Annotated in this window: 52 protein-coding genes and 1 tRNA gene (1 of these 53 only partly in view); 15 read left to right on the top strand and 38 right to left on the bottom strand. The window is 29.9% G+C overall.

What is annotated here, in order from left to right; translation table 11 throughout:
* The 5 genes from I1A51_RS14480 to I1A51_RS14460 form a co-directional block, all read right to left on the bottom strand.
* On the bottom strand, positions 1 to 1,598 hold the 5' portion of the coding sequence (locus I1A51_RS14480) for a choice-of-anchor I family protein (protein ID WP_196895133.1). Its footprint begins 1,066 nt before the window's first position; 1,598 of the gene's 2,664 nt are visible here — the first part of the coding sequence; it begins with the start codon at positions 1,596 to 1,598; its stop codon lies beyond the left edge, outside the window.
* A 201-nt stretch (positions 1,599 to 1,799) separates the two neighbouring features.
* The gene (locus tag I1A51_RS14475) at positions 1,800 to 3,554 is read right to left on the bottom strand and encodes a DUF5689 domain-containing protein (RefSeq protein WP_196895131.1); all 1,755 of its coding nucleotides are present in this window, start codon (positions 3,552 to 3,554) and stop codon (positions 1,800 to 1,802) included.
* A 227-nt stretch (positions 3,555 to 3,781) separates the two neighbouring features.
* A tRNA-Phe gene (locus tag I1A51_RS14470) sits at positions 3,782 to 3,854 on the bottom strand.
* Between the two features lie 139 nt (positions 3,855 to 3,993).
* Positions 3,994 to 4,698 (bottom strand): peptidylprolyl isomerase, encoded by a 705-nt coding sequence (locus tag I1A51_RS14465; protein WP_196895129.1) that lies wholly within the window; start codon positions 4,696 to 4,698, stop codon positions 3,994 to 3,996.
* Between the two features lie 11 nt (positions 4,699 to 4,709).
* Complete coding sequence (locus tag I1A51_RS14460; RefSeq protein WP_196895127.1) at positions 4,710 to 4,898, bottom strand: hypothetical protein; 189 nt, start codon at positions 4,896 to 4,898, stop codon at positions 4,710 to 4,712.
* Positions 4,899 to 4,959: 61 nt separating this feature from the next.
* Between I1A51_RS14460 and I1A51_RS14455 the strand changes: the two genes are divergently transcribed.
* The 3 genes from I1A51_RS14455 (at position 4,960) to I1A51_RS14445 (ending at position 6,400) form a co-directional block, all read left to right on the top strand.
* Complete coding sequence (locus I1A51_RS14455) at positions 4,960 to 5,346, top strand: pyrophosphohydrolase domain-containing protein (RefSeq protein WP_196895125.1); 387 nt, start codon at positions 4,960 to 4,962, stop codon at positions 5,344 to 5,346.
* Between the two features lie 74 nt (positions 5,347 to 5,420).
* A complete protein-coding gene (locus I1A51_RS14450; RefSeq protein ID WP_196895123.1) occupies positions 5,421 to 5,723 on the top strand; it encodes a hypothetical protein in 303 nt (100 codons plus the stop codon).
* A 212-nt stretch (positions 5,724 to 5,935) separates the two neighbouring features.
* Positions 5,936 to 6,400 carry a hypothetical protein gene (locus tag I1A51_RS14445; protein ID WP_196895121.1) on the top strand — a complete coding sequence of 155 codons (465 nt, stop codon included), beginning with the start codon at positions 5,936 to 5,938 and terminating at the stop codon, positions 6,398 to 6,400.
* 74 nt (positions 6,401 to 6,474) lie between these two features.
* Here the strand turns inward: I1A51_RS14445 and nqrF are convergent, their stop codons facing one another.
* Genes nqrF through I1A51_RS14415 form a run of 6 tightly spaced genes read right to left on the bottom strand, consistent with a single transcriptional unit; the run spans position 6,475 to position 12,326 of the window.
* Positions 6,475 to 7,764, bottom strand: coding sequence for an NADH:ubiquinone reductase (Na(+)-transporting) subunit F (gene nqrF / locus I1A51_RS14440; RefSeq protein ID WP_196895119.1), 1,290 nt, complete (start codon positions 7,762 to 7,764; stop codon positions 6,475 to 6,477).
* 15 nt (positions 7,765 to 7,779) lie between these two features.
* Positions 7,780 to 8,394, bottom strand: a complete 615-nt coding sequence (gene nqrE, locus I1A51_RS14435) for an NADH:ubiquinone reductase (Na(+)-transporting) subunit E (RefSeq protein ID WP_196895117.1) — start codon at positions 8,392 to 8,394, stop codon at positions 7,780 to 7,782.
* A gap of 34 nt (positions 8,395 to 8,428) precedes the next feature.
* Positions 8,429 to 9,100 carry an NADH:ubiquinone reductase (Na(+)-transporting) subunit D gene (locus I1A51_RS14430; RefSeq protein ID WP_196895115.1) on the bottom strand — a complete coding sequence of 224 codons (672 nt, stop codon included), beginning with the start codon at positions 9,098 to 9,100 and terminating at the stop codon, positions 8,429 to 8,431.
* 2 nt (positions 9,101 to 9,102) lie between these two features.
* Positions 9,103 to 9,816, bottom strand: coding sequence for an NADH:ubiquinone reductase (Na(+)-transporting) subunit C (nqrC, locus tag I1A51_RS14425; protein WP_196895113.1), 714 nt, complete (start codon positions 9,814 to 9,816; stop codon positions 9,103 to 9,105).
* Between the two features lie 3 nt (positions 9,817 to 9,819).
* Positions 9,820 to 10,977 carry an NADH:ubiquinone reductase (Na(+)-transporting) subunit B gene (locus tag I1A51_RS14420; RefSeq protein ID WP_196895112.1) on the bottom strand — a complete coding sequence of 386 codons (1,158 nt, stop codon included), beginning with the start codon at positions 10,975 to 10,977 and terminating at the stop codon, positions 9,820 to 9,822.
* A complete protein-coding gene (locus I1A51_RS14415; protein ID WP_196895110.1) occupies positions 10,977 to 12,326 on the bottom strand; it encodes a Na(+)-translocating NADH-quinone reductase subunit A in 1,350 nt (449 codons plus the stop codon). Before I1A51_RS14415 ends, I1A51_RS14420 begins: the two co-directional genes overlap by 1 nt.
* A 222-nt stretch (positions 12,327 to 12,548) precedes the next feature.
* Here I1A51_RS14415 and I1A51_RS14410 point away from each other — a divergent pair, with 222 nt between their 5' ends.
* From I1A51_RS14410 to I1A51_RS14400, 3 genes are read left to right on the top strand one after another with little or no spacing between them, the layout of a single operon-like run.
* Entirely contained in the window at positions 12,549 to 13,808 is a 1,260-nt protein-coding gene (locus I1A51_RS14410; protein WP_196895108.1) for a type IX secretion system plug protein, read from the top strand.
* Positions 13,809 to 13,858: 50 nt separating this feature from the next.
* Complete coding sequence (apaG, locus tag I1A51_RS14405) at positions 13,859 to 14,245, top strand: Co2+/Mg2+ efflux protein ApaG (RefSeq protein WP_196895106.1); 387 nt, start codon at positions 13,859 to 13,861, stop codon at positions 14,243 to 14,245.
* Positions 14,246 to 14,249: 4 nt separating this feature from the next.
* Positions 14,250 to 15,302, top strand: a complete 1,053-nt coding sequence (locus I1A51_RS14400) for a DUF3667 domain-containing protein (protein WP_196895104.1) — start codon at positions 14,250 to 14,252, stop codon at positions 15,300 to 15,302.
* A 55-nt stretch (positions 15,303 to 15,357) separates the two neighbouring features.
* Here the strand turns inward: I1A51_RS14400 and I1A51_RS14395 are convergent, their stop codons facing one another.
* From I1A51_RS14395 to I1A51_RS14385, 3 genes are read right to left on the bottom strand one after another with little or no spacing between them, the layout of a single operon-like run.
* Entirely contained in the window at positions 15,358 to 16,038 is a 681-nt protein-coding gene (locus I1A51_RS14395) for a hypothetical protein (RefSeq protein ID WP_196895102.1), read from the bottom strand.
* Positions 16,039 to 16,043: 5 nt separating this feature from the next.
* A complete protein-coding gene (gene folP, locus I1A51_RS14390; protein ID WP_196895100.1) occupies positions 16,044 to 16,874 on the bottom strand; it encodes a dihydropteroate synthase in 831 nt (276 codons plus the stop codon).
* Entirely contained in the window at positions 16,871 to 17,461 is a 591-nt protein-coding gene (locus I1A51_RS14385; protein WP_196895098.1) for an LOG family protein, read from the bottom strand. The genes folP and I1A51_RS14385 overlap by 4 nt, the downstream gene beginning before the upstream one ends.
* A gap of 67 nt (positions 17,462 to 17,528) precedes the next feature.
* Between I1A51_RS14385 and I1A51_RS14380 the strand changes: the two genes are divergently transcribed.
* Together I1A51_RS14380 and I1A51_RS14375 are read left to right on the top strand one after the other, a co-directional pair.
* Complete coding sequence (locus I1A51_RS14380) at positions 17,529 to 18,071, top strand: DUF1599 domain-containing protein (RefSeq protein ID WP_196895096.1); 543 nt, start codon at positions 17,529 to 17,531, stop codon at positions 18,069 to 18,071.
* 11 nt (positions 18,072 to 18,082) lie between these two features.
* Positions 18,083 to 19,051, top strand: a complete 969-nt coding sequence (locus I1A51_RS14375) for a BT_3928 family protein (RefSeq protein WP_196895094.1) — start codon at positions 18,083 to 18,085, stop codon at positions 19,049 to 19,051.
* A 201-nt stretch (positions 19,052 to 19,252) separates the two neighbouring features.
* Here the strand turns inward: I1A51_RS14375 and mnmD are convergent, their stop codons facing one another.
* From mnmD to I1A51_RS14360, 3 genes are read right to left on the bottom strand one after another with little or no spacing between them, the layout of a single operon-like run.
* The gene (gene mnmD / locus I1A51_RS14370) at positions 19,253 to 19,924 is read right to left on the bottom strand and encodes a tRNA (5-methylaminomethyl-2-thiouridine)(34)-methyltransferase MnmD (RefSeq protein WP_196895092.1); all 672 of its coding nucleotides are present in this window, start codon (positions 19,922 to 19,924) and stop codon (positions 19,253 to 19,255) included.
* Between the two features lie 6 nt (positions 19,925 to 19,930).
* Positions 19,931 to 20,368 (bottom strand): hypothetical protein, encoded by a 438-nt coding sequence (locus tag I1A51_RS14365; RefSeq protein ID WP_196895090.1) that lies wholly within the window; start codon positions 20,366 to 20,368, stop codon positions 19,931 to 19,933.
* Positions 20,368 to 20,886: a DUF4920 domain-containing protein gene (locus I1A51_RS14360; RefSeq protein WP_196895088.1), complete on the bottom strand. Its 519-nt coding sequence runs from the start codon at positions 20,884 to 20,886 to the stop codon at positions 20,368 to 20,370. The genes I1A51_RS14365 and I1A51_RS14360 overlap by 1 nt, the downstream gene beginning before the upstream one ends.
* A gap of 134 nt (positions 20,887 to 21,020) precedes the next feature.
* Between I1A51_RS14360 and I1A51_RS14355 the strand changes: the two genes are divergently transcribed.
* Positions 21,021 to 22,097 carry a branched-chain amino acid aminotransferase gene (locus tag I1A51_RS14355; RefSeq protein WP_196895086.1) on the top strand — a complete coding sequence of 359 codons (1,077 nt, stop codon included), beginning with the start codon at positions 21,021 to 21,023 and terminating at the stop codon, positions 22,095 to 22,097.
* A gap of 85 nt (positions 22,098 to 22,182) precedes the next feature.
* On the opposite strand, the gene metK is transcribed toward I1A51_RS14355, so the two are convergent.
* From metK to queG, 17 genes are all read right to left on the bottom strand, one after another.
* Complete coding sequence (metK, locus tag I1A51_RS14350) at positions 22,183 to 23,439, bottom strand: methionine adenosyltransferase (protein ID WP_196895084.1); 1,257 nt, start codon at positions 23,437 to 23,439, stop codon at positions 22,183 to 22,185.
* Positions 23,440 to 23,683: 244 nt separating this feature from the next.
* Entirely contained in the window at positions 23,684 to 25,084 is a 1,401-nt protein-coding gene (locus I1A51_RS14345; RefSeq protein ID WP_196895083.1) for an efflux transporter outer membrane subunit, read from the bottom strand.
* 3 nt (positions 25,085 to 25,087) lie between these two features.
* The gene (locus I1A51_RS14340; protein WP_196895082.1) at positions 25,088 to 28,222 is read right to left on the bottom strand and encodes an efflux RND transporter permease subunit; all 3,135 of its coding nucleotides are present in this window, start codon (positions 28,220 to 28,222) and stop codon (positions 25,088 to 25,090) included.
* A gap of 2 nt (positions 28,223 to 28,224) precedes the next feature.
* On the bottom strand, positions 28,225 to 29,373 hold the full coding sequence (locus I1A51_RS14335; RefSeq protein WP_196895081.1) for an efflux RND transporter periplasmic adaptor subunit: 1,149 nt from the start codon (positions 29,371 to 29,373) through the stop codon (positions 28,225 to 28,227).
* Positions 29,374 to 29,387: 14 nt separating this feature from the next.
* Positions 29,388 to 29,810, bottom strand: a complete 423-nt coding sequence (locus tag I1A51_RS14330; RefSeq protein WP_196895080.1) for a hypothetical protein — start codon at positions 29,808 to 29,810, stop codon at positions 29,388 to 29,390.
* Between the two features lie 54 nt (positions 29,811 to 29,864).
* Positions 29,865 to 30,692, bottom strand: coding sequence for a glycerophosphodiester phosphodiesterase (locus tag I1A51_RS14325; RefSeq protein WP_196895079.1), 828 nt, complete (start codon positions 30,690 to 30,692; stop codon positions 29,865 to 29,867).
* A gap of 89 nt (positions 30,693 to 30,781) precedes the next feature.
* Positions 30,782 to 32,848: a gliding motility protein RemB gene (locus I1A51_RS14320; RefSeq protein ID WP_196895078.1), complete on the bottom strand. Its 2,067-nt coding sequence runs from the start codon at positions 32,846 to 32,848 to the stop codon at positions 30,782 to 30,784.
* Positions 32,849 to 32,934: 86 nt separating this feature from the next.
* Positions 32,935 to 33,510 carry an acyltransferase gene (locus tag I1A51_RS14315; RefSeq protein WP_196895077.1) on the bottom strand — a complete coding sequence of 192 codons (576 nt, stop codon included), beginning with the start codon at positions 33,508 to 33,510 and terminating at the stop codon, positions 32,935 to 32,937.
* 16 nt (positions 33,511 to 33,526) lie between these two features.
* Positions 33,527 to 34,270: a deoxyribose-phosphate aldolase gene (gene deoC / locus I1A51_RS14310; RefSeq protein ID WP_196895076.1), complete on the bottom strand. Its 744-nt coding sequence runs from the start codon at positions 34,268 to 34,270 to the stop codon at positions 33,527 to 33,529.
* A gap of 158 nt (positions 34,271 to 34,428) precedes the next feature.
* On the bottom strand, positions 34,429 to 35,181 hold the full coding sequence (locus I1A51_RS14305) for an energy transducer TonB (RefSeq protein ID WP_196895074.1): 753 nt from the start codon (positions 35,179 to 35,181) through the stop codon (positions 34,429 to 34,431).
* Positions 35,182 to 35,284: 103 nt separating this feature from the next.
* Positions 35,285 to 36,010, bottom strand: a complete 726-nt coding sequence (locus tag I1A51_RS14300) for an energy transducer TonB (protein ID WP_196895073.1) — start codon at positions 36,008 to 36,010, stop codon at positions 35,285 to 35,287.
* Positions 36,011 to 36,062: 52 nt separating this feature from the next.
* Positions 36,063 to 36,455, bottom strand: a complete 393-nt coding sequence (locus I1A51_RS14295; RefSeq protein ID WP_196895071.1) for a VanZ family protein — start codon at positions 36,453 to 36,455, stop codon at positions 36,063 to 36,065.
* Positions 36,427 to 36,807 (bottom strand): glycine cleavage system protein GcvH, encoded by a 381-nt coding sequence (gene gcvH, locus I1A51_RS14290; protein WP_196895069.1) that lies wholly within the window; start codon positions 36,805 to 36,807, stop codon positions 36,427 to 36,429. Before gcvH ends, I1A51_RS14295 begins: the two co-directional genes overlap by 29 nt.
* A 30-nt stretch (positions 36,808 to 36,837) precedes the next feature.
* Complete coding sequence (gene sov / locus I1A51_RS14285) at positions 36,838 to 44,010, bottom strand: T9SS outer membrane translocon Sov/SprA (RefSeq protein WP_231374047.1); 7,173 nt, start codon at positions 44,008 to 44,010, stop codon at positions 36,838 to 36,840.
* Between the two features lie 4 nt (positions 44,011 to 44,014).
* Entirely contained in the window at positions 44,015 to 44,596 is a 582-nt protein-coding gene (ruvA, locus tag I1A51_RS14280) for a Holliday junction branch migration protein RuvA (protein WP_196895067.1), read from the bottom strand.
* Between the two features lie 38 nt (positions 44,597 to 44,634).
* The gene (locus I1A51_RS14275) at positions 44,635 to 46,914 is read right to left on the bottom strand and encodes an NADP-dependent malic enzyme (RefSeq protein WP_196895065.1); all 2,280 of its coding nucleotides are present in this window, start codon (positions 46,912 to 46,914) and stop codon (positions 44,635 to 44,637) included.
* Positions 46,915 to 47,005: 91 nt separating this feature from the next.
* Complete coding sequence (queG, locus tag I1A51_RS14270) at positions 47,006 to 47,932, bottom strand: tRNA epoxyqueuosine(34) reductase QueG (RefSeq protein WP_196895063.1); 927 nt, start codon at positions 47,930 to 47,932, stop codon at positions 47,006 to 47,008.
* A gap of 209 nt (positions 47,933 to 48,141) precedes the next feature.
* On the opposite strand from queG, the gene I1A51_RS14265 reads away from it, so the two are divergent.
* The 3 genes from I1A51_RS14265 to I1A51_RS14255 all read left to right on the top strand — a co-directional run bounded on the left by I1A51_RS14265 (position 48,142) and on the right by I1A51_RS14255 (position 51,148).
* Positions 48,142 to 49,266, top strand: a complete 1,125-nt coding sequence (locus tag I1A51_RS14265) for a hypothetical protein (RefSeq protein WP_196895061.1) — start codon at positions 48,142 to 48,144, stop codon at positions 49,264 to 49,266.
* A gap of 65 nt (positions 49,267 to 49,331) precedes the next feature.
* Complete coding sequence (gene dusB / locus I1A51_RS14260) at positions 49,332 to 50,309, top strand: tRNA dihydrouridine synthase DusB (protein ID WP_196895059.1); 978 nt, start codon at positions 49,332 to 49,334, stop codon at positions 50,307 to 50,309.
* Positions 50,310 to 50,494: 185 nt separating this feature from the next.
* Positions 50,495 to 51,148: an SdiA-regulated domain-containing protein gene (locus I1A51_RS14255; protein WP_196895057.1), complete on the top strand. Its 654-nt coding sequence runs from the start codon at positions 50,495 to 50,497 to the stop codon at positions 51,146 to 51,148.
* A gap of 46 nt (positions 51,149 to 51,194) precedes the next feature.
* Here I1A51_RS14255 and I1A51_RS14250 read toward each other — a convergent pair whose 3' ends face one another.
* On the bottom strand, positions 51,195 to 51,797 hold the full coding sequence (locus I1A51_RS14250) for a short chain dehydrogenase (protein ID WP_196895055.1): 603 nt from the start codon (positions 51,795 to 51,797) through the stop codon (positions 51,195 to 51,197).
* Between the two features lie 94 nt (positions 51,798 to 51,891).
* Here I1A51_RS14250 and I1A51_RS14245 point away from each other — a divergent pair, with 94 nt between their 5' ends.
* On the top strand, positions 51,892 to 52,602 hold the full coding sequence (locus I1A51_RS14245) for an SGNH/GDSL hydrolase family protein (protein ID WP_196895053.1): 711 nt from the start codon (positions 51,892 to 51,894) through the stop codon (positions 52,600 to 52,602).
* Positions 52,603 to 52,634: 32 nt separating this feature from the next.
* On the opposite strand, the gene I1A51_RS14240 is transcribed toward I1A51_RS14245, so the two are convergent.
* Together I1A51_RS14240 and I1A51_RS14235 are read right to left on the bottom strand one after the other, a co-directional pair.
* Positions 52,635 to 53,594: a quinone oxidoreductase family protein gene (locus tag I1A51_RS14240; RefSeq protein ID WP_196895051.1), complete on the bottom strand. Its 960-nt coding sequence runs from the start codon at positions 53,592 to 53,594 to the stop codon at positions 52,635 to 52,637.
* Between the two features lie 108 nt (positions 53,595 to 53,702).
* Positions 53,703 to 54,011, bottom strand: coding sequence for an ArsR/SmtB family transcription factor (locus I1A51_RS14235; protein WP_196895049.1), 309 nt, complete (start codon positions 54,009 to 54,011; stop codon positions 53,703 to 53,705).
* A gap of 101 nt (positions 54,012 to 54,112) precedes the next feature.
* Here I1A51_RS14235 and I1A51_RS14230 point away from each other — a divergent pair, with 101 nt between their 5' ends.
* On the top strand, positions 54,113 to 54,949 hold the full coding sequence (locus tag I1A51_RS14230) for a helix-turn-helix domain-containing protein (protein WP_196895047.1): 837 nt from the start codon (positions 54,113 to 54,115) through the stop codon (positions 54,947 to 54,949).
* 117 nt (positions 54,950 to 55,066) lie between these two features.
* Positions 55,067 to 55,618, top strand: coding sequence for a carboxymuconolactone decarboxylase family protein (locus I1A51_RS14225; RefSeq protein WP_196895045.1), 552 nt, complete (start codon positions 55,067 to 55,069; stop codon positions 55,616 to 55,618).
* 89 nt (positions 55,619 to 55,707) lie between these two features.
* Here the strand turns inward: I1A51_RS14225 and sppA are convergent, their stop codons facing one another.
* Positions 55,708 to 57,462: a signal peptide peptidase SppA gene (gene sppA / locus I1A51_RS14220; RefSeq protein ID WP_196895043.1), complete on the bottom strand. Its 1,755-nt coding sequence runs from the start codon at positions 57,460 to 57,462 to the stop codon at positions 55,708 to 55,710.
* Between the last annotated feature and the right edge of the window lie 209 nt (positions 57,463 to 57,671).

Here is a 57,671-nt window from a genome sequence, read left to right as displayed (position 1 = left end):
ATTGTAGCATATGCATTATTTTCTTGTAAAACTACCCAAGCTGTAGAAGAATCTTCTGAAATAGTAATATATTCAGGTTCTAAATCTTGCGAAACAGAAGCATTTAGTCCAAAAATACGAATGTTAGCATTTTTTAAATTTTCCAATTCTGAATCGTAAGCGTTGAAATCTAAATTTGTCACATTAGAAGCAGAAATTTCAGCAATATTATCAGGAATTGAAATAATAGAAATACTTCCTTCAGGATCTATTGTATAATCATCATTTGGCTCTCCTTCATTTGCAACTAAAATAGAATTTCCATTTGGTGTAAAAGTTAGCATATCAGGTAAAACTCCAACTTCAACATTTGCTAAAATATCTCCAGAAGTATTTAAAAATACAACTTTTCCATTTGAAAAATCAGCACTTTTTATAGAAACAGCAACTAATTCTTCAAAAATTGTAACGCTAGTTACAGAAGAACCATATGGACTTAAATCAATAGAATCTTCTAAAGAAATTGATGAAACATCTGAAAAATCAAGAATTTGAAGCGTATTTTCTTCACTGTTTGTAACAAATAATTTTTGAGAAACAGGATCATGTGTTAAAATTTCTGCACCACCTAAATCAGAAAAACTTGTTTCATAAATCATTCCTAAAGAATTTGGAGCATCACCATCTAAATGCAATTCATCATCAGAAACATAAATTGTAGTAAATTCTTCTTCACCTAAATCTAAATTTGAAAAATTAGACAATTGAAGAGCGATAAAATAATCTTTATTTATTTCTGTATTTTGAGGAATTTCAACAGAAAACTCTTTTGAAGTTTCATCTTCTTCAAAAGTTATTGTTTGTGTAGAAAAAGTGAAATTTTCATTATTTGATAGGAACAAAGTCACGTCAACTGTAGCTTGAGAAGTTGTAGCCTCATCTAAAGTTAAGTTTATAAGAATAGATGATTCTGATTCAGAAACTGTATATATTTCTTCTTCAAAACTTACAACTGCATTTTGTTCTTCATTAATAATTGTAAAAGTACCTAAAGCAAAATGTGAACTCAAAGCTCCACCATCATTACAAGTTCCTTTTCCTAAAAAAAAACCTTGATTACCAAATGTCCAGTTTGCAACATTAAAATTTCCATTATTTGCTACAACATTGTCATTTCTTTTATAATAAGTATCTACATGTTCCCAAGAAGTGTCACTTCCATCAACACCATCTTCACCAAATCTATCAATTATAATTCCTTCAGGATTTACAATTTGAAAAGCATCATCTCCATTACTAGAAATTGTTCCACTTTCTAAAACATTCGTTGTAATTGCATATTCTGTTTCAAAAGTTTCAGCTCCGTTTGTGATATAAATAAAAGAATCCGTAATTGTTCCTAAACTAGATAAATTAATATTTGTAGTGAAACCATTTCCATTTGCTTGACGTTGAACGTTCCAATCAGTTAAATCAACTGTACCATTTACATAGATTTCCAGAACTCTTCCAGAAGCTCCAGAACATGGAGAATCTACATAACTAGTGATAACAGGAGTTTGCGCAAATGTTATCATACTTAATAGAAATGCAAGTAAAAATGAGTAGTTTTTGTTCATAAAATTTCTTTTAGTAATTGTTAAATTATTGCATTCAATATTACTTTAGAAAATTAAAAATATGAACATCAAATCATTATATTAATTTTAATACAATGTAAAAAATGTCTTTTTTAAGTTATCAAAACATTTTGTAAAATTGGAAAAATAAAAAAGGGCTACATTTTTCAATGTAACCCTTAAATATATTATTTAGTAAAATTACTTTACGATTAATTTTGCGTTTGTTCCTTCTAATCTTACAACATAAGATCCTTTAGTTAAAGTAGAAACATTGATTGTATTAGCTTTCTCACCTTCTAATACTTTTCTTCCTAACATATCATAAACTTCGTAAGAAGAAGCTTTAGATAAATTTACAACTCCACTTGAAGTTGGATTAGGATACATAGAAATTGCATTGTTTAATTCGAATTCGTTTACATTTAATGCATCAACGATATCAGCAGCATTTCTTGGAGAAATTTGGTAAGTTCCATTATACTCTCCAGCAACTCCTGTAATGTTTTTAGCATCTTGAGGAAGAACTTGACCGATATAATCAACATCATAGAATCCAGTTCTTAACACAGCTGTATTAGCTCCATCAGTGATATCATAATTTGTTCCATTAGCATAAACAGCAGTTCCATCAGCTTCTGTGAAAGTAACATTTGTTAATTCTACTAATTCAGACTCATAGTTTTCACCATTTGTATTAAATTCTTCAACAGTAATAGTTTGGATTGCAACTTCATTTCCGTTAGAAACTACAGATCCTGCATCTTCTGTTGGAACTAACTGTAATAATCCATTGAATTCTTTTACCTGTCCTTTGAATCCAGTAACAATATCTCCAACAGTCATATCTGTTGTGATAATTCCATCATTATCATAAATTAAAATTCCAGAAACAGTATCTTCTTTATCTTGGATCCATTTTCTGTTTTTATAACTATCAGTTTGAGAGATGATAACTTCACCAGTAATTTCATAGAATCCATCTAATCCATTTGCTGCAACGTGCTCTCTTAATTCAGTAATAGAAGCAACTTGATTTTCCGCTTTAATTGAGAAATTTAATTCTACTAAAACAGGGTTTGCTAAATCATTTCCATCATTATCAACTAATTTGATTTTTAAAGTATAATCTCCTAAAGTTAATCCTGATAACATAATGTTTGATTCATTAAACTTATTATTTGAAGTTGAAAAATCATCCATTGACCAAATAATATAACCATCTCCGTCAGCAGCAGTTTCATCTGAAGATAAATTGAAGTTTCCTAAATTAAATTCAACTTCTAATTCTGTTATCTCTGGTCCGAAAGTAGCATTATTCGAAGGATTTGCTATAGATAAAGTTGGATTTAAAACAACTTCACCTCCTGTATAAGTTCCAAATTGGAAAGTAGTATTTAATGCTGTAGCACTATTACATAAACCTAAATCATCGAAAGCATCAACCTCTCCAATAGTCCAATTATTTATATCAAAAGAACCTCCATTTGCAGCAGTTCCTGCATTTCTTTTAGCGTATGTATCTTGGTATTCCCAAGCTGTTCCTGTTCCATCAACACCGTCTTCACCAAATCTATCGATTACTAATCCTGCATTGTCAACAATTTGAAAACGGTCATCACCATTCATGTTGATTCCACCATCAACTAAAACACCTGTATTAATTCCAAATTCAGCTTCTAAAATATCTGCATCATTTGTTAAATAAACATATTCATCTGTTTTAGATCCTAATGAACTTAAATCAATATCATATTGGAAATCGTCTGTGTTTGCATTTGTTTGTTTTTGAAATTTCCAGTTTGTAAAATCAACTGTACCTTCTACATACAATTCAACAGTTTTTCCGTTACCGTTTGGACAAGGTGAATCTACTACACCTGTGATTAATGCTGACTGAGCATAAGATGCTACTGATAAAACTGAAGCAGCTAAAAATGCGTAATTTTTTTTCATAAAAATATCCTTTGTAATTTAATTTTTGGCTCCAAATGTAACGCAAGTTAAACCTATTAACAAAAATTTTAATGTTAAGTTAAAATTAAGTTTTGAAAAAATGATTTAAGTCACATTTTCGTTATTTAAATAACAAATTATCAGTACTTAAAATGGTAAAAATGAAATTAAGGAAAGTAAGTTTAAAGCAAAAAAAATCCCAAATCTAAAAGACTTGGGATTTTAAGTGGTACCTCCAGGAATCGAACCAGGGACACACGGATTTTCAGTCCGTTGCTCTACCAACTGAGCTAAGGTACCATACCTTTGTTGCGGTTAAGCGGTTGCAAATATATATAAAGTTTCCAAACTGAAAAACTTTTTTGAAAGTTTTTTAAAGCTTTTTTTAGCAAAAAATCATAACATTCTATTTTTCAATAAAATAAATTTAAAACTTTTTTTACTCTAAAATTTCAATTTTCATATGAACATCCACAAATGGCCATTCTTCGCGATCTACTTTTACTTTTGAAATCTTTTCAATAACATCAAAGCCTTTTGTCACTTGACCAAAAACAGTATGTTCACCATCTAAATGATGTTCACCTTTTGGGCTTAAAACAATATAAAATTCAAAAGGTGTTGAAAGTTTTTTAGGATTATTATTCCAGCTTCTTGCCGCAGCTAATGCTCCTTGTTTATGTTTTCTATTTTTTCGAAACTCAGGAAGAATTCTGTATTGTTGGAATTTCTTACGCATTTCGGCAGTTCTTTTATTATCAGAATCTCCTCCTTGAATAATAAATTCCTCTACAACTCTATGAAAAGATGTTGTATCAAAATAGCCTTCTTTAACTAAAAAAATAAAACTTGCTCTATGAATTGGCGTATCTTCAAACAATGTAACGTCTATATCTCCTAGCCTTGTTTTAATTCGCAATTTTGTTTCCGGATTATCTTTTCCATATTGTTCTAAAAACTCATAAGAAATTTCAAGCGATTCTTTTTTTATGATTTCCTCTTGAATTTTCTTTTTTTCTTGTTTTTGAATTTCTGTTTTATGAATATTTTCTTTTACTTTTTCTTGATTTGTGTTTTCACCACAAGAAATGAAAATCAAAAATAAACTGATAAAAACGATTTTATGGAAATGATTCTTTTTCATTTTATTTTTTTTTAATGCATTGAAAATACGATAGCTGCAAAAATTAAAATAGACAAAACAATCACTATTCCAACTATTGTAGCCGTGTTTTTATATTGTAATTTATGAATTTTCAAGTCTTTTCTATAACTATAAATTAGAGCAGCTGCAAAAACAACTACAAAAAATACTGCAAATGCTATTTGACCTTTTGTAAACATTTATCTTTCTTTAAATTTGATTTTGCAAAAATAAGGAAAAACAAAACTTAAATCCGAATAAATGAAAAAACAACTAGACGCTGTAAAAGATTTTCATGATGCTTTTGGGCAAGATGTGAATATAAATCCAACAACAACACTTTCTAAGGAAATTATTGAACTTCGTTATAAATTGATGGCAGAAGAGAATGAAGAATATTTAGAAGCCGCTAGAAATAATGATTTAGTAGAAGTTGCTGATGCGCTTGGAGATATGCTTTATATTCTTTGTGGAACGATGTTAACGCATGGAATGCAGCATAAAATTGAAGAAGTTTTTGATGAAATTCAAAGAAGTAACATGAGTAAATTAGGAGAAGATGGAAAACCAATTTATCGAGAAGATGGAAAAGTTTTAAAAGGTCCTAATTATTTTAAACCAAATATTAAAGAAATTATTGAAAACTAATCTAATAAAAATCCTTTCAGTTAAAATGAGGGGATTTTTTATTTATATTAGAAACCATTTAAAAAATATATTCTATGAAAAATAAAATTGCTGTGATAATAACTATTATTACTTTATCAAGTTGTAAAAGTAATTTACAATTAATTGAAACAGATATTGCTTCAAATCTAACTTCTGATGAAACTCAAGCTATAATTCAAAGTCAAAAATATAAGGAAAGAATTATGGTACTTCACAATGGAGAATTAAAAAGTTATTTGGAGTATGACAAATTAGGTTTAAAGCAACCTAAAGAAATGAGAAAGATTTCAGGTAAGGAAGAAATTGCAAAATATAATGTTACAAATTGCAACCTTTTATTAATTATTAATGATTAATTTCTTTTAAACCTTATTATATTATATATTTCTATTTATTTTTAATCATAATTAGAATCAAATTTAATTTTAATCACTGTTTTCAGGTATAATTATAATATTTTTTAATTAAAACGTTTTTTTTGGTTAAATTTTATCTATATTGCTTTCATATAGCTATGAAACAATTAAAAAATTGTACAATTTAATTTTAATCTTAAAAAATTTTTATTATGAAAAAAGTATTTTTATTACTTGCTATTTTATTTAGCGTAAACAGTTTATTTTCACAGACTTTTAATAATCCTCCAAATTCAACTCCTGGTCTTATAGATCTTGAAACAAGTCTTTGTTTTCCTGGATCTAATTTTAGAGCTATTATAAACCCTTATTTATGTGGAGATTGTGGTGGTAAAATTGAAGTAGAAACAAATTTTGGAACAAATGAATGTGAAAAATATAGTTATCAATATGTATTTACATTATCAGATGGAACGAAAAAAATTGAAAAAAGTTTCTTTAACCTTAGTGGAGTTGATTATCTAACTTTACATGATGGAAGTATTTATGATTTCAATCTTCCTTTAAAGGTTAGATTAACTGTTTGGAGATATGACAATAGTGAAGAAATTTCTTTTCCTTCATTACAAGCACAAAAAGAAATTTATATCAACAGTATTGCACAATGGTATGAATAATTAATAATTCTTTCTTATAAAAAAATCTCGACCAGATTTGGTCGAGATTTTTTTTATATAAGATTGTAAATTTCTTATCCTCCGAAGTCATCAAAACGTACGTTTTCTGGTGGTACACCAAAATCATCACACATTTTCACAACTGCATTATTCATCATAGGAGGTCCACAGAAATAGAATTCAATATCTTCTGGAGCATCATGCTTCGTTAAATATTGATCGATTACTGCTTGGTGAACGAATCCTACGAATCCATCTCCTTCTGTATCGTTAACATCTTTCTTCTCTTTCCAGTTATCTTCTGGTAATGGCTCAGAAAGTACTAAATAGAACTTGAAGTTAGGGAATTGTTTCTCTAATTGATAGAAGTGATCTAAATAGAATAACTCACGCTTAGAACGTCCTCCGTACCAGTAAGTAACTTTTCTTCCTGTCTTTAATGTTTTGAATAAGTGGTATAAGTGAGAACGCATTGGTGCCATTCCTGCTCCTCCACCTACATATAACATTTCGGCATCAGATTCGTTGATAAAGAACTCTCCATAAGGTCCAGAAACTGTTACAGTATCACCTGGTTTTCTAGAGAAAATATAAGATGATGCAACCCCTGGGTTAACATCCATCCATCCATTTTTGTTACGATCCCATGGCGGCGTAGCAATACGAACATTTAACATAATTCTTCTTCCTTCTGCTGGGTAAGAAGCCATTGAGTATGCACGTTCTACGTTTTCACCATTTTTCATTTTTAATGGCCATAATCCAAATTTATCCCACTCAACCTTAAATTTCTCAGGCTCTCCTGGGTGCTCTTCTGGATGTGCTGTAATATCGATATCTTTATAATCGATTTCACATTTAGGAATTTCAATCTGGATATATCCTCCAGCTTTATAATCCATGTCTTCTGGTAACTCAACGATAAATTCTTTAATAAAAGATGCTACGTTGTAGTTAGAAACAACTTTTGCTTCCCATTTCTTAATTCCAAAAATTTCTTCTGGAATAGAAATATCCATATCTCCTTTTACTTTTACCTGACAAGCAAGACGAGCTCCTTCAGCTAATTCTTTTCTAGTAAAGTGTGGAGTTTCTGTTGGAAGTGCTTCACCACCTCCAGAGTGTACGTGACACTCACACTGAATACAAGATCCACCTCCACCACAAGCTGATGGTAAAAATATTTTTTCGTTTCCTAGTGTATTTAATAGAGTTGCTCCTGAAGAAACCTCTATTTCTTTTTCACCGTTAATCTTAATTTTTACTGGTCCAGAAGGAACAAGTTTTGACTTGGCATATAATAATACCATCACCAAGACTAAGATTACTAGCAAGAATGCTACGATACTTATTACTATTGTCATTTTGTTTTATTTTTTTTATAAAGTGATACCAGAAAAACTCATAAATCCAATAGCCATAAGACCAGTGATGATAAAAGTAATTCCTAATCCTTTTAATGGTTCTGGAACATTTGAATATGTAATTTTCTCACGAATAGCAGCAATTGCAACGATTGCTAAAAACCATCCAATTCCTGATCCTAAACCAAAGCTGAATGATTCTGCAATGTTTGAGAAACTTTTTTGTTGCATGAATAATGATCCTCCTAAGATTGCACAGTTTACTGCGATAAGTGGTAAGAAAATACCTAAAGCGTTGTAAAGTGCTGGAGCGAATTTTTCAACAACCATCTCTACTAATTGTACCATTGATGCAATTACAGCGATAAACATGATGAAACTTAAGAAGCTTAAGTCGATGTTGCTATATCCTTCACCTAACCAAGATAAAGCTCCTGGTTTTAATACGTATTCGTTCAACAAGTAGTTAATTGGAACTGTAATCGATAATACGAAAATTACAGCAGCTCCCATACCTGCAGAAGTCTTAACGGTTTTAGATACCGCCAAGTATGAACACATTCCTAAGAAGTATGCGAAAATCATATTGTCTATGAAGATACTTCTCACAAAAATATTTACTAATTCCATAGTGTTGTGCTTTTAATAATTTATTGTTGACGGCTTATTTTTCAATTAACTTTCTGTTCTTATAACGTTGTACCCAAATGATGATACCTACAGTAATTAAGGCCATTGGAGATAATAACATGAATCCGTTATTTTCATATCCTAATGCATATAAACCTGTAGAATCAGCAATTGTTTTAGCTTTATGTCCAAGAACTTCCATTCCGAATAATTTTCCAGAACCTAATAACTCTCTAAAGAAAGCTACAAGAATAAGGATAAATCCATATCCAGCAGCATTTCCGATACCATCTAAGAAAGCTTTCCATGGTCCGTTTCCTAAAGCAAATGCTTCAAGACGTCCCATTACGATACAGTTTGTAATAATTAATCCTACGAATACAGATAATTCTTTACTTACATCATAAGCATAAGCTTTTAACACCTGATCTACAATAATTACTAAAGACGCAACAATTAATAATTGTACGATAATACGAATACGATTTGGAATTAAGTTACGTAATAAAGAAACGATTACGTTACTTGCACAAACCACAAACAATACTGCGATTGCCATTACTACAGCAGGTTTTAACTGAACTGTAATTGCTAACGCTGAACAAATTCCTAATACCTGAACGGTAATTGGGTTGTTATCATTTAATGGATCAGATAACAATGCTCTGTTTTTCTTTGAAAACAATGGTTCTTTTTCTTCTGCCATGATTAGTATTGTTTAAAGTATGGTAAATAATGTGCTAACCTTTCTGAAACCATTTTAGAAACACCATCAGAAGTAATTGTTCCTCCTGAGATAGCATCTACTCCGTGTTTGTCTCCAGCAGGAGCTCCACCTTTAATAGTTTTTACAGAAACGAAGTTGTTTGTCGTATAATCTCCGTTAGCCTCTTTTAAGATTTGTTTTCCGATGAACTGATCTTCGAACCATTGTTGCGTAATTTCCGCACCTAATCCAGGAGTTTCTCCTTTGTGATCGAATACAGCACCAGCTACTGTGTTTTTATCTCCTTCTAAGGCAACATATCCCCAGATATCATCCCATAATCCAGCTCCATATAAAGGAATGATGTAGAATTTCTTCCCATCTTTTTCAGCTGTATAAACTGGGTATCTTTGATCACCTGGTTTCTTTTTAATTTCTTTCTTTAAGTCGATATCAAATGCAGGAACTTCTTTATCTATACTTCCATCTTCTTTTAAAGAAATTTGTTCCTTAATATATTTATCAAATTCAGCAGGAGCTTGATCTCTGTCAACCTTTACACCGATAGTTGATAAAATATTTTGCATTTTCTCATTTCTAACGTTTGCATCTTGCATAGGTTTTAAAGCAGTTGCTAAAAAAGCTAATACAGAAGCAATCACAACAACCATGGCTATTGCGAATATAAAAGTATATGAATTACTATTTCTATCCATGATTTATGCTGCTTTTAAATTTTCTTCTAATCTTTTCTTTCTACGTTTGATGTTTCCAGCAATTACATAGTGATCAATTGTTGGAGCAAAAACGTTCATTAATAAAATAGCCATCATCATTCCTTCTGGATAAGCTCCGTTGAATACACGAATCATGATTGCTAATAAACCGATGAAGAATCCATAAATCCATTTTCCTTTTACTGTTTGTGCAGCAGAAACTGGATCTGTAGCCATGAATACAACTCCAAAAGCGAATCCTCCAACTAATAAGTGTTGCCACCAAGGGAAATCCATTAAAGCATTCACTCCAATAGCATTAAAAATTAATCCCATTACAGCTCCACCAATTGTAGCTCCTAACATTACTCTCCAACTAGCAACACCAGTGAATAATAATAAAGCAGCTCCGATAAGAATCATCAATACTGAAGTCTCACCAACAGAACCTGGAATATATCCCATGAACATGTCTAAAACTGAATATCCAGCGCTTTCACCAGCAGCTAAAGAACCTAAAATAGTTTCTCCAGTTACACCATCAACTCCTGCGTTTGTTACCCAAACTTTATCTCCTGACATAAATGGAGCATAAGAGAAGAATGCAAATGCACGAGCAACTAATGCTGGATTTAAGATATTCATTCCTGTTCCTCCAAATGCTTCTTTACCAATAATTACAGCGAAAGCAACAGAAACTGCTAACATCCATAATGGTAAATCAATTGGCATAATAAGAGGAATTAACATCCCCGATACTAAGTATCCTTCGTTAATTTCGTGTCCACGATAAATAGCGAAAGCAAACTCAATTGTTAAACCTACAACATATGATACAACTACCATTGGTAAGAACTTTAAAGCTCCATACCCTAATAATTCCATCATTCCAGGCATATTATTTGGATCTAATTGGTAATAATATTGATAACCAACATTCCACATACCAAAAATCATTGCTGGAATTAACGCAGCAACAACTGTAATCATTACACGTTTCAAATCTACACCATCACGAACATGTGCTCCTGTCTTTGTTGTGTGATTTGGAACGAAAAGAAAAGTATCAAATCCGTTGAATGCTGGACCAAGCTTTTCATATTTTCCTCCTTTGTCAAAAAGAGGTTTATATTTGTCTAGTGTTTTTCTAAAAAAATTCATTATCCAACTTCTTTAATCATTATATCTAAAGCTTCACGGATGATTTTTTGTGCTTCAATTTTAGAAGTATTTGTAAAATCAATTAAAGCAAAATCTTCTGGGGCAACTTCGTAAATACCTAAACTTTCCATTTTTTCGATATCTCCAATCATTGCAGCTTTTAATAATTGCATTGGATAAATATCAATTGGCATTACTTTTTCCATCTCTCCTGTAACTACTAAAGCACGCTCCTCACCGTTAAGGTTTGTATCTAAAACGTACTCTTTGTTTGGAGATAACCAAGAGAAAAATAATTTAGACATACTAAATTTATTATTCTTAGTAAATGGTAACCATCCCATGAAATCATAATAATTTCCTTCAGGAATTACAGAAATTAGATTGTCATAGAAACCAAAAAATCCATCTTTTCCGATAGAAGTTCCAGTTAATACATCACCACTAATTACACGAACATTATCAGAAGAAAGTTTTCCTTTTAATAATTCAGCAACATTTTCACCTTGTGTGATTTTGTGATATCTTGGCATGTCTACTTCTGAACCTGCTAAAGCAACTGTTCTTGTAGCATCATACTTACCTGTTAAAAACAGTCTTCCAATTACAACAACATCTTGTGGTGCAATTGTCCAAACACGCTCACCTTGGTTTATTGGGTTGATTTTGTGAATCTGTACCCCAACATTTCCTGCTGGATGCTTTCCTGTTACATTATGTAATGTAACTCCTTGCACATTATTAAAAAATGATGTTGAATTACCGTCAACTGATAAATGAATATTACCAGTAGTTAGTTTTGTAAGCGCATCAATTCCAACTTGAAATGCTTCTTTTTCATCTTCTAAAGCAAAAGAATTATCTGCTGCTAATGGAGCAGTATTAATTCCTGAAATGAAAATTGCCTTTGGCTCGTCAGCTGGATTTGCAACAATGTCATATGGACGTTGTTTGATAAATGGCCAGCATCCTCCCTCTAGCAAGTATTCTTTTACTTCAGCAGTTGAAAGATTTGTTGGATTTTTTGTACCAAAATCGTGGTACTCGTTTTTAGCATCTGAAACGATTTTCACCGCTAAAATCTTACGCTTAGCACCTCTTTCTACTTCCGAAATTACTCCACTTACAGGTGATAAGAATTTAATTTTGTCGTTATTTTTTGAATGAAATAACGGACTACCTGCTTTTACTGTATCACCAACTTTTACATTAAGTTTTGGAACAACTCCCTGAATGTCTGTTGGTTTAATGGCGAAGTCCTTCGAACGTGGTGCGTCTGAAATTACTTTTTCAGCCTTTCCTTTCAGCTTAATGTCTAAGCCTTTTCTGATTCGAATGTCTTGTGACATATTTATATTTGAATTAATTGTCTTTAAAAACCACGCAAATTTATACAATTTCAATTTTTTATATCAATTTTTGACCTCTTTTATAAGTATTAAAATCCTTATTTATAATTATTCTAAATAAATTTTATGAACTTATTACAAACTTATTGCATAAGATTTTAGTAATTTTACGTTTGTATTGTAGTATTATTACATGATTTCTAACTAAAAATTTAAAATTATATGCGTTCCATAAAAATTTTATGTTTTGGCTTCATCTATTTATTTTTCAATGGATTATATGCACAAGACTTATTAGATGCACCATTACCAGAAAATATTCGAACGGCAATTTTACGACCTGTAGCTACGAATCAATATACACCAATTATTAAGCTTGGTGAACGAATTAAGCTATCATTTGATGATTTAAACGCGGATAATAAAGATTATTTCTATAAAATAACACATTGTGATTTTAATTGGCAACCGACAAATATCTCTTTAACGGAATATTTGGATGGTTATTCTGAAGATCGAATTCGAAATTTTGAAATTTCTTTTAATACACTTCAAGATTACACACATTATGAAGTTACGATTCCGAATAATAATATGGTAATTTTAATTAGTGGAAATTATGTAATTACAGTAATGGATGAAGATGAAAATCCAGTTTTTGAAAAAAGATTTATTGTTTATGAACCAAGAGTAACTGTCGGTGTTACAGTTCAAAAATCTAGAGATGTTACATATATTCAAGAAAAACAAAATGTACAATTTATCATTGATCATCCGAACTTAAACATCAACAATCCTAAATTGGAAATCAAAACCATGATTCTTCAAAATGATGATTGGAATACTGCAATTACAAATTTATCACCACAATATTATAGAGGAACTCAAATGCTCTATAAATATGGAAAAGAATCTTCTTTTTGGGGAAATAATGAATTTTTATACTTTGATTCTAAAGAAATCCGTATCGGAACTGCAAATATTCATCGTTCGGAAAGAGGTTCTGAAATATATAATACGTATCTTTATGTGGACAAAGAGAGGAGATATAAACCTTACACATATTATCCGGGCATAAATGGTAATTTTGTTATCCGTACTTTGGATGGAGAAGATGCAAGTGTTGAGGCGGATTATTCTACAGTTCATTTTTATTTAGATACGGATGGAGAATTAGATCCAAACAAAAAAGTTTATGTAAGTGGTGCTTTTAATAGTTGGAAACATAATTATATAAATGAAATGACTTATAATTCTGATTCTGGTTTGTATGAATTGGATATGGAAATGAAACAAGGATTTTATAATTATCGTTATAGTGTAATTGATGCAAACGGACTGATAAACAACCATGAAATTGATGGATCTTTTTATCAAACCAATAATTTATATCGTGTAATTGTTTATTATCACCAATTCGGAAGTCGCTATACAAGAGTAATAGGAATGGGACTAACAAATTCTGAAAGATTTCAAAATTAGTTAACCTAGAAATTCCTATCTTTGAACAGAAATTGTGTTTTTATAACGATATGGTTTTTCAAGTTACAAATGGTATTAAAATCTCTGTTAAGACAGAATTTGAAAGTACAATTTATAGAAATTATAAATTGCACTATATCTTTTCGTATCGTTTAAGTATCGAAAACCAAAGTAATGACACAGTTCAACTACTACGAAGAAATTGGAAAGTTTTTGATTCTTTAAATGAAATTGAAGATATAAATGGCGAAGGAGTAATCGGAGAAAAACCAATTTTAAAACCGAAAGAAAAATTCACCTACAAATCCCATTGTATTTTGACATCTACAATAGGCGCAATGAAGGGGTATTTTGAGATGATAAATTTTACTACTACTCAAAATTTTGAAGTAAAAATCCCAACATTTCAGCTTATAGTCAAAGGCGCTATTAACTAAATTCATGAAACGAAATAGAAGATTACTTAAACTTCTCAAAGTCAAAAGAAAAGTATCTCAAGTAAATATTCCTCTTCCTAAGAAAAAAATTAAAGAGAAAAAATTAGAATTACATTGTTTAAATTGTGGACATCCACTTCGAATTGACGATAAATTTTGTGCCAATTGCGGACAAAAAAATATTGAAAGCAAATTAAAATTTAAACGATTAATCTTAGAATTTCTAGGAAGTATTATTGCATATGATGCAAAACTTTGGAAATCGCTTTATTATCTTATCACAAAACCAGGAAAAATTACAGAAGAATATGTTTCTGGAAAAAGAGCTCGTTTTGTAAATCCATATAAGTTTTATTTCAGCGTAAGTATTATCTATTTTATTCTTGTTAGTTTTCTTGAAAGTGAAAATATCAAAGCTTTAAATGAAGGTTTTTTTCATGAATTACAATCTAAAAATATAGATGTTAAAAAAGATAATGTAGCTTTTGACAGAAACGATTTAAAATATAAAAAAGACCAATTTCATGTCAGTATGTTTTATGATTATATCAAAGCACATCCTGATAAAAAAAGTCAAGAAGGTCTAAAAGAAATGGAAATGGAAGATACACGATTTAATAATTTTGTGTATCATAAAATGCAAGATGCTTATAATTTTACACATGGGAAAAATTTAGATTCCTTAGTACAAAAAGTAATGTCATACGCTTCCTTGTTTTTATTTCTATTCTTGCCATTTTTTGCTTTATATCTAAAACTCTTTTATATGAGGCGGGATAGATATTACATGGAACATCTTGTTTTTGCTTTTCATACGCAAACAATGTTGTTTCTCTCTTTAGTTCTCTTTGCTTTTATTGAAATTGTTTCAACTTGGGGAGCTGGATTTATTCCTTATGCAATTTTCTTAGTGTATCTTTTCATAGCGATGAAACGATATTATAAACAAAGTATTTTTAAAACATTAATGAAGTTTATTCTTCTAAATATTATTTATGTTTTCTTTGTAATGCTTGGGTTTATCTTACTTGGATTTATTTCTTTCTTACTATATTAAACAAAAAGCATTTCTTTAAATAATTAAAGAAATGCTTTTTTTATATTTTATGTTTTTATTCTAAAATAAATTCTGTTTCATTTATTTCTGTTCCAACTTTTGCAAACTTATCTGTATATATTTTAAAAGTTAAATATCTATCGTAAGAAATATTTTCTTCAAAAAATAAAGAGATCTTTGCTTTTTTCTTTGTTGGGTTTTTATCTAAAATTAATTGTAATTCTGATTTAAATGCTTCTTCCGATATCTTTTTATTTTGAATCGAAACTTCTTTTCTATCAATTAAAACTGGAACTTGATAAAAATTAGAATCCAATCTTGTTTTCACCAAATCTTCAAAAGAATTCTTTGTGTTCGTATATTTTGTATTCGTAAAATTCAAAAAACTCAATTTATTATCTTCTGAATTCGCATAACTAAAATAATTTCCAACACTATCTTTTACTTCATGCATTCCTTCTTCAAAATGCTTTGTTTTATACTTTTCTAAATCTTTGAAAATTTGCTTTAAAGTAAAACGCTTATCAATATTGAAAACCCAGTTTGTAGATTTTATCAAATTATTTTTATTCAAACTCACCAAAGTATCTTGTCCTTTCTCTTCGAAGAAAAACCAAATTTGTGAGTGATTTAAAATTTCTTCCTGTCCTTTTTCAGCAATTAAAGGAAGTTTAATTTCTTTTTTAGAACAACTTGTAAAAAAGATTACAAGAATTAAAAAACGAAATAGTTTCATAAAGTTTAGTTTTGATTATATAATTCCCAAATTTTAATCGCTTCAACGGCTTCTTTTACATCATGAACTCTCAAAATTGAAGCACCATTTTCTAAAGCCAAAGTATTTACAACAGTTGTTGCATTTAAAGCAGTTTGCGCAGTTCCTCCTAAAGGTTTATACAACATTGATTTTCTTGAAACACCTACTAATAAAGGTAATTCAAATGATTCAAAAAGTCGCATTTTTTTCAATAATTCATAATTATGTGAAATCGTTTTTCCAAATCCAAAACCAACATCTAAAATAATATCATTTACACCTTTTTCTAAGGCTTTTTTAACTTTTTCAGAAAAATAAAAAGTAATTTCTTTAATTAAATTATCGTAAGTAGGATTTTTCTGCATAGTTTGTGGCGTTCCTTTCATATGCATTAAAATATAAGGTACATCATATTTTGCTACAACATCTAACATTTCATCATCCATTACTCCACCAGAAATATCATTGATAATTGCTGCTCCAGCTTCCAAACAAACTTCCGCAACTTTACTACGAAAGGTATCAATCGAAATAATAATTTCAGGAAATTTCTCCACTAAAAGATTTACAATTGGAACAATTCGATTTATTTCTTCTTCTTCAGAAATATGTATTGCATTCGGACGTGATGAATATGCTCCAATATCAATAATTGTCGCTCCTTCCACTAACATTTTTTTCACTTGTGAAAGAATTGCTTCTGCATCTTTATATTTTCCTCCATCATAAAAAGAATCTGGAGTTAAATTTAAAATTCCCATCACAATTGGAGAATTCAAATCAATTAATTTTCCTTTACAATTAATGCTTCTCATTTTTCTTTTCTTACAGCAGTATCAATTACTTTACTTACTTTTTCAGCTTTATATGCATACATTTTCTCAATTAAATCTTCCAAAGAATCACTCACCAAAACCATATCTCTGTTTTGCTGACGAAGAAATCCTTCTTTTACCATCAAATCTAATTGTTCTAACATTGCATCATAAAATCCATTTGTATTTAAAAATCCTACAGGTTTTTCTTCAATCCCAAGTTGACCAAGTGTCAATGCTTCAAAAATTTCATCTAAAGTTCCAAATCCACCTGCAAGAGCAATATAACCATCCACTAATTTACTCATTTCAATTTTTCGTTGGCTCATTGTTTTAGTCACAATAATTTGAGAAACTTTATCATGAATAATTTCTTCATGACGCAACATTTCAGGAATTACTCCAATCGTATGACCATTTTTTTCATGAACAGCATCTGCAACTGTTCCCATCAAACCAATTTTTCCTCCACCATATACTAATCCAATATCATTTTTTGCAAAATAATTTCCTACTTCTTTTGCTACATCTGTATAAATTGTGTTAAAACCTTGGCTTGCTCCACAAAATACTGCTATCTTCTTCATTTATGAAAAACTTATATTTTTATAATCCTTAAATTTGTCCGAAATTTACGGAAATAATTAAAGCTATATGCAAAATACATCAGAACAATACGATAAAGTAATCGAAAAGTGTAGATCCTTATTCATAAATAAAATGTCTGATTATGGAAGTGCTTGGAGAATTTTAAGACTTCCTTCTTTGACAGATCAAATTTTTATCAAAGCGCAGCGAATTCGACAATTACAAGAAAGTAGTGTTCGAAAAGTAGATGAAGGAGAAGTGAGCGAATTTATCGGAATCATCAATTATTCTGTGATGGCTTTAGTACAATATGAAAAAGGCTATGCAAATGCTCCTGATTTAAATACAGAAGAAGCTACAGAATTATATGATAAGCATATTAAAATCACAAAAGAATTAATGGAAAATAAGAATCACGATTATGGGGAAGCATGGCGTGATATGCGAATTAGTTCTTTAACGGATTTGATTTTACAAAAGCTTTTAAGAGTAAAACAAATTGAAGATAATAAAGGTAAAACAATCGTTTCTGAAGGAATTGATGCAAATTATCAAGACATGATAAATTATGCTGTTTTTGCCTTAATATTACATGAAGAAAATAAATAAAACTATTAAACATGAAAATACTAGTACATTTAGCAAGACTCTTAGTAGGAGTAACTTTTATTTTTTCTGGATTTGTAAAATTGGTTGATCCTCTTGGATCTTCATACAAATTCCAAGAATATTTTAGCTCTGAAGTTTTAGATTTAGAATTTTTAATTCCTTATGCTTTACCTTTCTCCATCATTATGATTGTTGCAGAATTGGTTCTTGGAGTCATGTTACTTGTAGGATATTTGCGAAAGTTTACGGTTTGGAGTTTATTTATTTTAATGCTGATTTTCCTTTTCTTGACTTGGTATTCGGCTTATTATGATAAAGTAACAGATTGCGGATGTTTTGGTGATGCAGTAAAACTATCTACTTGGGGAACTTTCTATAAAAATGTTATTTTAATTGTATTTAATATCATTTTAATTGCAGGAGTAAAACATATTAAACCTCTTTTTGGAAAAGGTTTTGCCAGAATTGTAACTTTCCTTTCTTTAGTTGGTTCTTTATTTATTACTTATTATGTATTAAATCATTTACCAATTATCGATTTTAGACCTTATGCAATTGGTAAAAATATCACTGAAGGAATGACATATGTTCCTGGTTCAACAGAAGAACCGCCAATTCATGATTTCTCTTTAGAAACTGAGGAAGAAGATTTAACTGAAACCATTTTAAATCAAGATAAAGTGTTACTTGTTATTTCTTATGATATTTATAATAGCGATTTTGAAGGTTTTGAAAAAATTAAACCTATTGCTGATGAAGCAATTCAAAAAGGATATCATGTTTATGGAGTTTCAGCAAGTCCATCAGAGGAAACTTTAGAAATTAAAGAAGATTATGATTTACCTTTTAATTTCTTATTTGCAGATGAAACTACTTTAAAAACAATCATTCGTTCGAATCCTGGAGTAATCGAACTTCAAAAAGGAACAGTTGTTGGAAAATGGGCATGGAAAGATGTTGACAATGTTTTTAAGAAATAAACTTTCTTAAAATTCAAAATATAAAAAAAGGTATTCTTTAACTATGAAGAATACCTTTTTCTTTTTAAAATTACTTCCCAAAGAAAGCTTTTATTAAACTATCTGCGTTGAACAGTAAGTATATAATAATTGCCAAAAGTGCCAATAATAAAATTAAACGTTTATTATTCGGCTGTTTTCTCTGGTTCATTCTTCCAAATTTCATTTTATATCACTTTTTATTCCTCTTAACATTTCTCTTTTCCCTGGAGGTCCAGGAAGTTTTTCAACTAAAAAACCTACAGCTTGCATTGCTCTACGAACACTTCCTTTTGCAGAGTAAGTTACTAATATTCCATCTTTTTTAAGAGCTTTAAACATTTTTTCAAATATTTGTTCTGTCCATAATTCAGGTTGAACTCTAGCTCCAAAAGCATCAAAATAAATCAAATCAAAAGTATTTTCAACTGAAATATCTTGAAACTTCTTTTCTTGTTTTTCTAAATCGAATTTTTCTGAAATCTCCTGTTTTTCATTCCAAGAAACAGCATGAATTTTCGTAAAAATAGAAGCAATATTTTCAGCTTCTAATATTTCAGGATAATTTAATTCAAAAACGATAGAATTTGCAACAGGATAAGCTTCTACACCAGTATAATGTATTTTTTTATTATTTTTTAAACTTTCTAAATACGTTATAAAACAATTCAACCCAGTTCCAAAACCAATTTCAAGAATCGAAATTTCATCTAAGTTACAAATTTCTAATCCATGTTTGATAAAAACATGATATGCTTCTTGAATTGCTCCATGTTTTGAATGGTATTGTTCATTCCATTCTGGAATATGAATTGTTGTAGATCCATCTCCCGTCTTAATAATCTTTCTCTCCAAAATAATCTACTTTATTAAAAGTTTTCTGATTCTAGGAATTGGTCCTGAACACTTTCTTTTATGACAAGCAATACACGTTTGAACAGCCATGTTATAATTTTCCTTTACATTTTCTGCTGTAGAATTGTATAATTTCTTTTCATTTTCGATGTAAATTTTCGCAAATGAATCAAATTCGTCATCCTTATCTGAAGGTGTTGTCAATTCTGCTGTATGAATATTTAAATAAACTTTCGGAAAAACAGTTGGAACTTCACCTTTTAAAATTTGTTCTTTTACAACTTGGTGTTTTTCCAACATATTTCGCATAAGCAAAGCCATATCTGAAGGTTGATACATTTCAAATTCTGACAAAGCTTCTTCCGAAATTGATTCTTTTTTTACTTCTTCTTTACAAGAAATAAAGAAAAGAGAAATGATTAATAACTGAAAAAAGTTCTTCATTAGTTTCTTAAAATTACTCCATCAGCTTCAAATGCTAATGTTCTTTTTGGTTCTGTAATTGCTGCAATTTCATCTTCAGATTTCCCAGCATCTTTTGCATAATGTTTTAATTCATCAACAGAAATTTCAGTAACGAATGCTTTTCCGTTTACAGTAATTTCTTTGTTTTCCGAATTTAATGGTAAAAAGAATCCGTAATCTTTAAAACGAATCATCGCTTCTGTATTATCATCTAAAGCAACTTTTGCCCAACATCCTTTTTTCTTACAAACTGATTTCACTATAGAACTAAATTTCACATCAATTGTATCACCAGTTTTTAAATTGTTGTATTTTTCAAACATTGCAGCTTGAGAAATTGTTCCATCTGTATTAATCTTCTCTCCAAAAAATGCTTCTTTTTTAGGAGCTTCTTGTGTTTTTTCTACTGGAGTTTCATTTTTATTATTCTCCGACTTGTTTGAGTTACAAGCTGCAAGAAGCAAAATTGAACTTAGGAATAAAATGCTTTTTTTCATTTTTTTCGTTTTAAAATTAAAAATATTGCAAAGATAAAAATCTTAATTATCTCCTAAAAGAAGAATATAACTTAAATTTGGCCTAAAATTTATGATTATTTAGTTATTTTTGTGCAACTAATAAACACAACTTTATGACAACGAATACTCCTACCAACATTCATGTTGAAAAAATAGCTAAATCAAAGATTTCTGAAGTCGATTTTTCCAATTTATCTTTCGGTCAAGTTTTCACAGATTATATGTTTGAGTGTGAATATAAAGATGGAAAATGGCAAAATCCAGAGATTAAACCTTACGGACCAATTTCATTAGATCCATCTGCAAAGGTTTTCCATTATGGACAAGCTGTTTTTGAAGGAATGAAAGCGTATAAAGATGTAGAAGATAAAATTTGGTTATTCAGACCAGCGGATAATCATAAACGTATAAATATTTCAGCTGAAAGACTTGCAATGCCAGCTTTCCCTGAAAACTTATTTTTCGAAGGATTAAATAAACTTTTAACTTTAGATAAAGAGTGGATTCGTAAAGAAGAAGGAAGTTCATTATACATCCGTCCTTTTGTTATTGCAACAGAATCAGGTGTGACTGCTTCTCCATCTACATCTTATAAATTTCTTATTATTTGTTCTCCAGCACAATCTTATTATGCAGGAGAAGTAAGAGTTTTATTCGCAGAAAAATTTAGCCGTTCAGCAAACGGTGGTGTTGGATTTGCTAAAGCAGCAGGAAACTATGCTTCACAATTTTATCCAACACAATTAGCTTTAGAAAAAGGATACCAACAAATTATTTGGACAGATGCTTGTAATCACGAATATTTAGAAGAAGCAGGAACAATGAATGTTTTCTTCCGTATTGGTGACAAATTAATTACTGCTCCAACAAATGATAGAATTTTAGATGGAATTACTAGAAAAAGTATCATTAAATTAGCAGAGCATAAAGGTATTGAAGTAGAAATAAAAAATGTTACAGTGAAGGAAATTGTAGAAGCTGCTCAAAAAGGAGAACTTTTAGAAATGTTCGGAACTGGAACTGCTGCTGTTATTAATCCAATTAAAGGATTCGGATATCAAGAAAAAGATTACGAATTACCTGTTGTAGAAAACAGCTATGCTTCTATGTTTAAACAAGAATTAACTGCAATTCAACAGAATAAAGCAGAAGACATTTTCGGTTGGAGATATCAAGTAATTGAAAAATAAAATCGAATTTTCTTTTATAGTAAAAAATCCCATTTTCAAATTGCTGAGAATGGGATTTTTATTTTGTTCTATCTGTTTGTATTTCTTAGATACTAAAAGATTCTTTTACTTGCTCTACAAAATCTAATTTTTCCCAAGTAAATGTTTCTACTTCTTTTGTTACAGTTTCTCCTGTTGGACTTGTGAAAGTTACATTTTTCACTTCAGAATTTCTTCCCATATGTCCGTAAGCAGCCGTTTCTAAATAAATTGGATTACGTAATTTTAAACGTTTTTCAATTGCAAAAGGACGCATATCAAAAATTTGCTCTACTTTTTCTGCAATTTCACCATCAGTTAAATTTACTTTTGAAGTTCCATAAGTATTTACATAAATTCCCATTGGTTCTACAACTCCAATCGCATAAGAAACTTGTACTAAAACCTCATCAGCAACACCAGCTGCAACTAAGTTTTTAGCAATATGACGTGTTGCATAAGCTGCTGAACGATCTACTTTACTTGGATCTTTTCCAGAAAAAGCTCCACCTCCGTGTGCTCCTTTTCCTCCATAAGTATCAACAATAATCTTACGACCAGTCAATCCTGTATCTCCATGTGGTCCACCGATTACGAATTTTCCAGTTGGATTAATATGATATTTAATATCATCACCAAATAAAGCTTGAATTTCTGCTGGTAATTTTGCTTTGATTCTTGGAATTAAAATATTGATAATATCTTCTTTGATTTTATCTAACATTCTTTCCTCATCCGTATCAAATTCATCATGCTGTGTAGAAACAACAATTGCCTCAATTCTTAAAGGCTTATTATCATCACCATATTCAATTGTAACCTGAGATTTTGCATCTGGTCTTAAATAAGTGATTTCTTTATTCTCTCTACGTAATTCAGCTAATTCTCTTAATAATAAATGAGATAAATCTAAGGCTAAAGGCATGTAGTTTTCTGTTTCATTCGTTGCATAACCAAACATCATTCCTTGGTCTCCTGCACCTTGCTCTTCTTCTGAAGCTCTATCTACTCCTCTATTAATATCTTCTGATTGCTCATGAATTGCAGAAAAAACTCCGCAAGAATGGCTATCAAATTTATATTCACTCTTCGTATATCCTATTTTTTTAATAGTCTCTCTTGCAATATTCTGAACATCTAAATAGGTTTTAGATTTCACTTCTCCGGCTAAAACTACTTGTCCAGTAGTAACTAAAGTCTCACATGCTACTTTTGAATTCGGATCAAAAGCCATGAAATTGTCGATTAATGCGTCTGATATTTGGTCAGCGATTTTATCTGGATGTCCCTCAGAAACAGATTCTGAAGTAAAAAAATATGACATAGTTATCTATTCTCTTTTTAAATTGAATTAATAAGTAAGATTTGAATTGATTGGTCGTTAAAGGAAGTAAAATCATACTGCTTTAGCGTTTTTTTTATGAGGTTGCAATCAGTTCAAATCTTTCCTCCGTAATTTGTTTGATGCAAATTTATAAAACTAATTTTTAATTAGTTCACTTTTTTTCATAATATTTACTTAACATACGATAGATTTTATAAATATCATAATTCTCTAAGAATTAAGTTTATAAACTTCCTCCACCTAACGCTTGATATAATGTAATAATAGCATTTATTTTTTGGTATTCTGTATTGATTTTATTCAATTCTGCGGTGAGCATTAAATTATTAGAAGTTAATACCTCTAAATAATTTGCTAAACCATAAATCAATAATTCTTCTGAATATTCTGTAGCTTTATTCAAAACTTCTACTTCTTTTTCTAACAAAATTAATTTCTCTGATTCTATTTCATATTCTAACAAAGCATCCGAAACTTCTTTTCCTGCTGTTAAAATTGTTAGTTTATAATTATATAATGCTTGTCTTCTTTGTGCTTGACTTACTTCATATTGTGCTTTTATTTTTCTTTGGTTAAAAACTGGCTGTGCTAATCCTGCAACCATATTTACAAAAAGCGAATTTACATCAAACCAAGTATCAAATTCCAAACTTTGAAATCCTCCTGTAGCTGAAATTGTAAAAGATGGATAAAAATTTGCTCTAGAAACATTTTCCATCTCAAACATTTGAACTAATTGATATTCTGCTTGTACAACATCTGGTCGATTTCTCAATAATTGTGCTGGATAACCAATTTTCAAATCCGTAGGAATTTCTTGATTATTTAAAGTTCCTCGTTCTATTTCTTGTGGTCTTTTTCCTAATAATATACTTAAAGTATTTTCCAAAAGTTGGATGTTTTTTGTCAATTCAAAAAGCATCACTTCTGCTTCATAAACTTGTGCTTCACTTTGTAAAACTGCAACTTCTGTTTGTTCACCTGCTTCTTTTAAAACTCGCATTGTTTCCAAATTCTGCTTTCGATTTTCCAAACTTTGTTCTGTTACTTTTAATTGTGCATCAAAAGCTAATAATTGATAATAGGATGAGGCAATAGAACTAATTAATTTCGTTTTGACTAAACGATATCCTGCATTCGATGCTAAAAAAGAAGCAAATGTTGCTCTTCTGTTACTTCTAATTTTTCCCCAAATATCTGCTTCCCAAGAAACACTTCCACTTAATTCAAATTGCTCAAACAAAGCACCTGAAGATGATAAAAAAGAATTTTGTCCATTTTTAGAAATAAAAGAAAAACTTCCATTTGCATTTACAGTTAATTCTGGTAAATATCCAGAACGCCCCTGATTATAATAGGCTTCAGCAGCCAATACATTTTCTAAAGCAATTTTTATATCAAAATTATTATGAAGTGCAGAATCAATTAATTTTTGTAAATGTTTGTCTTTAAAAAAATCTTTCCATTCAATCGTTCCAATTGTTAATGAATCTGATTCTTTAAAATTTCTATATAAATCTTCTGTTTCAATTTCTGGTCGTTCATACGTTTTTGCTACAAAACAAGAAGTCATCAAAACAGAAACTAAAATAATCACCAATATTTTCTTTATTTCTTTTCTCATTTTCTAAGCATTTTCAGGATTATCATATTTCTTTTTAGAAAATCGTTCTTGCAAACTTTGAAACAAGACAAATAAAACAGGAATTACAAAAACTCCGAAAACTGTTCCAATAAACATTCCTCCAACAGCAGCCATTCCAATAGATTGATTTCCGACAGCTCCAACTCCTGTAGAAAAAGCTAATGGAAATAAACCAAAAATAAAAGCGAAAGAGGTCATTAAAATCGGACGAAGACGAACTTTTGATCCTTCTACAGCTGCTTCCACAATAGGCATTCCATGTCTCCTTCTTTGAATTGCAAACTCCACAATCAAAATGGCATTTTTAGCTAAAAGACCAATCAGCATAATTAAAGCAATTTGGAAATAAATATTATTTTCTAAACCTACAAAATTGATAAATCCGATTGCTCCTGCAACTCCAACTGGTAAAGAAAAAATAACAGAAAGTGGTAAAATATAACTTTCATATTGTGCACTTAAAAGGAAATACACAAAAAGTAAACTTAGAGCAAAAATGATTAAAGATTGATTTCCTGTTGCAATTTCTTCTCTAGTAATTCCAGAATAATCGTAAGCGTAAGTTGAAGGTAAATGTTCTGCTGCAACTTCTTCTACAACTTTTACAGCATCTCCAGAACTATAACCTTTATTTGGAATTCCATTCACAGAAACAGAATTCAATAAATTAAATCGTTGTACTGTTTCTGGTCCATATACCTTTTTAAAATTTACAAATTCTGTAATCGGAACTGAATTTTCTCCATTATTTACAAAAATTGAGTTTAACGATTCTAATTTTGCTCTTTCTTCAGGTTTTGCTTGTAATAAAACACGGTATTGTTTTCCAAATTTATTAAAATTAGAAACATACAATCCACCTAAATATCCTTGAAGTGTTCCAAAAACCTGACGAACATCTAAATTGGCATCTTTAATTTTATTTACATTTACTTCTAATTCGTATTGTGGAAAATTTGGATTAAAAGCTGTAATTGCATATTGAATTTCTGGTCTTTCATTTAAAGCTAATAGAAATTCATCTGTAACTTCACTTACTTTTTGCCAATCATCAGTTCCTGTTTTATTTTGAATTTTAAGCTCAAATCCGTTTGCATTTCCAAAACCTTGTACACTTGGAGGTGTAAAAAATAGAATTCTAGCATTTGGTATAGGAAATGTTTTTTGAAATAATTCTCCTACAACTGCATCAACAGTTTCATTATCATTTTTCCGTTTTGAAAAATCTTGAAGTTTTAAAACCGAAAAAGCATAAGAACTTCCATTTCCACCATTCAAAAGACTAAATCCAGTAATATTCATTCTTTCTTCAATAATATTCATGGATTTATAAATAGAATCTAATTCTTGAATAACTTTTTCTGTTTGGTGTAAAGTTGTTCCAGGAGGCATTGTAACATCTGCGAAAATTATTCCTCTATCTTCTGTTGGAATAAATCCTTGAGGTGTTTTTACAAATAAGATTATTGCAATAAAAATAAATACAAATAAACCAAAAATTGGAATTGCTTTTTTCTTTAATAAGAAATGAATAATTCGTTGGTAAAGTTCTAAACACCATTCAAAAAATCGATTGAAAAGATCGAAGAATCGGTTTAAAATATTTTTTTTCTTTTTTAAATTATGAACATCTTTTAAGAATAATGCACATAAAGCTGGACTTAAAGTCAAAGCATTTACAGCGGAAATAAGAATTGCAATTGCTAAAGTTATCGCAAACTGTTTATAGAAAACTCCCGCAGGACCTTGCAGAAAAGAAGTTGGAACGAAAACAGCTGCCATTACCAAAGTAATTGAAATAATTGCTCCAGTAATTTCTTTCATTGCTTCTAAAGTAGCTTCCATAGGAGGTTTTCCTGTTGTTTCCATTTTTGCATGCACAGCTTCTACAACAACAATCGCATCATCTACTACAATTCCAATTGCTAAAACCAAAGCAAAAAGTGTCAATAAATTTATGGTAAAACCAAAAGCTTCCAAGAAGAAAAATGTACCAATAATTGCAACGGGAACAGCAATAGCTGGGATTAAAATCGAACGTAAATCTTGAAGAAAAAGAAAAACAACGATAAAAACTAAAAAGAAAGCTTCAATCAAAGTTTGAACCACATGGTCCATAGAAGCATCTAAGAAATCTTTTACATTATAAGGAATTACATATTTAATTCCTGTAGGAAAATCCGCTTGACTTTCTTCTAAAATATTTTCAATATCTAAAATAATTTGTTGCGCATTAGAACCAGAAGTTTGAAAAACACCAATCGCAACACTTGGATATCCCATTGCTTGATTGTTCGTTCCATAATTAAAAGCACCTAGTTCTACTTCTGCAATATCTTTAATTCGTAAAAAATTATTTCCAACTGCTTTAACAATGATATTTTCATATTCAGAAACCTCATCAAATTGTCCTTTATATTTTAATACATATTCAAAAACACCATCGGCATTTTCACCAACTTTTCCTGGTGCAGCTTGAATATTTTGTTCGTTTAATGCATTTTGAACATCTTCAGGAGTAATTCCGAAGTTTGCCATTTTTTTAGGAGAAAGCCAAATTCGCATCGCATAATCTTTTGCTCCAAAAACAGTAACTTGTCCAACTCCATCGACTCTTTGTAATTTAGGAACAACATTAATTTTCACATAATTCTGAACAAAAATTCCATCTAAATCTGGATTTTCAGAATAAAAAGACAAAAACATCAATGCACTTGTTTGACTTTTTTCAGTGGTAACTCCAGTCTCAATTACTTCTTGAGGAAGATTACTTGTTGCTTTAGAAACTCTATTTTGAACATTTACAGCAGCAATATCAGGATTTGTTCCTAATTTAAAATACACTGTAATATTTGCAGAACCATCATTACTAGAAGAAGAAGTCATGTAAGTCATTCCTTCTGCTCCATTAATTTCCTCTTCCAAAGGAGTTACGACACTATTTAAAACTGTTTCTGCATTTGCTCCCAAATAATTCGCAGAAACTTGAACAGTTGGTGGTGCAACTTCAGGATATTGTTCAATTGGAAGTGTGGTAAGACCAATTAATCCTAATATTAAAATAATAATAGAAATTACGGTGGAAAGTACAGGTCTATGAATGAAGATTCTTAACATTTCTACTGTGGTTTAGTGTTTTCTTTCTTTTCTAATTTTTCTTCTTCACTTTTTGTCACAGGCATAATTTTCATTCCTTTGTGAAGTTTACTCACATTTTCTAGAACAATAATATCTCCTTTATTCAAACCATTAGTAACTATATAATAATCACCATAAACATCATTTGTAGTAATTGCAACAGGATTTACTGTATCATCTTTTTCAACAACATAAACAAATGTCTTATTTTGCAAATCGTATGTTGCTATTTGTGGAACAAGTAAAATACTATCTTGTTGAATTGGCATTTGGATTTTTCCGCTACTTCCACTTTTTAAAATGTGATCTTTATTTACAAATAAAGCTTTCACTTCAACTCCACCAGTTTCTTGATTTATTTGCCCTCCAATTGTAATAATTTCACCTTGCTCTTTAAATTTATTTCCATCAGCTAAAAGCAAATCTACTTCTGGTAATTTTTGTAGAAGTTCTTCATAATCTTTCGCAGGAAATTTATTTCGAAGTTGCAATAAATCTTTTTCATTAATTGTAAAAATCACACGCAATGAATCAATATCAGAAACCACTGTTAAAGGATCCACTTCACCTCTTCCAACCAAAGAACCAATTCTATAAGGAAAATTTCCTAAAACACCATCAATTGGACTTTTAATAATAGAAAAATCCAAATTCTCTTTTGCTTGATGATAATTTGCTAAGGCTTGATTTAATTGTGATTTTGCAGCTTCATAATTACTAATTGCAGTATTTAACTGAACTCTACTAATAATATCTTTTTCAACTAAAGGTTCTAATTTTTCAACTTCAATCAAAGCAACTTTTTCATTGGATTCTGCTGCTTTCACCAAAGCTAATGCAGCTTCTACTTGTTGAAGTAAAAGAGGGGTACTCAGTTTAAATAACACATCTCCTTTCTTTACAATTTCCCCCTCAGTTGCTATTACTTCTGAAATATATCCTTCCACTTGTGGACGAATTTCGATATCTAAAATTCCCTCAATATTTACAGGGTATTCAATATAAGTTGTAACATTTTCTGGCTGTAATTCTTCAACTAAATATGGCAAAGCACCTGCCATTTGATTTTCTTGCTTTTTCTTACAAGAAAATAAAACAATCAAAATCAGAAATGGAATGAGATAACGCATAATTTGAATTTTGATTAATCTTTAAAAAAATGAATAAATGAATCTTTTAAATTCCATGTAATTTCATCCGAAAACTCAATATGAAGTTTCAATTTATTTTCATGATGTTGAATGTGTTCTTCTATTTCTTTTCTGTGAAGAAGAATAACAACTTTTCCAGAATGTTTATGTTCTGATTCAAAGATTTTATTTTCGTTAAATTCACAAATCCAATGCGAATTAATATCACTTTCATTAAATACAAATTCCATTGTAGGAACACTGTATAAATCTCCTTTTTTTAATTTTTGAAAATCGAATATGATTCTGCTGAAACCTTCGTGTAGATGAAGTGTATTTTCTTCAAAGCCTAATTCTTCAAAGTAAATCACTCCTTTTGGTTTCTCATCAAAGAATATTGTAATTTCCCCAACTTCTATATCCAAATAAATCCCCATTACAATCCATTTTAATTGATAATCTTTAAGGGGTTAATATGTTATTTATGGAGATTAATATCCACCATCTCCACCATTTTCTTCCTCTAATTCTTCTTGAGAAATTCTTTCATAAAATTTTTGTTGAATCCAATATGGACGATTTGTCGTAATTCCATCAACTCCCATTTCTCTTAAAGTCCAAGCCTGATTCGCATCATCAACTGTATAACACCAAACTAAGAATTCACCTTTATCCATAATTGTGATTAATTCTTGTGTTACCACTTTATAATGCACATCAACACCATCCAAATTACATTCTTTAATTTGAGGGAATTTTAAATAAACATCTTCTAAAGAATATGAAAGATATAATGCTGGAATTTCGCTATAAATTTCTTTTAATAAACAAAGTGTTTCCATGTGAAAAGAAATAAAAGCTAATTCTCCTTTTCTCCAATGATTTTTAAGAATTTCTTGTAAAGGCTCTACAATTTCTTGACCTTCTTTTGATTCAATTACAAGTAATTTATCTTCTGGTAAAATGTCTAAAATTTCTTCCAATAACGGAATCTTTTCACCTTTAAAATAATCAGAATTTGTATCAGTTAAAAGAATTGTCAAATCCTTTAATTCATCATATGTAGATTCAGAAACCTCTTTATCAACTCCAGTAAGTCTTTTTGTATTTTCATCATGAAATACAATAATCTTTTTATCTTTTGTCAAACGCACATCTACTTCTACAACTTGAAAACCTAAACGCCAAGCCATCTCTACAGATGCTTTTGTATTTTCAGGCGCAATATAAGAAGCACCACGATGCGCAATTAAACTAACTTGTCCTTTCATCATAAATGTAGAAAAAAGCAAAACAGTAAAGCATATTAATTTTCTCATTATAAGCGATTTTATATGTTACAAAACATCACTTATAAAAATACAACTATTTATTTCAAAAAATAAGCTAACTAACTGTTAATTAAGAATTAAAAATCAAAATACCAATCAAAAATGTCTGCTCTTAAACCAAAATTAAGCCAAACAGTATTTCCTTGTTCATAACCTTCAACAGGAGCATCAGAGTCGAAATTACGTAGTATAACACCTCCATACAATTTCAAATTTGTTGCAGGATTTACAACATATCCAACTTGTAAATCAGCTGTATAAATTTGAGCTTTATTTCCTTGTCCAATTTCATTTCCATAGTCATCTAAACGCTCTTCAACATAACTTCTGTAAATATTTCCACCATAATTTTTGTCATTTACGGCTTCATCAAAATCAAATCCTTTTTCTCCAATACTTAATTTCCCATTTACATACCATCTATTTTTTGTATATCGAACAATTCCAACAGCTTCCTTGAAATTTGCTCCCCAAGGATGCGCTAAAGCTTGGTTTTTATGCCCATAATTTAAGATGACATTTTTATGAGAATATGTATAAGGGCGCACCACATTTAATTCTCCTTGTAAATAAAGATTTTTAATATTGAAAGCATCATATAATTTTCCTCCAAATTGGAAACCTAATTTATTTCCCCAATAACCATTGTTTTTTATGATTTCTTTTACTGTAAATTCATCTACTAACAATTGCCCGTATAAGGTCAATTTTCTATTCTTTCCTATTTTTAGTTTTGAAGTTAAACCTAGTAAAGCATTTCCACTTCTTGGACCAGTAGCAAACTCAATAGCACGAGAAAAAATAATAGGATTTATATAATTAAAATCAAATCCTCTTTTATTTGTATTATCCCAAACAGCAGCTTCAAATAAACCAATATTCCAATCTTTTGTAACATTTAAACTTAAATAATGAAGCGCCATAAATTTTTGTCCATAAACACCTCCTTCAGAAGCTTCAGAAGTTACATCATGTAAAGACATCCAAAGATTAGTGTATTTTAATCGCCAAAAATTCGTGTTAATTTTAAAATATGTATAAGGGGAAGAATTATCTGAAAGAAGTAAAGAACGATAACCATCTCCGATAAAATTCTTACCAGTTCCGAAAGTAAAATCGAAATATTTATTTAAAGAATAAGTAAGGTAAGCTTCTGCAACAGGATAATCAAAACCATCTTCGCCAAATTCTTTACCAACACCTCTTCCAGGAACAATTCCAGGATTAAATCCATCCGCTTTTAAATAACGAGCATAAGAATCTACATATTTAGCAAAACGTCCTTGTGATTCATAGAAAATAGTATAAAAGTTAAATCCTTTTCCTAAACCTCCTTCAATTTGAAGCGCTCTTGTGTTGTTGTATGTATAACTATAGTTCGTATTTTTATCTTTTCCTAATTGTAAATCGACCAAGAAATCGACATTAAACCAATAATCTTTTTTATTTACAGTAGCTAAATGTTCATTCCAAAGTTTTCTTCCAAACCAACTTTTTTTCTTTTTCAATAAAGGCGAAACTTGTGCATTAAAATCTACATATTTTTTAGCATAATTGAAAGAATAAGGTTTAGAACCAGAATGAGAATTATCATCTTGATTCAAATAATATTCATATTGGTCATATCTGCTATGAACTAATGGAATTAAAATATTACTATTAAATTCTCGATAAATTGGTGTCGTATCTTTTTTCTGTAATACATCTTGTATAGCAATTTTTTCAGATTCTGTTTTAGAAAATTGTCCATCCACAGTTGGAAAAACAGCAGGTAAAACAAAACGCATTTCTACAGAAGTATCATGAAGTGTTGCTGGAGTAACTTTTGGAAAAGTTTTGAAAGCAGTTTTAATTTCCTCCTTAAACTTTTCGTTATTTGTGTTACTATAAATTACTTTAAAATTTCCTTCATTTGTAACGATAAAAACAATGTTTGTTTTTCCTTTAAAATCTAGAATAGAAGCATTTTCCTTTTCTAAATTTTGAATAAAAAGCATTTCAACTTCATTTGTAAAACAATCTTTTAAATCAACTTCATTTTTATTTTCACAAACAGAAAATGTAGGATATTTCTCTTCTTGTGCATGTGTTTTAATTGTAAAAAATACAGCACAAATTAATATATAAAGTAATTTTTTCTTCATGTGTTGGGGTTATTTCTATACCAAAAATCATCATGAATTTTTATTATAAAAACTCAGGATGACTTTTCTTTTTTTGTATAACTAACTTATTTTACTCTAGTTACAACGTTATTTTCTAATAAATATTCTTGTTTACTCTCTGGGCAAATAGCAATTCCTTCTTCATTAAATTCTAAACGATGTCCATATTCTCCTACCCAACCAATTTGTTTCGACGGATTACCTACAACTAAAGCATAATCAGGAATATCATTTATAACAACAGCTCCTGCTCCAATAAAACAATATTTTCCTAATGTATTTCCGCAAACAATTGTAGCATTTGCGCCAATACTTGCTCCTCTTTTCACAAGAGTTTGCATATATTCTGTTCTTCTTACTACTGCACTTCTAGGATTAATTACATTCGTAAATACCATAGAAGGACCCAAAAACACATCATCATCACATTTTACTCCTGTGTAAATAGAAACATTGTTTTGTACTTTTACATTATTTCCAAGAATTACATCTGGAGAAATCACAACGTTTTGACCTATGTTGCATTTTTTTCCAATTACGCTATTCGGCATAATATGACTAAAATGCCAAATTTTAGTATTTTCTCCAATTTGGCATCCTTCGTCAATTACTGCAGTTTCATGTGCAAAAAATAAACTCATTTATATTTTTATTGAATTAATATCCTCCCGTGGCAGTTTTACCATCTGCTATTTTTTTTGCAGAAGAAGTTCCAATTCTTGTAACACCCATTTCAATCATTTTCACAGCATCTTCATAAGATCTTACTCCTCCAGCAGCTTTTGCTTGTAATGGTTTTGCATTTTCTACAATTAATTCCATTCCTTCAAATGTTGCTCCAACTGGACCTCCATCTTCTCTTTTAAAGAAACCTGTAGATGATTTTACAAAAACTTGTGTTGCTTCTTCTTCTGAGAAATTATCTAAAACAACATCACGAATTAATTGTGTTAAAGCAACTATTTCTTCATTTGATAAAGCTGCAATTTCAATAATCCATTTTACAATTTTTCCGTTTTCTAAACCAATTTTTGTTCCTTTGAAAACTTCTGCTTTTACTAAATTGATTTGCTCATTTTTAAAAGCTGTGTAATTCACCACATAATCTAGCTCATCAACTCCATTATCAATTGCTTCTTGTGCTTCTTTTAATTTGTCTTCAACAGAAGCTGTTCCTTCGTGAAAACCAATTACAGTTCCTACAACAACATCCGCATTTGCATCTGTAATCATTTTTTTAGCCATAGAAACAAAATTTGGACGAATCATGACTAATTTAAAGTTATTTTCAATAGCTTCATTAACTAAATCAACTACTTTTTGTTCCGTTTCTTTTTCTGAGATTCCTGCTTGCTCTGGAGTTTTTAAGTAAGTAGAGTCTAAATACTGATTTACATTCATAACTTTCTTGTTTATCAAATTTTACACTACAAAAATAAAATAAAAAATCCCGTTAAACACAGGATTTTCAATATAATTGATTTATTAAAATAAATAAGTTTTAAACTTATTCTTAAATTCAAAAACTAAAGCTTAATGACAAGTTAAAAAGTAATTTTTTAGTCTACATAAAAACTGATTGGTAAAGCATATTTTACTTTTACAGGTTTATTATTCTGTTTTCCAGGAGTCATTTTCGGAAGTCTGTTAATCACTCTTTTCGCTTCTTTTTCTAACTCCTTGTGTGGTGCTGCTACTCTTGAAATTTTTACATTCCCTTCTTTATCAATATTAAATAAAACGTTGATTCTCTTTTTACCAGAAGTTAAACCAATCTCATTTGCAATATCAGCATTAAATTTTCGATTGATAAATTTTCTTACTCGATTTTCAAAACAAGCTTTTTTCTCTTTATTTCCTTTTGCCTTTTCACAGCCTGGAAATACTGGAACTTCTTCTAAGCTAACAAAACTATATACTTTGTTATCTTCTTGCTCAATTTCCTCTGTTTCTTTTAGGTTTAAAATGTGATCATCTAAATCTTCTACTTCTTCATCTGTTTCATTCATGATTTGAGATTCAATGATTTTAGTATCATCTTCCACAACTTCCACAATATCTTTTAAAATTGCTTTCTTCGTTGGAACTTCTGTTTTTTTCTTTTCAACTTTAACTTTCTCTTTTTCAATTTTAAAGTCGTTCATTGTAAACTCTACATTTTCATCAATTGTTATCTCTGTTTCCGCTACTTTTACTTCCTTTTTAATTGTTTCATGCTGTAAAATCACATATACAATAAATAAAGATAATACTAATGATAAGTGTAGAAAAACTTTTGAATAATTTGACATGTCGTTATTTTTTAAGCTCATAGTTAAATTTTTTAAAATGTTAATGAATTCTTAAAAACAAAATATATGCCAAAAAAAAATCTAGCTAAAAAGCTAGATTTTTTTAATATTATAATAACATTGACTATTCTACGTTGAAAGAAATTGGTAAGCTATATTTTACACCTACAGCTCTACCTCTTTGTTTTCCTGGAGTCATTTTTGGAAGTGTCTTAATTACTCTCTCTGCTTCTTGTTGAAGTCTTTTGTGAGGAGCTCTTGAACGGATTTCTGATATATTTCCGCTTTTGTCAATTTTAAATTGAACGATAATTCTTTTCTTTCCAGGAGGTAATCCAAGCTCATTCGCTAAGTCAGCGTTAAACTTTCTTGCTACGTGCTTTTGGATTTTTTGTTGTAAACATTTCTTTAATTCACTCTTACTACCTTTACACCCTGGGAAAACAGGAACTTCCTCAATAATTGCGAATGGTACATCCTCAATTACTTCTTCTTCCTCTTCCTCCTCAACGATTTCTTCTACTTCTACTGCTTCTGTCTCATCTGTCTCTGTAGATTCGATGATAGTCTCTTCGATTTCTTCGTCATCTTCAACAACTTCAATTACTTCTGGAGCTGCTGGCGGTGGCGGTGGCGGTGGTGGTTTTACCTCGATAATACGTTCTGTGATTGGGATATCTTCTTCAACCTCTTCTTGTAAGATTGAATCTCCCAAGTCAGAATACGTTTTGTCATAAGTTTTCTTTTCGATAGCTATATAAACTATGACTAACGCTAAAACCAACCCCAATTGCATAAACAATTTGGTGTAATTCTCTAAGTTTGCTTTTGGGTTCTTTTTAACTTCCATTTTAAAAATTTTATAGGTCTGCTAATATAATAATTTAAACTCGGCTTACAAGTTAAATTTCTCTAGTTCCAAATTTACGGTGCAATATATTAAAAAATACAAAAGCAATCAAAACCCCTAAAGTATTTGCTAAACCATCGTACCAATCAAATTCTCTGCTTTCCGTAATTGTTTCCTGAAGAATTTCAATAAACATGCCAAATATAGCAATTGTTATCAAAAGTAGTGTGTTAAAATTTCTTTTTTTAAAAGAAAGATTGAATGTTAAAAGCCAGAAAAATGTTAAAATAAAGTACATTAAAACATGAGCTATTTTATCTGTACCCTTTGTTTTTACAGAAACTTGAATAGAATCTGTAGGAACAATACTTATTACAACAACGGATATTGTAATAAGTATTGTGATAATTAAAGCATTACGCTCCAATAATTTCTTTATACGCATCAGCATCTAAAAGATCTTCAATTTGAGATGTATCAGACATCTTAATTTTAATCATCCATCCTTCTCCATAAGGATCTTTATTTACTAATTCTGGCTCATCTTCTAACGCTTCGTTAAATTCAATTACTTCTCCAGAAAGTGGCATGAATAAGTCAGAAACGGTTTTTACTGCTTCTACAGACCCAAATGTATCATCTTTATCAACATCTTCATCTAATGTATCAACATCAACGTACACAATGTCTCCTAACTCACTTTGTGCGTGGTCAGTAATTCCTACGATTGCTACGTCTCCTTCAACTTTGATCCATTCGTGGTCTTTTGTATACTTTAAATCTGCTGGGATATTCATTGTTATTTATTTTTATTATTTAGTTATTAATTAATTTCCAATAGTATATCTAACGCTTAAACCTGCACTAATTGACTTTCTTGGGAAAGTAGTAGAAATGGCATATTTTGAAATATTTTGATCATAATAGAAAGAAGTAATTAAACTTCTACTTAGATTATAATCTGCAGAGAATTTGATTGCAATAATTTTCTGACCTCCTGTAATCTGATCATTTTCTTGCTCAATTTCTCTAATCTGCGTTAAATCATCTCTTAAAGAGAATGTAGCTTTCAGATTTAAATCACCTTTTAATTTTGTTGGTTTCCCAGCAAAACGCATCTTCATTTTTAAATCTTTTACAATATATCCAATTCCGATTTCATACTCTGTTCCTCTGATTTGCGTCAGTGTATTATTATCAAAATTCAAAGTTAAGGATCTATCTTTATTTATTCTACCTGAGAACGAAAAAGAATTCTTCATTTTGATATCAACTTTCACTAATGGGGAAAATTCTTCAATCATACTAACATTTGTGAATAAATACTTTCCATAATAATTTCCAGCAATATCCTTTTGATTATCCAATGGATTATACTGTAAATTGTTTGTATAACTTGATATTGCAAAAATAGAATTATATCCATGAGTAACTGTAAAACTTCTAAAGTTCTTTTTAAACCATTTAAAGTTCATCAGTCCTTTATATGTTAATTTCCAACCTGGGAAAGGTACATCTTGGCTAAATGCGTTTAAGCTTACATTATTCGCATCTTGTCCAGAATAAGCGGCTAAGAATGCAGGTAATAAAACTTGTTGACTCGTAGATCCATATCCATCTTGATATTGTTGTGTCGAAGTTCCAGCTAATCTATTTGAAATAATTAATCTATTCTCTCTAAATTGTCTAAAAGCATCATCACCTCCTTTATCAAATGCAGTACGAATCATATTATTACTAATACTATATCCTCCAATTTGATATTCTGGTGAATCTAATATTTCACGAATTTCTGTTCCAGCAGAGTTATTATATCGAATAACATCTAATTGTTGCGAAATATCTTTCGTATAAATTCTAGAACCAAATAATTCAACATCTAAATCTTTAAATGGTTTTACATCTAAAGAATAATCTAATTTTTCGTAATGAGTTCTACTATACGTTTTATTATAATAAGGATCATTTAAATCACTATTAATATCATCTAAATCAACAACATTCCTTGTAATTAACCATCCATTTCTTAAAGCTCTTTCACGAATATCTGCTTGACTACCAAAAACAAAACCAATTGTCGGAGCTAATCCTCCACCAAAATTATCTCTTCCTAAGAATCCGATTTCTGGAGCATAACCTGGTAAGAATGTTCCATTGTTTTCTAAATAACTAATTTTCGCTTTCTTCACAGAAGTAACAACATCCACAAGTCCTTTTACTACTTTTTGCCCTGTAGAAAGTTTATTTCTTCGACCTCTTTTATTTTGATTTTTAGTAATTCCAATATTTGATTGTTTCTCTAAACCTGGCGTTCTTTTTAATTTAGAAGTACCTTTTTTACTTTTGCTTTTTCTAAATAATTTATGAACTCCAATTTTTCTATAAAGCTTTGTAAAGTTTAAATCTCCTGAAATATTATGCGTATTTGAGTTTTGAATAGTATTTCCTATTTGATCATAATATTGTGGAGATATCGCTTGCCAATCGAAATCTGCTGTATACGTATAAGTCGCTCTTACAAATTCTAAATAAGGAATTTTATCTAAAGGAATTTTATAAGTTCCTTCTAATTTTTGGTGATAATTATTTGGTCTTCCAATTTCAAAAATATTATCAAACACTCTATTTTCATCATCAATCTCGAACTGATCATTTACATAATAATTTGATGCTTTAAAATTTACTTGTAAAGATTTTGATAAATCATAAGCAAAACCATAATCCCAATCAAACATATATCTTCTCTGAATTAATTCTGGTAATTCTGGTAATCCTTCAATTAAAGTTCTTGATTGTTGCGAATTATAATTTCTATTAATATTCGTATTTACCGAAACTGAAGTTGGTAATAAATTAAAGTTGAAATCTCTAATTAATTTTAAATATTTACTTTTCTTAATTAAACTCCAATTCTTTAAAGGTTGAATATATTTCGGTTGTAATGTATAATTATACGAACCTGAAAGTTTCACATTCTGATCTAAATATTTCTGAACATTATAATCTTTATGATACATTTCATTATAAGCTCCAGAAACAGAAAGATTTTCTACATCATAAAATTGTGGTTTTCTAGTAGAATTTGGATTTCTTTCTTTTCTAACATTAATTAAACTTATACTTCTTCTCTTCGTATAATCTTGTGCATCCTTACTATTCGGATTTACATCTTTTGCATCATCAAATAAAACATCTTGAAATTGTGGATCGTATTTCGGATCTCTGAATTCTTCCGAAATTCCATAGTTAAACGGTAATTGAATTCCCCAATGATTTGGTAATAATTTACCCATATTCACATTGGTAACAATATCATATTGCTTAACATCTTCTTGATTTCTTTCATTTAATCTCTGCTCAATTCCACCAAAACCAATTGTTTCAATTCTACCAGTTGCAGAAATATCAGCAAAATCAGCTAAGTTTGCATCTGTACTTACCACAGTTGCCCAACCTCCATCATTTTCAAATCCTGAAGCACGGAATTCATCATACCAAAGTTCAAAACTCTGAACATTTCCAGAATCATTCTTCACTCCAAGCATCATTGTTTTCACATTTCCTAAATTCGGATTACCTTTTACTCTAATCACATAATTTAGTCCTAAATCTCCAAACGGATCTGGTTCTCCATAGGCTGGATACAATTCATTCACAGGTGGATTAGAAGGATCATCAAATCTTAATAATTTTAATTTTCCAAATAAATCTAATGCTGCCTCAATATTATTTTCAACTGGCCAAATTTCTTCTGGTGTTGTAGCTGTATAAGGCGTTACTGTTAATGGCATCTCAATCTGATAGAAGTTTTCATTCAAATCACTTCCTAATCGAATAATTGCTTTTAATTCATCCGATTCTACTTGTGGTTCTGTCTGAATTCCTTCTAAGTGTATAAACATTTTCAGTTTTTTATACATTCTTAAATCGAGACTTGTATTCTTATAAATTCCCCTCGCTTCATTTGCGGGTAATTCTCTAATTTTTACGGAAACAGATTGCTCATTTTGTTGCTGAACAGTCGTATTTCCTTGTAATTCTTCTCTTACAATTCCTGGAGGTAAAACATAAGGAATCGGAACTCTTGTAGCATTTTCTTCAATATTTACAACTCCAACCTCGAATTTATTTAATTCTGATGTTGGAAGTGGATTGAATGGTGATTCTACTAATTCATTTTTATATCTTCTCCAATCTCCACGAACTAATTTTAAATCTGCTAATCTTAAAACAATTGGCATTCTAAATTTTGTCATGAACATACGAATGAAACGAATTGATTGGAAATCTGAAATTCCTCCAATCGCAACTCCTGATTGATTTACAGGAATTCTAAATTGTAACCATCTGTAGTTTCTTGGAGCTGTTCCATCTTCTGGATTTACTGTTACTACTTTTTCATCTACAATATGATTTTGTCCAACAACTAAATCTGATTTTGCCATTGAAACTTTAAATTGCCAATAGCTTTCCACCGTATTCATCGTTTGATCTTTATTCACATCCTCTACATCTGGATAAGAAGTTGCTGATGTTGGGTAAGATTCTGGTGAATTATCAATTGTAGGTGAATTTCCTTGTGTTTTATTAAAATTTTGATAACGAGATAGTACAGAAGCATCTTCAGCATCATAAACACTACTTCTATAAAAACGATAGTTATCTGTTGATGGATCTTCAAAACTTGCAAATAATGGATTCGCATTTTGAGCAAAATATTCTTTCTCTCTTGTATCATTTAATCCATCAAATCCAATATCTTGATTTGGTCTTGCTTCATCACTTTCATCAAAAGCATATAATAAAGATTGGTTTTTTGGAATATATCCAAAATTGTTTCCAGACTCTAATACATTTTCTCCAACAATTTGATTTCCATCTCCTGGATATCCATTTTCATAAACTTTTCTATTATCTTTTAATATATCCTCAGAAATATTTCCTAAGTTAAAATATAAATCTCCAACTTGGTTCGCTGGATTGAAAGGATCCACTCCTGCTGGTAAACCTTCCGCTTCTGTTATCGAATAGTAATCATATGGATCTTGAATCCAAAACTGAATATATTCAATATTCGCTTGATCAAAATTAGTTGTCGTCAATGGACGCATAATTCCTCCCCATCTTGATTCTGGATCAGTAAGATATCCTTCTTCTCCAACTTCTGGCTCATCATAATTATATGTTCCTCTGGTAAAAGGATAATATGCTAAATCTAATGTTCGAACAATTGATGATTGAGTAATATCTAAATCTTGCTCTGGAAAAATTTCATTATAACGAATTCTACGAACCTCTGCTCTTGATAATTCTTCTTCATCAATATTTCCAGGTTGCAAAGATCCTCCATAAAATAATTGATCAATTGTATACCAAGCTAAATTCGCACGTTTTGCACCATAAGATAAATCATTCGCATCACCACCTAAATCTAAATCTGGCTGATGTTGTGGTGTACTTGCTAAATACCATTGTAAAGGTGATGAAATATCTAATGGAATTTGTGAACCTTCAAAATCATCAATATATGCATTTGCTTCTCCACCTTCTTTAATTGCTTTTGGTTGCCCAGGTTTTAAATAAGCAAAATCTCCTCGAACAGAAATATTCGAAGGAACATCTGTATCAATATTTGGAAGCTTATTTACTAGTTTTGTTAAGAAAGGAACTTCTGTTCCATATGTAGCATTAAATCCAAAAATCGAGTTGTTAATCGGTTCAGAAGCTAAGTTTACTTTTTGTGTTAAAGGTCTTTCACTTAAATTCAAAAAAGAAGCACCAACCTCAAATTTGTCAGAAAATTTGTGTTGTACATCAACTCCAATAAACGATTTATCTTGCGCAGCAAATGTTGAATTATTTTCTACAGAAACTTCAATTGGTGCATTCGATGCTTCTAAAGAAGGATTGATAATTTGTACACGACCAATTTGATAATCTACAACATAGTCAACTCCTTCAACAAGTTCTCTTCCTCCTGAAGTTACTCGAACCGAACCTGGAGTTACGTTAAACGCACCAAGAGGAATTCCTCCTCCTCCACTATCTGATTTATAATAACCTTTTAATAAATATTTATCTCTTTGCTGGAAATTATTTTTGGCAAAAGCCTTTGTTTGTCTATAAAGCTCTCTAAATAAATAATTATCATCTTGCGGATCTGTTAATTCTCCAGCCATCCAATCACCAAAAGGTTCTACTTCTGGGAAAATGATATAACCTTTTTCAGAATTTACAGTAATTCCTTCTATATAATCGAAATACCCATTTCCTTTATTTCCGGGAATGGGCGTTCCATATTGATCTAATCTATCCAAACGAACAAGGTTCATAATTGTTCTTTGGTTTACAGGATCGTTTGTTCCTTCTCCTGTAATAGCATTTTGAAGTGTATTAATTGCAACTCCAGTTGCATCATCTTTATATAATAATTCAAAACGGAATCCTTCTTCTTGTAATTGATAAGCTCCTAAAGAATAAATATTTTTCATCATCAGATTCCACATCGGAACATCAGTTGTAATGATTTCACTTCTTAAAAGCTTTACTGCAATTGCAGCTGGCGCAATAACTCCATCACTTGAAAGTTCTCCAACTTTAAAAACTTCCTCACTTCCGTTTACCGTATATTCAAAAGCAACTGCAAGAATATCACTTTCTCCTAATTTTCTATTTAAAGAAATATATCCTAATTGTGGTTGTAATTGGTATTCAGAAGGACTTAAAAGTCTTGCATTCTCAAGTAAAGAGAAATCTCTTCCTTGTTGCATATTATATCCACCTTGTAATGCCGCAGACGCAGTTGCAATATCACGAATTCCACTTGTATTGGTTAATTCATTTACAATGTTATTCGCTCCATTTGAAGGATCTCTTGGTCCAGGAATCGGAACAACTCCAGGAGCTCCAATATGATCAACATTTCCTTCTGCCAAATCTGCAATCGCTACAATATTTCTTACATTTTGTGTTGAAGAATTTCTATTTGTAACCCAAACTTCAATTTTAGTAATGTTTACATTACTTGAAATTAAAGGTAAATTCGCTAAAGCATTATTATAATTTTCTCTAAATTCTTGTGCTAAGAAAAAGTGTTTATTATCATCATAATCCGAACTTAATAATTCAAATTCTTCAATTGTTGAACTACCTTGTGCATTAACTGTTTTTAACTGAGACCTTTGTCTTGCAAAAACTCCAGTCACTGTTGTTGGACCAAATTGGAATTGAGTTTTAACTCCAAATAAATTCTGAGCTCCAGCAATTAATGAATTTTTCATAGGCATACTTACGTTACCTACTTCAATTTTTTGTAGAATATCATCCTCTGTTGGCGTATATTCTAATTTTAAAATATTTTGGAAATTAAACGTCGATTGCGTATCGTAATTTATCGTCGCTTGTAATCTTGTTCCTACTTTTGCAATTAAACTTGCACTAATTTGTTGGTCAAAATCGAAAGTAAAACTACTTCTATTTCTTTCTGAAAGCTGTGGATTTTCAACTCTTTGAGAAAGAACTCCCATTTTTATTAAAATAGTTGCTTGTGGATTTACTTCTACAGTATTTCCTCCAAAAATAGATTCGAAAAATTTACTATTTACATAATACGTTGGTAATAAATCTTTTTGCGCCTCTTTACTTCCTTCTTTCTTCGGATTTAAAGCTGAAATTTTAGATTTATAATATTCCAACATGTCTTTTTTCAAACGATATTCCTTGTATTGCTCTTCCGACATGTAAATAGGATGTGTAATGTAGTAATCTCCTATTTTCTCTAAAATGACATATTGTTTTAAATCAGGATCATAAATAACTTCTTTATTAGCTCCATTATTTAAAAACAAACTTCCATCTTGAGTATTCTTGAAAGTGTATTTTAAACTATCTTTTTTAGTATTATTTTCATTACCAGTTTCCTGAGCTATAATCAGGGAAGTAGGTAAAAAACTAAAAAATATAACAAGTAGTAATTGCTGTATCCAAGTATTTTTTTCCAACGTGCTATAAATTTTTTAATGCTTTTTTAATTAGGTTCTCAACATCCATACTAGAATCTTCCTTAAGTATTTTATCCAATACTTTTTCCGCTTGCTTCTTATTAAATCCTAATACTTCTAATGCAGATAACGCCTCTTCTTTGTTTGTATTGTTTTGAACTAAAGAAACTTCTTCTAAATCGTAAGTTTTTAGTATTTTATCCTTTAATTCAATAATCACTCTCTGTGCTGTTTTGATTCCAATTCCTTTAATAGATTTAATCAAAGCCACATTTTCTGATGCAATTGCTTCTTGGATTTCTCTGGTTGTCAAAGACGACAACATAGTTCTTGCAGTATTTGGACCAATACCTGAGACAGAAATAAGAAATCTGAAAACCTCTCTTTCTAATTTATTCAGAAAACCGTAAAGAGTGTGTGAATCTTCCTTTATAGACAAGTGTGTATAAAGCATCACAGATTCGTTATCACCTAATTTTGAGTAAGTTTGCAATGATATATGCAAAAAATAACCCATACCATTGCATTCCACAATGGCATAGGTTGGATTTTTTTCTATTAATTTTCCTCGTATGTGAGTAATCATTTCAGCTGGTTAGTGTTTGAAAGCTCAAATGTAAGAAATTATTGCTTAATTTTCATCTTTTCCTGAGCATCCACTACTGCTATACATACCATATTTACAATTTCGTCCACACTTGCACCTAATTGAATGATATGTGCAGGTTTAGCAAGTCCCATTACAATCGGTCCAATTGAATCAATTTTGTTTAATTCTTTCATCAATTTATAACTGATATTTGCCGACTCTAAATTTGGAAAAATCAATCCATTTACTCTTCTATCTGTTAATTTTGAGAATGGGAATTTTCCTTTCATCATTTCTGAATTTACAGCAAAATCCGCCTGTACTTCTCCATCAATAGAAACTTCTGGATGTGATTTGTGAATTAATTCTACAGCATGTGAAACTTTTCTTGCAGATTCAGATCTTGAAGAACCAAAATTTGAAAATGATAACATTGCTAAATGCGGATCTAATCCAAACATTTTCATCGTCATCGAAGTCATGTGTGCAATCTTTGCTAAATCATGTGCAGAAGGATCAATATTCATCGTTGTATCTGAGAAGAATAAAGGACCTTGAGAAGTTAACATTAAGTTTGTAGCAGCAACTCTTTCTACTCCTTTTGCTTTTCCAATTAACTCAATCATCGGTTTTGCAACAGAAGGATAGTTTCTAGAATATCCTGTTACTAAAGCATCTGCATGTTCACAATTTACCATCATTGCAGCAAAGTAATTACGTTCACGCATCCATTTTTGCGCTTCTAAATAAGTAACTCCTTTACGCTTCATCTTATCCCAATAAAGCTTTGCAAACTCATCTCTTCTTTCATCTTCTGTATCGCATTTTGGATCAATAATTTCAACATCTGCATCGAAATTTATTTGCTCCATCATGATTTTGATGATGTTTTTATTTCCTAATAAAATTGGAATTGCAACGCCTTCGTCATGAGAAATTTGTGCAGCTTTTAATACGTCTAATTGATCTGCTTCTGCAAAAACAACTCGTTTAGGATCTGTTTTTGCTCTGTTTGTCAACATACGCATCATTTTGCTTCCTGTTCCAAGACGCTCAGCTAATTCTTCTTTATATCTATTCCAATTTGTAATTGGCTCTGTTGCCACACCAGATTCTATTGCTGCTTTTGCAACTGCTGGAGGAATTTCTTCAATAAGTCTTGTATCAAATGGTTTTGGAATAATATAATCTCTTCCAAACTGAATATTTGTTTCATTATAAGCAATATTTACTTGCTCAGGCACTGTTTCTTTTGCCAAATTAGCTAAAGCATGAACAGCAGCCATTTTCATTTCTTCATTAATTTTTGTCGCTCTAACATCTAAAGCTCCTCTAAAAATAAATGGGAAACCTAATACATTATTTACTTGGTTAGGATGATCTGAACGACCAGTTGCCATAATGATATCATCTCTTGTTTGAATTGCTAAATTATAGTCAATTTCTGGAGTTGGATTTGCCATTGCAAATACAATTGGATTTGCAGCCATTGATAAAATCATCTCTGGAGAAACCACATTTCCTTTAGATAACCCAATGAAAACATCTGAATTTTTCATTGCTTCTTCTAAAGTATGTACATCTACATCTGTAGCAAATTCTGCTTTTTGAGAAGTTAAATTATCTCTGTCTTTACGAATTACTCCTTTACTATCACACATGATAATATTTTCAGGACGAACTCCAAGAGCAATATATAAACGAGAACAAGAAACTGCCGCAGCTCCTGCTCCATTTACAACAACTTTTACTTCTTTAATATCTTTTCCAGCAATTTCCAAAGCATTTTTTAATGCTGCTGCTGAAATAATTGCAGTTCCATGTTGGTCATCATGCATTACAGGAATATCTAATTCCTCTTTCAATCTTCTTTCGATTTCAAATGCCTCAGGAGCTTTAATATCTTCTAAGTTAATTCCACCAAAAGTTGGCGCTATTGCTTTTACTGTTTCAACAAATTTATCAACATCTTTTGCATCAACTTCAATGTCAAAAACGTCAATATCTGCGAATATTTTAAAAAGTAATCCCTTTCCTTCCATCACAGGCTTTGATGCTTCTGCTCCGATATCTCCTAATCCTAAAACAGCTGTACCATTTGAAATTACCGCCACTAAATTTCCTTTAGCTGTATATCTATAAATATTCTTTTTGTCTTTGGCAATTTCTAAACAAGGCTCTGCAACTCCAGGTGAATATGCTAAAGCTAAATCTCTTTGTGTAGCATATTTTTTCGTAGGTACTACTTCTATTTTTCCTGGTTTTGGTTTTGCGTGGTACAAAAGTGCTTCACGTCTTTTTCTTGAATCACTCATAAAATTAATTTTACTTTTGATAGACAAATATAATTATTCCATTATTAGATAAAATATTTTTAGAAAGGATTTTCATAAAACATGACTTATATTATTTTTTAAGAAAATCAATATTTCTTTGCAATCCTGTATATTTTGTTCTTTTTACAGCCGATTTTTTGAAAACTTTTCTAAAAACCTCTTCTGTAATTTCTTCCCAATCTTGATACTTCATCGTTAGTAAATCTGGATGTGGTTCAAACAAAGGTTCATTCATTGGAGTCGAAAATCGATTCCAAGGACAAACATCTTGACAAGTATCACAACCAAACATCCAATCGTCAAATTTACCTTTCATTTCCGTTGGTAAATTATCTTTTAACTCAATCGTAAAATACGAAATACATTTACTTCCGTCAATAGTATTATTTGGTAAAATTGCTTGTGTCGGACAAGCATCAATACATCTTGTACATTTACCACAATGATCCGTTTCAAACGGATGATCATATGCCAATTCAATATCTACAATTAATTCTGCTAAAAAGAAAAAAGAACCTGCTTTTTTTTGAATCAAAAGCGAGTGTTTCCCTGTCCAACCCAATCCTGCTTTTTTTGCCCAACTTCTCTCCATAACTGGAGCAGAATCTGTAAATGCTCTTCCGTTAATTTCGCCAATTTCTTCATTCATAAACTGCATTAATTGTCGCAATTTATCTTTTATCACATGATGATAATCTTGACCATAAGCATATTTTGCAATCTTATAGGAATCTGGATTTTGTTGTTCTTTAGGAAAATAATTATATGCTAAAGAAATTACCGATTTTGAACCTTCAACCAACAATCTTGGATCTAATCTTTTGTCAAAATGATTTTCCATGTATTTCATTTCTCCATGATAACCATTCTTTAACCAAGTCTCCAAATTCTTTGCTTCTTCTTCTAAAAAAGTTGCTTTCGCGATTCCACAAGCTGTAAAACCTAATCGTTCTGCTTCTTGTTTAATTAATTGGCTATATGTTTCTCTCTGACTCAAAATCTTTCTATTCTAAAATCTTTCTTCTAATGGAAAAAGGCTGCAAATTTAGGAAATAAAAACAGATTTCTAATTCTTTCTAAATTTCAAAAAACCTTCTTTCCTAAACTTTTCTAAATTGCTAAACCAACGTTAATTATGATTTCTTAAAGAAAATTCTTAAAAACTAAAATTTAACTTAAAGATTGTGTTTTTAAATAAATATGTAGATGAAATATGTCAAATACATTGCATTAATCTTTATTGGATTTTGTATTTATTCTTGTTCTTTACTTAAAATTGATACAGGAACAAAACCATTACCTAAAAGATATTTAAACATCCGAATTGCAACACAAGAATATGGAAATCTAATGTTAGATCGCATTGAATATGCTTCTGATTCCATTATAAAATTAACTGAAAATAGAAAGACCGAATTAGAAGCTTTACAATGGAAATTAAATGCTTCTATTGGAATTTCCAGAGTTGCTTATCAGATTTCTCCAGAATTAGCACTTTTAGATACTTGGGCTTACGCTATTGAAATGGAAAACTTGATCAATTCTTCTGATGGAAAAAAATTATTTGGGAATTATTATCAAGTTGCAAAAGATGCCATTGTTTTAAATCGAAAAGGAATTGAAGAAATTGCTTTAAAACAACTTCCAAAACGAAAAGAACAAAAATACTTAGATTTTGTAAAAAAACATGCTAAAAATTTTCCGATGAAAAGCTTAAAAATGAATCATGAACCTGTGCGTGAATCTTTTTTAACTTATACAAACACACCTGATAGTTTAGCTGTACAATCTGTTGGTTCTTTGGCTGAAGTTGTTGCTGATTTTTCTACAACAGTTGCATTTACAACAAATAATACCAAAAAACAATTTCTTTGGGAATCACAAATTCTCGCAAAAGAAAATGGTTTAGACACTTTAAATTTTAATCGAGTTGCAGACAGTTTAAATCTTCGAATGATGGAATTAATCGCTGTCGCAGAAGAAAGTCCAGAACTTCTCGGAGAAGCTATTGAAAATTTCCAACAAGAAACTAAACCTATTTTTGATAATATAAATCGACAAATTGAAACAGTGTTTGATGATATTGAAAAAGAAAGGATTGCAATAGATAGTATCATTAGCCGTGAAAGACGAATTATTATGAATGATATCAATGGTTTAAGCGAAACTGTTGTAGATAAAGCATTATCTCATGTAGATAAAATCATTCGAGATATTTTATTTTATGTGGTTTTAATTCTCTTTGTTATTTTCTTTATTCCTTTTACTTTAGGCTTTTTTGCTGGACGAATTTTTACTCGAAATAAGAAGAAAAAAAATCTAGATTCTTAACATTAAACAAAAATTTTTCTAGTTTCTATTCTAAATAGTATCTTTGCAGCCTTAAAATTAAGGCTTTGGTAAAAATAGGAGACATAGAATTAGGAGATTTTCCTTTATTATTAGCACCAATGGAGGATGTTAGTGATCCACCTTTTCGTGCATTATGTAAAGAGCAAGGAGCAGATGTTGTTTATACAGAATTTATTTCTTCAGAAGGTTTAATTCGTGACGCTGCAAAAAGTGTGATGAAATTAGATATTTACGAAAAAGAACGTCCTGTAGGAATTCAAATTTTTGGAGCAAATTTAGATTCGATGCTACGAACTGTAGAAATCGTTGAAAAATCAAATCCAGATATTATTGACATCAATTTTGGTTGTCCTGTAAAAAAAGTAGTAAGTAAAGGAGCTGGAGCAGGTATTTTAAAAGATATCGACTTGATGGAAAAACTTACTGCGGAAATGGTAAAAAGAACTCATTTACCAATTACTGTAAAAACTCGTTTAGGTTGGGATCATGATTCTATTAAAATTGTAGAAGTTGCAGAAAGAATTCAAGATGCTGGAGCAAAAGCAATTTCTATTCATGGAAGAACAAGAGCGCAAATGTATAAAGGTTTTGCAGATTGGAAGCCAATTGCTGAAGTAAAAAACAATCCAAGAATGCATATTCCTGTTTTTGGAAATGGTGATGTAGATTCTCCTGAAAAAGCTGTTTTAATGCGTGATGAGTTTGGATTAGATGGAGCGATGATTGGTCGTGCAACTATTGGAAATCCTTGGTTTTTTAGAGATGTAAAACATTTCTTTAAAACTGGAGAACATCATGAACCTGCAACAATTGCAGAACGTGTTGAAGTTGCTCGTCGTCATTTAGAAATGGCAATTGCTTGGAAAGGTCAGGCTCTTGGAGTTTTAGAAACAAGAAGACATTATACAAATTATTTTAAAGGAATTCCACATTTCAAAGAATATAGATTGAAAATGGTTACTTCAGATGATCCTGAAACAGTTTTCAATACTTTTGATGAAGTTCTTCAAAAATTTGGATAAAAATATTTCGGAAGCTACCTAAAAGGTAGCTTTTTTTATATAGTTTTTTGAAAACATTTCTAGATATTTATTAATTTGTATTTACAAACGAAATCAAATTTATGAAACGATTTTATACTTTTTTTATCAGTATTCTTTTTTTGTCTTTTATTTCAATTTCTTGCAATTCAACAGCCCAAAATAAATTGAAATTAATAGAAGTTCACGATTTAGAAATCAAAGAACCTTCTGGAATTTCTATTTCAGAAAGTGAAAACACCTTATTTATTGTAAGTGATAATGATGGAGCGATTTATGAAACAACTTTGGCTGGTGATGTTCTTTCAACAATCGAATTGGATATTATCGATTTAGAAGGAATTACATATGATTCTAAAGAAAATCTTTTTTGGATTATAAGTGAAAATAAAAGAAAATTATATGCTGTAAATATGGAAGGAAAAATTGTTGAAAAACATAAAATTTCTGGAAAACAAAAACATAAAAACAGTGGTTTAGAAGGAATTTGTTTTAATCCAAATGATAATTTTCTTTATATATTAAATGAAAAAAGTCCGAAACAGCTTTTACAAGTTTCTACAAAAGGAAATGTAGAAAATACGATGAAATTACCTTTTACAAAAGATGTTTCTGGGATTTTCTGCGATAAAGATAATTCTTTTTGGATTGTTAGTGATGAATCAAATGTTGTTATTCACCTTTCAAAAGAAGGTGAATTAATAGAAGAATTGCCTATTGAAATCCATCAAGCAGAAGGAATTGTTATTTCAAAAAAAGGAACTGTTTATATTGTAAGCGATGCAGAAAATCGTTTATATGAATATCAATTAATGAAATAAAATCTTAAGAAATAAATAAAAGGAAGATAAATATTTATCTTCCTTTTTATTCATAAACTCTTATAATTTCACCGTTTACTCTTCCTTTTACACTTCTTACATAAGCATTGATCACTTTTCGCATAGGAATGCAATTATGACCTGGAAAGAAATCTTTGTATTTTTCATAAGCATCTTCCACAAAATCTGGCGAAACAACATTTATTCTACAATCATTTTCCAATTCTAAAGCTGTTGCCAACACAAAACTATGAATTCCACCATTTACCATTGCAGCAGCAGTTGTCATATAAACAGGATCATCTGCTAAAACTCCAGTTGTCAAAGTAATAGATCCATTTTTATTTAAGTATTCTTTTCCGATTCTGACAATATTTACTTGTCCCATCAATTTACTTTTAATTCCAATATAGAAATCTTCTTCTGTAAGATCATTCAAAGGAGCCCATTTTGCTTCTCCAACGATAGATATAATAGCATCTATTTTTCCTATTTTTTTAAACATTTCTTTAATAGAATTGATATTCGTAATGTCGACAGAAATTGTTGGTGTTGTTCTTCCAACTACAATCACCTCATCTGTTGCTATAAAATGTGCAGAAACTTTTCGTCCGATTGTCCCTGTTCCTCCTATGATTAGTATTTTCATTTTTACTTTTTTTTCTTTATTGAATTTACTAAATATTCTAAACATTTACTTTAAGGATAGTTAAATATTACTATTTTTGAAAAAATTTTAAAACATGAAAAAATTATTTTTTACATCTCTTATTTTACTTTTATTTTCTTGTGATAAAAAAGATGATAATCAAATAAAGTATGATGAAAATGGAACTTATATTGGTTCTAAAAATAATCCACCACAAAAAATGAACATTATGTTCGTTGGAAATTCTATAACAAAAACTGGAACTGCACCATATATTGGATGGAATGGAAATTATGGAATGGCAGCAACAAATATCAACAATGATTACGTTCATGTTTTAGTTAACAAATTAAAACAAGATCAAATTGATGTAAATTTCAAAATTTATAATGTTGTTCCTTGGGAACATAATTTTAATTGGGATTTAAGTAAAAGAGATACTATGTTTGAAAATTTTGATACAGATTTAATTGTTTTAAGATTAGGTGAAAATGCAGGTCATTCAGAAAATTACTATGCAGAATTTGAAAAATTAATTCAACATTTTGAAAATAAAAATCCAAATCAATTAGTCATTACAAATAATTTTTGGATTGCAGAATTCAAAGATAGTATTCAGGAAAAAGTAACTTTAGATAGGGGTCATAGTTTTGTGAATATAAATCCAATTGCTAAAGACTCTATCAATTATGCATACGATGAATTCGAAAACTACTTTGTTGCTCGACATCCGTCTGACGAAGGAATGGAAGCAATTGCAAAAGAAATTTATAAAGCAATTGATTATTCTAAAATGAAAAAATAAAAAAAAGAGGTAATTAATTTTACCTCTTTTTTTTATGGAATCAATAAAATCTTATTTGAACTTTTTCCACTTTCCAAATATTCATGTGCTAACTTTCCTTCACTCAATTTAAATTTCGTTGGTTCTTTAATTTGCACTTTTTTTTCATACAACATTTTAAAAAGTTCGTTTGCTCTTTTTCTTCTTTCTTCTCCTGTTTTTAAATAACTCCATAAATCTCCTCCAACTAAAGTTTTACTTGTATCCATTAACATTCTCGGATTTACAAATTCTGGATCACCTCCACTCATCCCGTAAAAAACTACAGTTCCTTTTTCCTGTGTTATTTCAAAACTATCTTGAAGTGTTTTCCCAACACTATCATAAACAACAGATACACCGTTTCCTTTTGTTAATTCCAAAACAGATGATTTCCAGTGTGCATTTAAAAGAATCGCTTTGTCTGCACCTGAATCTAAAATTGTTTTAAGTTTTGTTTCATTTCTAGTTAAACCAAAAACAATTGCATTTTTGTTTTTACACAATTGCGTTAAAAATTGTCCAACACCTCCAGAAGCTGCATGAATTAATACAATATCATTTTCAGAAACATTATAACTATCATTTACTAAATAATCAGCAGTTAAACCTTGTAATAAAACAGAAGAAGCTAATTCAAAAGAAATATAATCTGGCAATGGAATAATATGTTCTTCTGGAACCAAAACATATTCTGCATTCGAAAAAGGAACATCAACAAAAGCAATTCTATCTCCAATTTTGTATTTATTACAATTAGATTCTTCAATAATTCCTGCTCCTTCATATCCTACAATAAATGGCGGATTTCCTTTTAAATGATAATTTCCTTTCCTCCTATAAATATCAGCATAATTTAATCCTATTGCTTTTGTCTTTACTAAAACAGAATTTTCAATCAAATTAGGTTTTGCTATTTCTTTATATTTTAAAACTTCTGGATTTCCAAATTTGGAAAATGTCAATGCTTTCATTTTATCTATATTTGTTTTTCATATCTATAAATCGAAAATTATAGATATGTTTATTTAAAAAAGAAGCTATTTAAATTATTTCATAAATAATCTTATAGCTTTTATATTTTATAATTCGTACTTAATTGTTTGAAGATATTCTTGAACTGTTTCTTCTTTTCTCTTATAATATGTCCATTTTCCATGTCGTGTTGGAACAACCAAATCTACTTTATGCATCATGGATAAATAATGAGAAATAGTAGATTGTGACAAACCAACTTTCTTTCGAATGTATTGCACACAAACACCATCATCAAAATGACCTAAATCTTCATGTGGTGGAAAATGTTTTTCCGGTTCTTTAAGCATTTGTAAAATTCGCAAACGAATCTCATTAGAAAGTACTTTGTTTATTTCAATTATATCTATTTTCATTTTGCAAAGATAAAAACATATCGAAAAATATCAATATGTTTTTTTATGCTTATTTTGTAAGATATTCTACAAATCATCTACTTTTAATAAAAACGAGTTTTATGTTATTTCAAGGTAAAAAAAATGAATATTTAAGAATTGAAGATATTACTTCAAAAAATTGTCATTTCATCAAGGAAAATATTGAAAGTTCATTAACGCTTATTTGGTTTACAAAAGGAAAATCAGAAATTTCGATAGATAACCAAAAATATATTTTTCAAGAAAATGATATTGTTTTTCTTACGGAATATCATAAGGTGATTATTCATCAAATTTCTCATGCAAAAATGATTCGTTTTAATCGTGATTTTTATTGTATCGTGGATCATGATTCTACAGTTGGTTGTAAAGGAATTTTGTTTTATGGAAATTCTCGACTTCCAATTATGCATTTGCCAGCAGAAGAATTGGAAAAGTTCGAAACATTAATGAAAATGTTTGAAATGGAAATGTTTTCAAAAGATGAACTTCAAATGGAAATGCTTCAAATGATGTTAAAAAGAACTTTGATTCTATGTACACGTTTTTATAAAGAAGCAAATCAAATGGAGCAAGTTGAAAATTCTAAATTAGATATTGTTCGAGAATTTAATTATTTAGTCGAAAGTAATTATAAAAAAATTCATTCTGTATCCGAATATGCGAAAATGCTTCATAAATCGCCAAAAACATTAACCAATTATTTTTTAAAATCTGGCGTAAAAAAACCTTTACAAATTATTCAAGAAAGAAGAGTTTTGGAAGCGAAACGTCTTTTATCTCACACTTCAATGCAAATAAAAGAAATCGCATATGAAATTGGTTATAATGATGTACAATCATTTAGTCGATTTTTCAAAAAACAAGAAGGAATTTCACCGCTTCAGTATAAAGAAAAGTATGAATCTGCTCTTTAAAAATACCTAAAAGGAAAAACGGTTAACACATAGGGAATTTTTGCCTATTTCCACCTTTTGTTCTTGTCGCATCTTTGCAATGTAATGTTAAACAAGTAATAAACAAAAGAACGAATTATGGAAAGATTTTCAATACCAACAAAAGATCAAGTATCAGAAAACAATCAAGCGATTTTTGACAACTTAGAAAAAGCATTAGGTTTTGTACCAAATTTATATGCATTTTATGCAAAAAATGACACTGCTTTAGGAGATTATTTAAATCTTCAAAACAGAAAATCAACATTAAAAGCAAAAGAAAGAGAAGTAGTTAATTTGATTGTAAGTCAGGTTAACAACTGTAAATATTGTTTATCAGCACATACGGTTTTAGGGAAAATGAACGGATTTTCGGATGAACAAGTATTAGAATTACGTTCAGGAAATGCATCATTTGACACAAAAATTGATGCTTTGGTAAAATTCACTAAATCTGTAGCAATTAATCGCGGAAGAGCATCTGAAGAAGAAAAAGAAGCATTTTTCAACGCTGGTTATACAGAAGCAAATATGATTGATGTTGTCATTATCATAGGAGATAAAATTATCAGTAATTATATTCACAATTTAACTGGATTTGCAATTGACTTCCCAGTAGCGGAGGACTTACAATTGACGGAGGCAAATTAATCATTGCTTCTCCATTAATCAGTTATTTTTCAAATTTCAATGTTCTAAAAAAAGCTGTCAATAGTAAAATTTGACAGCTTTTTTATTTCTTATTTAATTTCCATTAAAAAAGGTAATCTTGCTTGAATTCCTTTCATCGAAGATAGCTCTTTTATGTTCTTATATATTGTATAATTAGCTTCTCCTAGTTCTTCTTTTAAGATAGATTCTTTAGAACTCATAAAAGGATTTAATTGTAATGATTTTTTAAAATCAATTTTATATTTTGGATAATTTGCAATTCTATAATCCGAAACTTCTCCTAATTCCGCAGCTTTTTTAATTGCTTTTTCCAATCCTCCCAATTCATCAACTAATCCATTTGCTTTTGCTTCTGATCCAGACCAAACTCTTCCTTGTGCAATTTCATTAACTTGCTCGAAAGTCATTTTTCTTCCTTCTGCTACTCTATTTACAAATGTTTTATAAATTGTCTCGATTCCTTCTTTTGTTACATTGTAGAAATCTTCTGACATTGGTTCGAATAAACTATAAGGTTTTGTTTTGTTTGTAGAAACTTGTTCGGCATTAATTCCGATTCTATTTGCAAATTCACTAACATTTGGAACTGCTCCAAAAACTCCAATAGATCCAGTAATTGTAGTTGGTTCTGCAAAAATATAATCTGCATTACAAGAAATATAATAACCTCCAGATGCAGCAACATTCCCCATAGAAACAACAACTGGCTTTTCTTTTTTCGTCAATTCAAGTTCTCTCCACATAATATCTGAAGCCAAAGCACTTCCTCCAGGAGAATTTACACGTAAAACAATTGCTTTTACATTTTTATCTTTTCTAGCTTTTCTTAAAGCTTTATTGATTAATTCTTGTCCAATTTTATTTTCGTCTCCTTCTCCATAGATAATTTCACCTTGTGCATAAATTACAGCAACTTTATCTTTTGCAGTTTTAACGATTTTTCCTTTTCCTGATTTAATATATTTCGCTAAAGAAATTTGGTTTAAAGACTCTGTAGAATCTGTTCCAACTTCCACTTTTAAATTATCGATATAAGTATCTTTATAAATAATTCCATCAATTAATTTATTTTCCTTCGCTAATTCAGGATTTCTAGCTAATAAATTATCTGCAATTTCATTTAATTTATCCATCGAAATATTTCTACTTTCAGAAATATCTTCTAACATATCTTTCCAGATTGCTTTTAAGAAAGAAGTAATTTGTTCACGATTCGCATCACTCATTTTATTTGCGATATAAGGCTCTACAGCACTTTTATATTTTCCATGGCGAATCACTTCCATTTTAATTCCATATTTATCTTCAAAATCTTTATAGAAAAGAACTTCAGAAGAAAGTCCCATAAATTCCATTCCACCTACTGGATTTACAAAAACAGAATCGGCAACAGAACTTAAATAGTAATTCTTTTGATCATAAACATCCGAATAAGCTTTGATGAATTTTCCAGTTTCTTTAAATTCAATCAATTTTTTACGAATTGCTTCTACTTGCGCAACTCCTCCACTTACAGAAGTAGTTTCAATACTAATTCCTTTAATTTTCGGATCTGTTTTTGCGTTTTCAATTGCGTTTAATATTTCGTTTAAAGAAAGTTTATCAGGTGTTAAACCTAAAATTTCTTCAAATGGATTGTCTTCTTTTGGAGCGTAATCTTTGATTGCATTTGACAAGTCAAGTTTTAAAACTGAATTTGTCTTCACAACAACTTTTTCTTTTGTATCAAGTGAGAATATTACAGCGAAAAATAAAATAAAAATAATTCCAGCAGCAATAAAAAAACCTAAAATGGAAGCTACTAAATTTCTTAAAAATTTCATGTATAGATTAATTTTTGATTTATAAATCATTTATTACAGACATCAGTCTGTCAAAATAGTTAAATGTTACAAAGTAAGCAGATAATTGTAAACTTTTACAATAAGTTTTCTTTTCTTTGTACGTTCGAATTTCAAGTACAAATTACTATAAAGTTAATTGATTTTTTGATTCAAATTACATAAGTTCAATTGAATTAGAATAGAAGTAG

Origin of the sequence: Aureivirga marina (assembly GCF_015767265.1) — a bacterium.
Taxonomy (GTDB): domain Bacteria; phylum Bacteroidota; class Bacteroidia; order Flavobacteriales; family Flavobacteriaceae; genus Aureivirga; species Aureivirga marina.
Note: the sequence above shows the minus strand (reverse complement) of the source record. Positions and strands in the feature narration are given on the sequence as shown.

Bases quoted from the DNA above. Each gene is read 5' to 3' on its own strand.
- I1A51_RS14375 (WP_196895094.1), top strand. From the start codon at position 18,083: ATGAAAATACTAGTACATTTAGCAAGACTCTTAGTAGGAGTAACTTTT.
- I1A51_RS14250 (WP_196895055.1), bottom strand. From the start codon at position 51,797: ATGAAAATACTAATCATAGGAGGAACAGGGACAATCGGACGAAAAGTT.
- I1A51_RS14230 (WP_196895047.1), top strand. From the start codon at position 54,113: ATGTTATTTCAAGGTAAAAAAAATGAATATTTAAGAATTGAAGATATT.
- I1A51_RS14420 (WP_196895112.1), bottom strand. From the start codon at position 10,977: ATGAATTTTTTTAGAAAAACACTAGACAAATATAAACCTCTTTTTGAC.
- I1A51_RS14395 (WP_196895102.1), bottom strand. From the start codon at position 16,038: ATGAAACTATTTCGTTTTTTAATTCTTGTAATCTTTTTTACAAGTTGT.
- nqrC (WP_196895113.1), bottom strand. From the start codon at position 9,816: ATGGATAGAAATAGTAATTCATATACTTTTATATTCGCAATAGCCATG.
- I1A51_RS14240 (WP_196895051.1), bottom strand. From the start codon at position 53,594: ATGAAAGCATTGACATTTTCCAAATTTGGAAATCCAGAAGTTTTAAAA.
- I1A51_RS14305 (WP_196895074.1), bottom strand. From the start codon at position 35,181: ATGAGCTTAAAAAATAACGACATGTCAAATTATTCAAAAGTTTTTCTA.
- I1A51_RS14445 (WP_196895121.1), top strand. From the start codon at position 5,936: ATGAAAAAAGTATTTTTATTACTTGCTATTTTATTTAGCGTAAACAGT.
- I1A51_RS14275 (WP_196895065.1), bottom strand. From the start codon at position 46,914: ATGAGTGATTCAAGAAAAAGACGTGAAGCACTTTTGTACCACGCAAAA.
- I1A51_RS14330 (WP_196895080.1), bottom strand. From the start codon at position 29,810: ATGGGGATTTATTTGGATATAGAAGTTGGGGAAATTACAATATTCTTT.
- apaG (WP_196895106.1), top strand. From the start codon at position 13,859: ATGGTTTTTCAAGTTACAAATGGTATTAAAATCTCTGTTAAGACAGAA.
- I1A51_RS14265 (WP_196895061.1), top strand. From the start codon at position 48,142: ATGAAATATGTCAAATACATTGCATTAATCTTTATTGGATTTTGTATT.
- I1A51_RS14415 (WP_196895110.1), bottom strand. From the start codon at position 12,326: ATGTCACAAGACATTCGAATCAGAAAAGGCTTAGACATTAAGCTGAAA.
- nqrF (WP_196895119.1), bottom strand. From the start codon at position 7,764: ATGACAATAGTAATAAGTATCGTAGCATTCTTGCTAGTAATCTTAGTC.
- I1A51_RS14300 (WP_196895073.1), bottom strand. From the start codon at position 36,010: ATGGAAGTTAAAAAGAACCCAAAAGCAAACTTAGAGAATTACACCAAA.
- I1A51_RS14400 (WP_196895104.1), top strand. From the start codon at position 14,250: ATGAAACGAAATAGAAGATTACTTAAACTTCTCAAAGTCAAAAGAAAA.
- I1A51_RS14460 (WP_196895127.1), bottom strand. From the start codon at position 4,898: ATGTTTACAAAAGGTCAAATAGCATTTGCAGTATTTTTTGTAGTTGTT.
- I1A51_RS14475 (WP_196895131.1), bottom strand. From the start codon at position 3,554: ATGAAAAAAAATTACGCATTTTTAGCTGCTTCAGTTTTATCAGTAGCA.
- I1A51_RS14345 (WP_196895083.1), bottom strand. From the start codon at position 25,084: ATGAGAAAAGAAATAAAGAAAATATTGGTGATTATTTTAGTTTCTGTT.
- I1A51_RS14450 (WP_196895123.1), top strand. From the start codon at position 5,421: ATGAAAAATAAAATTGCTGTGATAATAACTATTATTACTTTATCAAGT.
- I1A51_RS14430 (WP_196895115.1), bottom strand. From the start codon at position 9,100: ATGGCAGAAGAAAAAGAACCATTGTTTTCAAAGAAAAACAGAGCATTG.
- I1A51_RS14355 (WP_196895086.1), top strand. From the start codon at position 21,021: ATGACAACGAATACTCCTACCAACATTCATGTTGAAAAAATAGCTAAA.
- ruvA (WP_196895067.1), bottom strand. From the start codon at position 44,596: ATGATTACTCACATACGAGGAAAATTAATAGAAAAAAATCCAACCTAT.
- I1A51_RS14385 (WP_196895098.1), bottom strand. From the start codon at position 17,461: ATGAAGAAGATAGCAGTATTTTGTGGAGCAAGCCAAGGTTTTAACACA.
- I1A51_RS14380 (WP_196895096.1), top strand. From the start codon at position 17,529: ATGCAAAATACATCAGAACAATACGATAAAGTAATCGAAAAGTGTAGA.
- folP (WP_196895100.1), bottom strand. From the start codon at position 16,874: ATGAGAAGCATTAATTGTAAAGGAAAATTAATTGATTTGAATTCTCCA.
- I1A51_RS14465 (WP_196895129.1), bottom strand. From the start codon at position 4,698: ATGAAAAAGAATCATTTCCATAAAATCGTTTTTATCAGTTTATTTTTG.
- I1A51_RS14245 (WP_196895053.1), top strand. From the start codon at position 51,892: ATGAAAAAATTATTTTTTACATCTCTTATTTTACTTTTATTTTCTTGT.
- I1A51_RS14235 (WP_196895049.1), bottom strand. From the start codon at position 54,011: ATGAAAATAGATATAATTGAAATAAACAAAGTACTTTCTAATGAGATT.
- I1A51_RS14315 (WP_196895077.1), bottom strand. From the start codon at position 33,510: ATGAGTTTATTTTTTGCACATGAAACTGCAGTAATTGACGAAGGATGC.
- I1A51_RS14295 (WP_196895071.1), bottom strand. From the start codon at position 36,455: ATGCGTATAAAGAAATTATTGGAGCGTAATGCTTTAATTATCACAATA.
- I1A51_RS14410 (WP_196895108.1), top strand. From the start codon at position 12,549: ATGCGTTCCATAAAAATTTTATGTTTTGGCTTCATCTATTTATTTTTC.
- I1A51_RS14360 (WP_196895088.1), bottom strand. From the start codon at position 20,886: ATGAAAAAAAGCATTTTATTCCTAAGTTCAATTTTGCTTCTTGCAGCT.
- sppA (WP_196895043.1), bottom strand. From the start codon at position 57,462: ATGAAATTTTTAAGAAATTTAGTAGCTTCCATTTTAGGTTTTTTTATT.
- I1A51_RS14325 (WP_196895079.1), bottom strand. From the start codon at position 30,692: ATGAGAAAATTAATATGCTTTACTGTTTTGCTTTTTTCTACATTTATG.
- I1A51_RS14335 (WP_196895081.1), bottom strand. From the start codon at position 29,373: ATGCGTTATCTCATTCCATTTCTGATTTTGATTGTTTTATTTTCTTGT.
- I1A51_RS14225 (WP_196895045.1), top strand. From the start codon at position 55,067: ATGGAAAGATTTTCAATACCAACAAAAGATCAAGTATCAGAAAACAAT.
- I1A51_RS14340 (WP_196895082.1), bottom strand. From the start codon at position 28,222: ATGTTAAGAATCTTCATTCATAGACCTGTACTTTCCACCGTAATTTCT.
- nqrE (WP_196895117.1), bottom strand. From the start codon at position 8,394: ATGGAATTAGTAAATATTTTTGTGAGAAGTATCTTCATAGACAATATG.
- metK (WP_196895084.1), bottom strand. From the start codon at position 23,439: ATGTCATATTTTTTTACTTCAGAATCTGTTTCTGAGGGACATCCAGAT.
- I1A51_RS14320 (WP_196895078.1), bottom strand. From the start codon at position 32,848: ATGAAGAAAAAATTACTTTATATATTAATTTGTGCTGTATTTTTTACA.
- I1A51_RS14455 (WP_196895125.1), top strand. From the start codon at position 4,960: ATGAAAAAACAACTAGACGCTGTAAAAGATTTTCATGATGCTTTTGGG.
- I1A51_RS14365 (WP_196895090.1), bottom strand. From the start codon at position 20,368: ATGAAGAACTTTTTTCAGTTATTAATCATTTCTCTTTTCTTTATTTCT.
- deoC (WP_196895076.1), bottom strand. From the start codon at position 34,270: ATGAATGTAAATCAGTATTTAGACTCTACTTACTTAAAAACTCCAGAG.
- gcvH (WP_196895069.1), bottom strand. From the start codon at position 36,807: ATGAATATCCCAGCAGATTTAAAGTATACAAAAGACCACGAATGGATC.